The 55,307-nt window shown below is 71.0% G+C and carries 54 protein-coding genes (1 of these 54 running past the window's edge); 31 read left to right on the plus strand and 23 right to left on the minus strand.

The features are described 5' to 3' along the window. The 4 genes from ABZT49_RS05010 to ABZT49_RS05025 all read left to right on the plus strand — a co-directional run. A partial coding sequence (locus ABZT49_RS05010; protein ID WP_355283833.1) for a TIGR02301 family protein occupies positions 1–323 on the plus strand: 323 nt, incomplete at its 5' end. A gap of 195 nt (positions 324–518) precedes the next feature. After that, positions 519–788 (plus strand): hypothetical protein, encoded by a 270-nt coding sequence (locus tag ABZT49_RS05015; protein WP_355283835.1) that lies wholly within the window; start codon positions 519–521, stop codon positions 786–788. Between the two features lie 61 nt (positions 789–849). Continuing rightward, entirely contained in the window at positions 850–1,938 is a 1,089-nt protein-coding gene (locus tag ABZT49_RS05020; protein WP_355284010.1) for a radical SAM protein, read from the plus strand. 243 nt (positions 1,939–2,181) lie between these two features. Continuing rightward, the gene (locus tag ABZT49_RS05025) at positions 2,182–3,045 is read left to right on the plus strand and encodes a PhzF family phenazine biosynthesis protein (RefSeq protein ID WP_355283837.1); all 864 of its coding nucleotides are present in this window, start codon (positions 2,182–2,184) and stop codon (positions 3,043–3,045) included. Here ABZT49_RS05025 and ABZT49_RS05030 read toward each other — a convergent pair. Beyond that, on the minus strand, positions 3,033–4,142 hold the full coding sequence (locus ABZT49_RS05030) for a branched-chain amino acid ABC transporter substrate-binding protein (RefSeq protein WP_355283839.1): 1,110 nt from the start codon (positions 4,140–4,142) through the stop codon (positions 3,033–3,035). The two genes, ABZT49_RS05025 and ABZT49_RS05030, sit on opposite strands and share 13 nt — an antisense overlap. Positions 4,143–4,384: 242 nt before the next feature. Between ABZT49_RS05030 and ABZT49_RS05035 the strand changes: the two genes are divergently transcribed. Then, positions 4,385–5,356: a D-2-hydroxyacid dehydrogenase family protein gene (locus ABZT49_RS05035; RefSeq protein ID WP_355283842.1), complete on the plus strand. Its 972-nt coding sequence runs from the start codon at positions 4,385–4,387 to the stop codon at positions 5,354–5,356. A gap of 39 nt (positions 5,357–5,395) precedes the next feature. Here ABZT49_RS05035 and ABZT49_RS05040 read toward each other — a convergent pair whose 3' ends face one another. After that, positions 5,396–6,565, minus strand: a complete 1,170-nt coding sequence (locus ABZT49_RS05040) for a polysaccharide biosynthesis/export family protein (RefSeq protein WP_355283844.1) — start codon at positions 6,563–6,565, stop codon at positions 5,396–5,398. Between the two features lie 241 nt (positions 6,566–6,806). Between ABZT49_RS05040 and ABZT49_RS05045 the strand changes: the two genes are divergently transcribed. Continuing rightward, positions 6,807–8,069 carry an alpha/beta hydrolase gene (locus ABZT49_RS05045; RefSeq protein ID WP_355283847.1) on the plus strand — a complete coding sequence of 421 codons (1,263 nt, stop codon included), beginning with the start codon at positions 6,807–6,809 and terminating at the stop codon, positions 8,067–8,069. A gap of 39 nt (positions 8,070–8,108) precedes the next feature. After that, a complete protein-coding gene (locus ABZT49_RS05050) occupies positions 8,109–8,921 on the plus strand; it encodes a Cof-type HAD-IIB family hydrolase (RefSeq protein ID WP_355283850.1) in 813 nt (270 codons plus the stop codon). Between the two features lie 234 nt (positions 8,922–9,155). Here the strand turns inward: ABZT49_RS05050 and ABZT49_RS05055 are convergent, their stop codons facing one another. Beyond that, positions 9,156–9,737 carry a protein-tyrosine phosphatase family protein gene (locus ABZT49_RS05055; RefSeq protein ID WP_355283852.1) on the minus strand — a complete coding sequence of 194 codons (582 nt, stop codon included), beginning with the start codon at positions 9,735–9,737 and terminating at the stop codon, positions 9,156–9,158. Between the two features lie 198 nt (positions 9,738–9,935). Here ABZT49_RS05055 and ABZT49_RS05060 point away from each other — a divergent pair, with 198 nt between their 5' ends. Next, the gene (locus ABZT49_RS05060) at positions 9,936–11,021 is read left to right on the plus strand and encodes an ABC transporter substrate-binding protein (RefSeq protein ID WP_355283855.1); all 1,086 of its coding nucleotides are present in this window, start codon (positions 9,936–9,938) and stop codon (positions 11,019–11,021) included. Between the two features lie 689 nt (positions 11,022–11,710). Here the strand turns inward: ABZT49_RS05060 and ABZT49_RS05065 are convergent. After that, entirely contained in the window at positions 11,711–11,902 is a 192-nt protein-coding gene (locus ABZT49_RS05065) for a hypothetical protein (RefSeq protein ID WP_048429329.1), read from the minus strand. Positions 11,903–12,281: 379 nt separating this feature from the next. Between ABZT49_RS05065 and ABZT49_RS05070 the strand changes: the two genes are divergently transcribed. Continuing rightward, on the plus strand, positions 12,282–13,670 hold the full coding sequence (locus ABZT49_RS05070) for a deoxyribodipyrimidine photo-lyase (protein WP_355283858.1): 1,389 nt from the start codon (positions 12,282–12,284) through the stop codon (positions 13,668–13,670). A 151-nt stretch (positions 13,671–13,821) separates the two neighbouring features. Here the strand turns inward: ABZT49_RS05070 and mtnA are convergent, their stop codons facing one another. The 5 genes from mtnA to ABZT49_RS05095 form a co-directional block, all read right to left on the minus strand. Further along, positions 13,822–14,919, minus strand: coding sequence for an S-methyl-5-thioribose-1-phosphate isomerase (gene mtnA / locus ABZT49_RS05075; RefSeq protein ID WP_355283861.1), 1,098 nt, complete (start codon positions 14,917–14,919; stop codon positions 13,822–13,824). 51 nt (positions 14,920–14,970) lie between these two features. Beyond that, the gene (locus ABZT49_RS05080; protein WP_355283863.1) at positions 14,971–15,351 is read right to left on the minus strand and encodes a type II toxin-antitoxin system death-on-curing family toxin; all 381 of its coding nucleotides are present in this window, start codon (positions 15,349–15,351) and stop codon (positions 14,971–14,973) included. 3 nt (positions 15,352–15,354) lie between these two features. Further along, positions 15,355–15,579: an AbrB/MazE/SpoVT family DNA-binding domain-containing protein gene (locus ABZT49_RS05085; protein ID WP_355283865.1), complete on the minus strand. Its 225-nt coding sequence runs from the start codon at positions 15,577–15,579 to the stop codon at positions 15,355–15,357. A gap of 102 nt (positions 15,580–15,681) precedes the next feature. Further along, positions 15,682–17,283: a phosphoglycerate dehydrogenase gene (gene serA / locus ABZT49_RS05090; protein ID WP_355283867.1), complete on the minus strand. Its 1,602-nt coding sequence runs from the start codon at positions 17,281–17,283 to the stop codon at positions 15,682–15,684. Between the two features lie 409 nt (positions 17,284–17,692). Then, a complete protein-coding gene (locus ABZT49_RS05095; RefSeq protein ID WP_355283869.1) occupies positions 17,693–18,862 on the minus strand; it encodes a phosphoserine transaminase in 1,170 nt (389 codons plus the stop codon). A gap of 188 nt (positions 18,863–19,050) precedes the next feature. On the opposite strand from ABZT49_RS05095, the gene ABZT49_RS05100 reads away from it, so the two are divergent. Further along, a complete protein-coding gene (locus tag ABZT49_RS05100) occupies positions 19,051–19,755 on the plus strand; it encodes an ABC transporter permease (protein ID WP_355283871.1) in 705 nt (234 codons plus the stop codon). A gap of 221 nt (positions 19,756–19,976) precedes the next feature. Here ABZT49_RS05100 and ABZT49_RS05105 read toward each other — a convergent pair whose 3' ends face one another. The 9 genes from ABZT49_RS05105 to ABZT49_RS05145 form a co-directional block, all read right to left on the minus strand. Continuing rightward, entirely contained in the window at positions 19,977–20,837 is an 861-nt protein-coding gene (locus ABZT49_RS05105; protein ID WP_407943443.1) for a substrate-binding domain-containing protein, read from the minus strand. Between the two features lie 62 nt (positions 20,838–20,899). After that, a complete protein-coding gene (locus tag ABZT49_RS05110; protein ID WP_355283874.1) occupies positions 20,900–21,181 on the minus strand; it encodes a hypothetical protein in 282 nt (93 codons plus the stop codon). Then, positions 21,168–21,962: a Crp/Fnr family transcriptional regulator gene (locus ABZT49_RS05115; RefSeq protein WP_355283877.1), complete on the minus strand. Its 795-nt coding sequence runs from the start codon at positions 21,960–21,962 to the stop codon at positions 21,168–21,170. Before ABZT49_RS05115 ends, ABZT49_RS05110 begins: the two co-directional genes overlap by 14 nt. A 150-nt stretch (positions 21,963–22,112) precedes the next feature. Then, entirely contained in the window at positions 22,113–22,844 is a 732-nt protein-coding gene (gene trmD / locus ABZT49_RS05120) for a tRNA (guanosine(37)-N1)-methyltransferase TrmD (RefSeq protein WP_355283879.1), read from the minus strand. Positions 22,845–22,892: 48 nt separating this feature from the next. Then, positions 22,893–23,891, minus strand: coding sequence for a MaoC family dehydratase (locus tag ABZT49_RS05125; protein ID WP_355283882.1), 999 nt, complete (start codon positions 23,889–23,891; stop codon positions 22,893–22,895). A gap of 296 nt (positions 23,892–24,187) precedes the next feature. After that, positions 24,188–24,853 carry a deoxyribonuclease V gene (gene nfi / locus ABZT49_RS05130; protein WP_355283885.1) on the minus strand — a complete coding sequence of 222 codons (666 nt, stop codon included), beginning with the start codon at positions 24,851–24,853 and terminating at the stop codon, positions 24,188–24,190. Then, the gene (gene ychF, locus ABZT49_RS05135) at positions 24,853–25,950 is read right to left on the minus strand and encodes a redox-regulated ATPase YchF (RefSeq protein ID WP_355283888.1); all 1,098 of its coding nucleotides are present in this window, start codon (positions 25,948–25,950) and stop codon (positions 24,853–24,855) included. The genes nfi and ychF overlap by 1 nt, the downstream gene beginning before the upstream one ends. Before the next feature lie 128 nt (positions 25,951–26,078). Beyond that, positions 26,079–26,690 carry an aminoacyl-tRNA hydrolase gene (pth, locus tag ABZT49_RS05140; RefSeq protein ID WP_355283891.1) on the minus strand — a complete coding sequence of 204 codons (612 nt, stop codon included), beginning with the start codon at positions 26,688–26,690 and terminating at the stop codon, positions 26,079–26,081. Positions 26,691–26,780: 90 nt separating this feature from the next. Continuing rightward, a complete protein-coding gene (locus tag ABZT49_RS05145) occupies positions 26,781–27,461 on the minus strand; it encodes a 50S ribosomal protein L25/general stress protein Ctc (RefSeq protein ID WP_355283894.1) in 681 nt (226 codons plus the stop codon). Between the two features lie 282 nt (positions 27,462–27,743). Here ABZT49_RS05145 and ABZT49_RS05150 point away from each other — a divergent pair, with 282 nt between their 5' ends. Continuing rightward, on the plus strand, positions 27,744–28,316 hold the full coding sequence (locus ABZT49_RS05150) for a TIGR02281 family clan AA aspartic protease (protein ID WP_355283897.1): 573 nt from the start codon (positions 27,744–27,746) through the stop codon (positions 28,314–28,316). A 52-nt stretch (positions 28,317–28,368) separates the two neighbouring features. Here ABZT49_RS05150 and ABZT49_RS05155 read toward each other — a convergent pair whose 3' ends face one another. The 3 genes from ABZT49_RS05155 to ABZT49_RS05165 form a co-directional block, all read right to left on the minus strand. Further along, a complete protein-coding gene (locus ABZT49_RS05155; protein WP_355283900.1) occupies positions 28,369–29,064 on the minus strand; it encodes a TadE/TadG family type IV pilus assembly protein in 696 nt (231 codons plus the stop codon). Continuing rightward, positions 29,061–29,570 carry a TadE family protein gene (locus tag ABZT49_RS05160; protein WP_355283904.1) on the minus strand — a complete coding sequence of 170 codons (510 nt, stop codon included), beginning with the start codon at positions 29,568–29,570 and terminating at the stop codon, positions 29,061–29,063. Before ABZT49_RS05160 ends, ABZT49_RS05155 begins: the two co-directional genes overlap by 4 nt. A gap of 224 nt (positions 29,571–29,794) precedes the next feature. Beyond that, entirely contained in the window at positions 29,795–30,283 is a 489-nt protein-coding gene (locus tag ABZT49_RS05165) for a pilus assembly protein N-terminal domain-containing protein (RefSeq protein ID WP_355283907.1), read from the minus strand. A gap of 312 nt (positions 30,284–30,595) precedes the next feature. Here ABZT49_RS05165 and ABZT49_RS05170 point away from each other — a divergent pair, with 312 nt between their 5' ends. From ABZT49_RS05170 to ABZT49_RS05210, 9 genes are all read left to right on the plus strand, one after another. After that, positions 30,596–30,760 (plus strand): Flp family type IVb pilin, encoded by a 165-nt coding sequence (locus ABZT49_RS05170; RefSeq protein WP_355283909.1) that lies wholly within the window; start codon positions 30,596–30,598, stop codon positions 30,758–30,760. A gap of 253 nt (positions 30,761–31,013) precedes the next feature. Continuing rightward, on the plus strand, positions 31,014–31,520 hold the full coding sequence (locus ABZT49_RS05175; protein WP_355283912.1) for a prepilin peptidase: 507 nt from the start codon (positions 31,014–31,016) through the stop codon (positions 31,518–31,520). A gap of 271 nt (positions 31,521–31,791) precedes the next feature. Beyond that, positions 31,792–32,601 (plus strand): Flp pilus assembly protein CpaB, encoded by an 810-nt coding sequence (gene cpaB, locus ABZT49_RS05180; RefSeq protein ID WP_355283915.1) that lies wholly within the window; start codon positions 31,792–31,794, stop codon positions 32,599–32,601. Between the two features lie 148 nt (positions 32,602–32,749). Then, positions 32,750–34,186: a type II and III secretion system protein family protein gene (locus tag ABZT49_RS05185; protein WP_407943447.1), complete on the plus strand. Its 1,437-nt coding sequence runs from the start codon at positions 32,750–32,752 to the stop codon at positions 34,184–34,186. Between the two features lie 40 nt (positions 34,187–34,226). Continuing rightward, positions 34,227–34,952, plus strand: coding sequence for a CpaD family pilus assembly protein (locus ABZT49_RS05190; protein ID WP_355283922.1), 726 nt, complete (start codon positions 34,227–34,229; stop codon positions 34,950–34,952). A 117-nt stretch (positions 34,953–35,069) separates the two neighbouring features. Beyond that, positions 35,070–36,314 (plus strand): AAA family ATPase, encoded by a 1,245-nt coding sequence (locus ABZT49_RS05195; protein ID WP_355283925.1) that lies wholly within the window; start codon positions 35,070–35,072, stop codon positions 36,312–36,314. A 56-nt stretch (positions 36,315–36,370) separates the two neighbouring features. Continuing rightward, positions 36,371–37,849, plus strand: coding sequence for a CpaF family protein (locus ABZT49_RS05200; RefSeq protein ID WP_355283928.1), 1,479 nt, complete (start codon positions 36,371–36,373; stop codon positions 37,847–37,849). Positions 37,850–37,895: 46 nt separating this feature from the next. Next, the gene (locus tag ABZT49_RS05205; RefSeq protein WP_355283930.1) at positions 37,896–38,861 is read left to right on the plus strand and encodes a type II secretion system F family protein; all 966 of its coding nucleotides are present in this window, start codon (positions 37,896–37,898) and stop codon (positions 38,859–38,861) included. 63 nt (positions 38,862–38,924) lie between these two features. After that, positions 38,925–39,887 carry a type II secretion system F family protein gene (locus ABZT49_RS05210; protein WP_355283932.1) on the plus strand — a complete coding sequence of 321 codons (963 nt, stop codon included), beginning with the start codon at positions 38,925–38,927 and terminating at the stop codon, positions 39,885–39,887. A 235-nt stretch (positions 39,888–40,122) separates the two neighbouring features. On the opposite strand, the gene ABZT49_RS05215 is transcribed toward ABZT49_RS05210, so the two are convergent. Next, positions 40,123–41,469: an LLM class flavin-dependent oxidoreductase gene (locus tag ABZT49_RS05215; protein WP_355283934.1), complete on the minus strand. Its 1,347-nt coding sequence runs from the start codon at positions 41,467–41,469 to the stop codon at positions 40,123–40,125. A 116-nt stretch (positions 41,470–41,585) separates the two neighbouring features. On the opposite strand from ABZT49_RS05215, the gene ABZT49_RS05220 reads away from it, so the two are divergent. The 8 genes from ABZT49_RS05220 to ABZT49_RS05255 all read left to right on the plus strand — a co-directional run bounded on the left by ABZT49_RS05220 (position 41,586) and on the right by ABZT49_RS05255 (position 52,625). Continuing rightward, on the plus strand, positions 41,586–42,407 hold the full coding sequence (locus ABZT49_RS05220) for an NADPH-dependent oxidoreductase (RefSeq protein ID WP_355283936.1): 822 nt from the start codon (positions 41,586–41,588) through the stop codon (positions 42,405–42,407). A 98-nt stretch (positions 42,408–42,505) separates the two neighbouring features. Then, positions 42,506–43,672 (plus strand): cystathionine gamma-synthase, encoded by a 1,167-nt coding sequence (gene metB, locus ABZT49_RS05225; protein ID WP_355283939.1) that lies wholly within the window; start codon positions 42,506–42,508, stop codon positions 43,670–43,672. Positions 43,673–43,734: 62 nt separating this feature from the next. Then, positions 43,735–45,075, plus strand: coding sequence for an LLM class flavin-dependent oxidoreductase (locus tag ABZT49_RS05230; protein ID WP_355283941.1), 1,341 nt, complete (start codon positions 43,735–43,737; stop codon positions 45,073–45,075). A 75-nt stretch (positions 45,076–45,150) separates the two neighbouring features. Continuing rightward, the gene (locus tag ABZT49_RS05235) at positions 45,151–46,326 is read left to right on the plus strand and encodes an L-dopachrome tautomerase-related protein (protein WP_355283944.1); all 1,176 of its coding nucleotides are present in this window, start codon (positions 45,151–45,153) and stop codon (positions 46,324–46,326) included. Between the two features lie 434 nt (positions 46,327–46,760). Then, complete coding sequence (locus ABZT49_RS05240; RefSeq protein ID WP_355283947.1) at positions 46,761–47,759, plus strand: DUF559 domain-containing protein; 999 nt, start codon at positions 46,761–46,763, stop codon at positions 47,757–47,759. Further along, complete coding sequence (locus ABZT49_RS05245) at positions 47,756–48,508, plus strand: hypothetical protein (protein WP_355283950.1); 753 nt, start codon at positions 47,756–47,758, stop codon at positions 48,506–48,508. Before ABZT49_RS05240 ends, ABZT49_RS05245 begins: the two co-directional genes overlap by 4 nt. Beyond that, positions 48,505–51,489 (plus strand): ATP-binding protein, encoded by a 2,985-nt coding sequence (locus ABZT49_RS05250; RefSeq protein ID WP_355283953.1) that lies wholly within the window; start codon positions 48,505–48,507, stop codon positions 51,487–51,489. The genes ABZT49_RS05245 and ABZT49_RS05250 overlap by 4 nt, the downstream gene beginning before the upstream one ends. A 95-nt stretch (positions 51,490–51,584) precedes the next feature. Next, positions 51,585–52,625: a PAS domain-containing protein gene (locus tag ABZT49_RS05255; RefSeq protein WP_355283956.1), complete on the plus strand. Its 1,041-nt coding sequence runs from the start codon at positions 51,585–51,587 to the stop codon at positions 52,623–52,625. A 320-nt stretch (positions 52,626–52,945) separates the two neighbouring features. On the opposite strand, the gene ABZT49_RS05260 is transcribed toward ABZT49_RS05255, so the two are convergent. Next, entirely contained in the window at positions 52,946–53,206 is a 261-nt protein-coding gene (locus tag ABZT49_RS05260) for a hypothetical protein (RefSeq protein ID WP_355283959.1), read from the minus strand. 148 nt (positions 53,207–53,354) lie between these two features. Here ABZT49_RS05260 and ABZT49_RS05265 point away from each other — a divergent pair, with 148 nt between their 5' ends. The 3 genes from ABZT49_RS05265 to ABZT49_RS05275 form a co-directional block, all read left to right on the plus strand. Beyond that, complete coding sequence (locus ABZT49_RS05265; RefSeq protein ID WP_355283962.1) at positions 53,355–53,492, plus strand: hypothetical protein; 138 nt, start codon at positions 53,355–53,357, stop codon at positions 53,490–53,492. A gap of 173 nt (positions 53,493–53,665) precedes the next feature. Continuing rightward, positions 53,666–54,922: an ABC transporter substrate-binding protein gene (locus tag ABZT49_RS05270; protein WP_355283965.1), complete on the plus strand. Its 1,257-nt coding sequence runs from the start codon at positions 53,666–53,668 to the stop codon at positions 54,920–54,922. Between the two features lie 28 nt (positions 54,923–54,950). Then, positions 54,951–55,307, plus strand: the beginning of a protein-coding gene (locus ABZT49_RS05275) for an ABC transporter permease (protein WP_355283967.1). 1,530 nt of this gene lie beyond the right edge of the window; only the first 357 of its 1,887 coding nucleotides appear in the window; its start codon is at positions 54,951–54,953; its stop codon lies off the right edge, out of view.

The raw sequence follows: 55,307 nt of genomic DNA on the forward strand, positions 1-55,307 counted from the left end.
CTCCCCCGCCGGCCGAGACGCCGGCCCCCTACGACCGCGACCTCCTGCGCCTGTCGGAGATCATCGGGGCGCTGAGCTTCCTGCGCGACTTGTGCGGCAACCCCGACGCGCCGGAATGGCCCGCCCGGATGAAATCCCTGCTCGATGCAGAGGGCACCAGCCAGGGCCGGCGCGACCGCCTCGCCGGAGCCTATAACCGCGGCTATGGCGGCTACGCCGTGACGTACCGGGTCTGCACCCCCTCGGCGGTCGAGGCCGCGACCCGCTACATCGCCGAGGGCGAGCGCCTGTCGGTCGCGCTCGCCGGACGGTTCGGCGGCTGACCGGCCCTCTGTTGCATGCACGCCACGCTGTGGCGTCCGTGTCGAAGAGGGAGGCATTCTCGTGGCGCCGTTAACCTCTTCGCAATTCCTTGCTGGCCCGCCGCCGGGCGAGGGCCTATGAATCGGGGCATCACACGAGGCCGCTGCGGATCCGAGACCGCCGTTCTCACCAGAGACCCGATCTCAAGGCTGTCGATGACCGAGTTCGAAACCCACGATCACCACCCCGCCCTCGAGTCCGATCAGGACGCGAAGCGCGCCGCCCTGAGCTACGTCTCGGAGGCCTTCGCGGAAGGCTGCCTGGATGGGATCGACGGCGACTGCATGGCCCAGGCCGCCCTGTTCGCGGCCTTCCAGGAGCTGGTCCAGACCTACGGCGAGGAGGCCACCGCCCGCTACGCCGAGGGCTTTCCCGAGCGGATCCGCGGCGGCACCTACACGGTGCGGCCGCTGGCTAAGCATTAACGGCGTCGCGGTCGTTCGTTAACGATCGGGACCCGCAGAGCCGCCCGTGCGTTCGCCGGGCATGACCTTCCACGATCCCGCTCCCGCCCGCACAGCCCGCCTCTGGCGCCCGCGCCGGGTCGTCATCACTGCGGCGGCGCGGGAGCACGCCCACGGGCGGGCGATCGCGGCCCGCGCCGAGGCCCTCGGGCTCGCCGTCGAGGCTCTGCCCGGCAATCGCCTCACCGGCCTGCGCCACCCCGATCCGCGCCGGGCCTATATCGAGGCCAAGAACACCCTCGCGGTGGTGGTCGCGCCGCCGACCAAGCTGAAGCTGCAGCCGATCCCGCCGAGCGCCGATTGGCGCGTCGACCTCGCCGAGGGCTGCCCGGCCCATTGCCAGTACTGCTACCTCGCCGGTTCGCTCTCCGGTCCCCCGGTGACCCGGGTCTACGCCAACCTGCCCGAGATCCTGGACAATCTGGCCGCTTACGTCGGACAGGGCGGCGTCACCTCGGCGAGCGCGGAGCGCGCGCATGAGGGCACGACCTTCGAGGCCTCGTGCTACACCGATCCCCTCGGCATCGAGCACCTGACCGGCTCGCTCTCGGCGGCGATCCGGCATTTCGGCGCCTGGGACGCCCCGGTGAGCTTGCGCGCCACCACCAAGTTCGCGGCGGTCGAGCCCCTGCTCGGCCTGGAGCACCGCCGCCGCACCCGGCTGCGCTTCTCGGTCACCGCAGCGTCGGCCGCCCGCTACGAGGGCGGTACCGCCCCGTTGCGCGACCGCCTCGCCGCGATGGGGGCTTTGGCCCGCGCCGGCTATCCCGTCGGGCTCACGGTCGCGCCGATCCTTCCCGTGCCGGACTGGCGGGACGCCTATGCCGACCTGTTCGCCCAGGCCGCCGACGTGCTCGACGGGGTGCGCGACCTCGACCTCACCGCGGAGCTCATCACCCACCGCTTCACCCCCGGCTCGAAGGAGGTGCTGACGGGCTGGTATCCGGGCTCCGACCTGCCGATGCGGGAGGACGAGCGCAGCCGCAAGCTCACCAAGTTCGGCTCGGTGAAGTACGTGATTCCGGCCGAGCTGATGCGGGAGATGCGGCAGAGCCTGACGCGGGACCTGGCGGAGCAGCTGCCGGCGGCGCGGGTGCTGTACTGGACGTGACTTTAGGACAATGCTGTGGATGACACCACTATCCTACCCGCGACCTCATCCTGAGGTGCTGCGCAGCAGCCTCGAAGGAGGGCTCCAGGGATCGTGCCGGCTTCTGGAGGCCTCCTTCGAGGCTCCTTTCAGTCGCACCTCAGGATGAGGTTATGGGTGGGAGATGAGATGGTGGATGGGAAGCGACGGACGAATCGGGCAAACACCTGACCCCGCGGCACGAGCCGCCTGGAGCCCTCAGCCATGACCGCCCGCTTCGCCCTGGTCGACGTGTTCCACGATGGCGCCTTCACCGGCAACCCGCTCGCGGTGGTGAGCGGGCCTGAGCCCGACACCGCGACGATGCAGGCGATGACGCGGTGGTTCAACCTGTCGGAGACGGTGTTCCTGCTGCCGCCGACCACTGCCGCCGCCGATTACCGGGCGCGCATCTTCACCCTCGCCCACGAGTTGCCCTTCGCCGGCCACCCGACGCTCGGCGCCTGCCACGCCTGGCTGGCCCTCGGCGGGACGCCGCGGCAGCCCGGGCGCGTGGTGCAGGAATGCGGGGCGGGCCTGGTTCCGATCCGGCAGGATTCCGACCGCCTCGCCTTCGCGGCGCCACCGCTCCTGCGCGCAGGGCCGGTGGACGAGACCACCTTGCGGGAGGTCGCAGCGGTGCTGCGAATCGCTCCTGAGGCGATCGTCGAGGCGCGCTGGGCCGATAACGGCCCGGGCTGGATCGGGGTGATGCTGGCCTCGGCCGAAGACGTGCTGGCAGTGGAGCCGGTGCGCCGCCAAGAGGGCCGGATCGATATCGGCCTCGTCGGGGCACATCCTTCCGACGCAGAGGTGGCCTGGGAGATCCGCACCCTGTTCAGCGACGGCGCCGGCGCCCTGGTCGAGGATCCGGTGACCGGCAGCTTCAACGCCGCCGTCGCCGGCTGGCTGCGCGAGACCGGCCGCGCCGCCGGTCCCTACATCGCCGCGCAGGGCACGCGGCTCGGCCGCCGCGGCCGGATCTTCGTCGATTACGACGGCGCAGACTGGGTCGGCGGGCGCACCCTCACGGTGGCGGAGGGGACGATCCCCCTCGACCTCGCTGCGATCGGGCCTCAGTTCGCGTAGGTGAACACCCCGTCGCGCCAGACGTAGAGCACGTAGCCGGGCGCCGTCACGTCGCCCTTCTGGTCGAAGCCGACATTGCCGAGCACCAGGGTGAACCGCTCGGCATGCAGGGTCTCGGCGATGGCCTTGGGGTCGGTGGACTTGGCGAAGTTGCCGGCCTCGACGAGGGCCTGGAGCGCGGCGTAGCCGTAGAGGGTGAAGCCGGCGGGATCGATCCCGTCGGCCTGCAGCGCCTTCACGGCGGCGGCGGCCTCGGGCTTGCGGCGCAGGTCCGGATTGAAGGTCATCAGCACGCCGTCGCTTGCCGGACCCGCCAGCGCCCCGAACTCCTTGGTGGCGATGCCCGAGGTGCCGAACCATTGCGGGCGGTAGCCGGCCTCCGCCGCCTTGCGCACCAGCTTGCCCATCTCCTGGTAGTGGCCGCCGTAATAGACCACCTCGATCCCCGTCCCCTGCAGGCGCTTGATCAGCGCGGCGTCGTCGGTCTGGCCGGGGACGATGGCCGCGAACAGGGTCTCGTTCTGGCCGATCTTGTTCAGGTTGGCCTTGGTCGATTCGGCGAGGTTCCGCGACAGCGGCGTGTCGTCGTAGAGGATCGCGATCTTCTTGTCGCGAAACCGCTCGGCCAGGATCGTGGCCGAGAGCCGGCCCTGGTCGTCCTCGCGGCCGGAGACCCGGAAGATGGTCGGCAGGCCGCGATCGGTCAGGCGCGCGGCGTTGGAGGCCGGGCTGATCATCACCGCGCCCGCCGCCGCGTAGACGTCGGAGGCGGCGAGCGAGGCGCTGGAGCAGACATGCCCGATCACCAGCCGCACGCCGGCGCGCACGAAGCGCTCGGCCACCGCCATCGCCTGGCCGGGGTCGCAGGCATCGTCCTGCACGTCGAGCACGATCGGCTCGCCACTGATGCCCCCGCGGGCATTGGCGTCCCGGACGGCAGCCTGCACGCCCTGGAGCACCTGCTCGCCGATGCCGGCGATCGCGCCGGTGCGCGGCACCGCGACCCCGACGGTCACGTCGGCGCGGGCGGCACCCGCCCCGGTCAGCAGCGCTCCGATCGCCAGCCACAGAGCGGCGACGGCCCTGGTGCGCGTCATCCCCGGCGCTCCCGCATCGTTCGAACCACTCCGTCCTCCGGCCTCGCTCGTCCGGCCGCTTAGCACGGCCGCCGCCCCCCTGTCCGCGCGGACCAGCGGGGGCGCCCGCTCTATCGGGCGCGAGCCCGCGGGGGCGCAAGGGGGGCGCGGCGCGTCAGGGTGCTGCGGCGAGCATAGCACGGACGCCCCGGCTGGAACGCCCGTCCGTCGCCGGATATGGAGGGATTCAGGGAGGAAATCGCGTGACGACACACGATGACGGCATCCGGGTCGCGGTGCTCGACGATTACCAGGGCGTGGCCGCGGGGCTCGCCGATTGGGGAGGCCTCGGCCCGGAGGTCGCGGTGGAGTTCTTCTCGGAACCGGTGCCGCGGGTGGACGCCGCGGCGCGGCTCGCGCCCTACACCGTGCTCTGCCTGATGCGCGAGCGCATGCCGCTCGACGCCGAGTTGATTGCAGCCCTGCCGAACTTGCGGCTCGTGGTGTTCACCGGCGGGCGCAACCCGTCGGTCGACGTTGCGGCGCTGACCGCCCGCGGCATCATGGTCTGCAACACCCGCAACGGCGAGGGCGGCATCGCCACCGCGGAACTCGCGATCGCGCTGATGCTGGCCTGTGCCCGCAACCTGAAGCGGGAATTCGCCAACATGGCGGCCGGGCGCTGGCAGGAGACCGTGGGCGAGGGTCTGGAGGGCCGCACCCTCGGGCTCCTCGGGCTCGGGCGCATCGGGGCCCGGGTCGCGGCGGTGGGCCGCGCGCTCGGCATGCGGGCGACGGCCTGGAGCCCCAACCTGACGCCGGAGCGGGCCGAGGCCGGCGGGGCGGCTCTCGTCACGCGCGAGGCCCTGTTCGCGCAGAGCGACGTCGTCAGTCTGCACATGGTGCTGGCGCCTTCGACCCGCGGCATCGTCGGCGAGGCCGAGATCGCCCGGATGCGAGAAGGCGCGATCCTGATCAACACCTCCCGCGGCCCGCTGATCGACGAGGCGGCTCTGGTGGCGGCGCTGAGCGAGGGCCGGATCCGGGCCGGGCTCGACGTGTTCGACCGCGAGCCCCTGCCCGCCGACCACCCCTTGCGCCGGCTGCCGAACGCGGTGCTGACCCCGCATCTCGGCTACGTCACGCAGAGCACGTTCCGGATGTTCTACGAGGACACCGTCGAGGCGATCGCGGCCTGGCGCCGGGGCGCACCGGTGCGGGTGGTGACGTCCTGACCCGAACCGGGCGGGCCGCTTGGCCCGCCCGATGCGACCTTACCGCACGCCAGCGTAGACCGAGGCGCCGGCCGAGACAGGCGCGGTGATGGTCGAGAACACGCTGAGCACCTTCTGGACCTCGGTGAAGGGCGCGTTCGAGACGTAGACGAGGTCGCGGTTGCGCATCCGGAACGCCTGGGACACGAACAGGCTGTTGGGGTCGCGCATGTTGATCCGGTAGACCACCGGCACGAAATTCGAGGTGAGCAGCGGGCTGTTCGGGCGGATGCGGCGCACCACCGAGGCCGGCTCGAACCGGAACAGGAACACGCCGGCCGGGTCGGCCTGCACGTCCGAGAGGCCGCGCGCCTTGGCGAGCGCCTGGGCAAGCGTGATGCCCTCGGCGGCGAAGGGGATCTCGGATTGCGCGCCGAGCGCGCCGACGGCCAGGAAGGTCTGGGGGTCGCGCACCAGGGTGAGGGTGTCGCCCGGGCGCAGGAAGATGTTCTCGCGCGGGTTGGAGACGATCGCGGTCAGCGGCACCGTCGCGGTGGTGGAGCCGCGCGACAGCCGCACGAAGGTCTCGGAGACCGGCGCGCGCACGCCGCCGGCGGAGGCGACCACGTCGAGCAGCCGGTCGCCCTTGGTGGAGAGCGGCAGGCGGGCGCCCGCCGTCACCTCGCCGGTCACCGTCACGGCGGTGCTGGTCGGCTGGACCACGGTGACGATCACCTGCGGCTCGATCGCCTTGCCGGCGAGCTCCTGCTCGATCTGGGCCTGCACGTCCTGGACGCGCTTGCCCGCCACCTGGATGCGGCCGGCATACGGCACCGTGATCGCACCGTCGCGGGTGACGACCTGGGGCGGGATGGTGGCCGATTTCGAGCCGGAGGAGAACCGGTCGACCGACAGGGTGCCGGAGAACAGGCCGCCGGTGCTGGCCTCGTAGATGGTCACCGCCACGGTGTCGCCGACGCCGATCACCGGCTCGACCGAGGGGCGGCGGTCGCCGAAGGAGGCGAGCAGGCTGTCGAGGGGACGGCCGCGCAGGGCCTCGACCACGGCGGCGTTGACGTCGACGATCTCGTAGCGGGCGAGCAGGCCCTGGTCGGTGGCGACGTCGGCGCCCGACGCGACCGCGCTGGCCGTCGGCCCGGCCGCCGGCAGGAAGTTGGAGCAGCCCGAGACCGCGAGCGCGGTGCAGAGGGCGATCGGGAGTGCGCGCATCGGCGAGAGTGCTCGTCCTTACCTTGAGAGTGGTCCCTAGCCCGAGTCGGGTCCCCTGTCCGTGGCCCCCGTGTCACAGTGCCTTCGGGAGCCCTCCCCCGGCGCCGCCTTCCCCGCTAGACACAGGCTCTGGAGACCGGCGCGCGGCCTTCGGCGTGTCGTATCAACACGACAAGAGTTACCAAATCGCGGCGTCAGGATGGCGCGACGCAGAACGATTGGCGCGGATGACAGGGCAGAGATGACCACACAGATCGGCTACACGCCGCCCGACGCCGCCGCACAGGATCCGGGGCCCGTGCGGCGGCGGCACGTCGTCTACCTGCCGGGCTACGATCCGGAATCGGGCAAGCGCTACCGGGCGCTGTTCGCCCGCGAATTCACGCGCTACGCCAAGCGCTTCGACATCGGCAGGAAGGCGATCACCCGCGCCGAGACGAGGCCGGACGGCCTGGTGCAGACCTGGACCGTGGAGACCGGGCAGCCCGGGCTCGAGACCCGCACCACCTACGAGGTGCTGTTGTGGGACGACCTCGTGCGGGCGGATTTCCGCCGGCCGCTGATCGCCTCGATGGCGTTGCTCACCGCCGGCATCCTTCACAGCCTCGTCACCGGCAAGCTGTTCCGGCTCTACGGCCTGAACTGGAAGTACGGCAACGTCATCCTCTATCCCTTCGGCATGACGCTGATCTTAGGGGGGCTCGCCGCCCTCCTCGGCACCGGCGTCGCGCGGCTCCTCGCCGGCTGGCTGCCGGGCCTCGCCGCCGGCGCCCTCGGGGCGCTCGCCGGGATCGGCCTCGTGCTGGCCGCCACCCCGCTCCTCGACCGGATTTTCCTGCGTCAGCTCATCAACGACTGGGTGTTCAACTGGCAGCACAGCAACGGCTGGCGCCCCGACTACGAGGCGCGGCTCTCCCTGTTCGCCGACCACGTCGCGGGAATCTGCCACGCGGGCGAGGTCGACGAGGTGCTGATCGTCGGTCATTCCTCGGGCGGCCTCACCGCCGCCGAGGTCGCCGCCCGGGTGCTGGAGCGGGATATTCCGGCGATGTCGCGCCTCTCGCTCCTCACCCTCGGAGCCGGGCTGCCCCTCGTCACCATCAACCCGCGGGCGCAGCCGGTGCGGGCCGACGTGATGCGCCTCGTCACGAGCGAGCGGCTGGTCTGGACCGACTACCAGGCGCCGCAGGACTGGATGAACTTCCCGGGCTTCAACCCCGCCCGCGACCTCGGCGAGACGCCGGCGGGCCCAGTGCGCAACCCGATGATCCGCTCGACGAAGTTCCGCGAGATCATCGTCCCGGACGTCTACCGGCGGATCTCGTTCCGGCCGTTCCGGATGCACTTCCAGTTCCTGATGGCCAACGACCTGCCGGGCGAGTACGACTTCTTCGCCCTGACGCTCGGGCCGCAGTCCCTGCGCGAGCGGGTGCTGCACCCTGAGATCGTCCCGCTGCGGCCCGAGGCCGCCCCCGAGCCGGTGCCGGTGCATCGGGAAATCTGAGCTTGGAAATCCGAGCGTGAGATCCGAGGAGGCCGCCCCTTGCCCGAAACTCCCGCGCCCATTTCCCTCGTGGTCACCGACGTCGACGGCACCCTCGTCACCGGCGACAAGCGGCTGACGGAGCGAGCGATCCGCGCCGTCGAAGCCCTGCGCGAGCGCGGCATCGCCTTCACGGTGGCATCGAGCCGCCCGCCGGTCGGCCTGCGCCCCCTGGTCGCGGCGCTCGGGCTCACCTTGCCGATGGGCGCCTTCAACGGCTCGACGGTGGTGCGGCCCGACCTCTCGCTCGTCGACGAGACGCTGATTCCGGAGCATGCCGCGCGGACGGCCGCCGCGCGGTTCGCCGCGGAGGGGATCGACCTCTGGGTCTTCGCGGACGGCGCGTGGCTCCTCACCGATCCGGACGGCCCCTATACCGACCTCGAGCGCCGCACCCTCCAGGCCGAGCCGCGCGTGGTCGATGACCCCGCCCCCCACCTCGCCCGCGCGGCGAAGCTCGTCGGCGTCTCCCGCGACCACGCCCGCCTCGCCGCCCTCGAACCGCGTCTCGCCGCCGAGATCGGCGACGGCGCGGCGGTCCACCGCTCGCAGGCCTACTATCTCGACGTCACCCCGCCCCACATCGACAAGGGCCACTTCGTGGCGCGCATCGCGGGTGAGCTGGGTGTGCCGCTCGGAGAGGTGGCGGTGCTCGGCGACATGGCGAACGACACCGCGATGTTTTCCCGCGCCGGCCTGTCGATCGCGATGGGCAACGCCAGCGACGCGGTGAAGCGGGCGGCGACGCAGGTGACGGGGACGAACGAGGCGGAGGGATTCGCGGAGGCGATCGAGCGGTTCGTGCTCCGGTGATGCGTCTCCGCGGCGGCTCAGGCGAGAGGCATCGGTGTTCGTCATCCCGCTCGGCTCATCCCACCCACGATCTCATCCTGAGGCGCGAGCGCAGCGAGCCTCGAAGGAGGTCTCCAGGGATCGCGAAACTTCTGGAACCCTCCTTCGAGGCTCGCTGCGCTCGCGCCTCAGGATGAGGTCGTGGGTGGGACAGATTGGTTTGCGGTGGTCGTAGCCCGCTCCTGAGCGAGCCCCCTACCCCGCCAAAGCTGCATCCACCTCCCGCGCGCGCCCCAACCCCCGCATCAGCTCGGCGAGGTGCGGACGCACCCGCAGCTGCTCGGCGTGGAGCCGGCGCACCGCCTCGGTCAGGCTGCCGTCATAGCCCAGCGCCTCGTCCGCGAAGGCGATCATCCGGGCATTGGGCCAGGCCTTCTTGCGCAGATCGTGGACCTTGGTGACGACCGCCTGCGCGTCCAGGTCCGGATGGGCCTGGCCGAGCAGCATCGTCATCGCGGCGGTGGAGCGGGAGATGCCGGCGTGGCAGTGAATCAGGAGGTGCGTCTTGCGCCGCGCGGTCTCGGCGGCGAGCTCCTCGCCGAAGCGCAGGATCGCCTCGACGTCCCGGCGCTCGGGCAGGATCTGGCCCTCGACCGGCTCGATGATGTCGTGGAAGCGCAACGTGGTACGGTGATGCGTGTCGTAGGTGCCGAAGGCCTCGGGCTCCGGCCAGGCCGGATCGAGGATCGACAGCACGTGGGTGACGCCGCGGGTCGAGTGGTGGCCCAGCTCCTCCAGGCCGCAGACCGTGTGCAGGGAGATCGGTTCGGGCTTCACGGTCGGGTCGCGCTCCGGCAAGGGGCGGGGCGCCGGGCGCCGCCGCGGGATTGTCTCGGGTTAGCATAGCCCTCACCCCCGCACGAGGGGTTTCCCGGGCGGCAGGGCGCCGGCCCCGGTGCGCTTTCGCGGAAAGCGCGCTACCTGTGGTCCCGTGGAATTTCTGGAACGGTGGGCATTCGCGCCGATGGGAAGAGCATGAAGCGTCGCGACATCCTGACGGCCGGCATCGGCCTCGCCGGCAGCGCCGCCGTGGCGGCCCCGGCCGTGGCGCAGGGCGCGCCCGAGCTGCGCTGGCGCCTGCACTCCGCCTTCCCGCGCAACCTCGACGCGCTCTACGGCGCCGCCGAGCTTTTCGCCCGCCTCGTCGCCGAGGCGACGGACAACCGCTTCCAGATCGAGGTCGCGGCGGCGCCCGCGGGCGAGTCCCCGGCTTTGCTCGACGCGGTCGGGGCCGGTACCCTGGAGATGGCCTACTCGGCCGCCTATTACGAGGCCGGCCGCGACCCGACCTACGCGCTCGCTACCGCGATTCCCTTCGGCCTCAACGCCCGCCAGCAGAATGCCTGGATGTTCCAGGGCGGGGCGCTTGACCTGTTCAACGAGATCTTTTCCAAGAACAAGCTCTACGCCCTGCCCGGCGGCAATACCGGCACCCAGATGGGCGGCTGGTTCCGGCGCGAGGTGAAGTCGGTCGCCGATTTGCAGGGCCTGCGCTTCCGCATCGCCGGCCTCGGCGCGCAGGTGCTCGCGCGGCTCGGCGTCGCGACCCAGACGACGCCGGGCGCCGACCTCTACGCCGCCTTGGAAGCCAAGACCCTCGACGCCGCCGAGTGGATCGGCCCCTACGACGACGAGAAGCTCGGCCTCAACAAGGTGGCGCCGTTCTACTACTATCCGGGCTTCTGGGAGGGCGGCGCGATGCTGCACTTCTGGTTCAACGCCCAGAAATGGGCCGAGCTGCCCAAGGCCTACCGGGCGATCGCGACCGCGGCGGCGGCGAGCGTCAACGGCGACCTGCAGGCCAAGTACGACGCGCGCAACCCGGCGGCGCTCCGGCGCCTCGTCGGCGGCGGCGCGCAGCTGCGCCCCTTCCCGCAGGAGGTGATGGAGGCCGCCCTCAAGGCGGCGAACGACTTCTATGCCGAGCTCGGCGCCAAGAACCCGGACTTCAAGCGCATCTACGACGCGCTGAAAAACTTCCGCAACGAGGAATATCTCTGGTTCCAGGTCGCCGAGTACACGTACGACAACTTCATGATCCGGGCCCGGGCCCGGGGATGAACCTGGAAGACTCAGAGCAGCGCGCCCCGATCGCACCGTGATCAAAGCCGTACTCTGAGAGCCTGTTCGACCGGTCGGCAGGATCTTATCCCACCCACGACCTCATCCTGAGGTGTCAGTCGATTGACAATCGGCTGACCTCGAAGGAGGCCTCCAAGGATCGCGCAGGCAAAAGGATCGCGCAGGCATCTGGAGGCCTCCTTCGAGGCTCCCTCCGGTCGCACCTCACAGCCTGTTTGAGTGGGCCGACCGTCTTGAAACCCTCGATGTCATCCCGGGGCCGCGCAGCGGAACCCGGGATCCATAACCGCTGACGGTGCAGGATGAAGCGAAATGCTGTCCGCCCTTTCAGGCTGCGTCAGCGGTTATGGATCCCGGGTTCTCGGCTTCGCCGAGCCCCGGGATGACGCAGAGAGATGTCGGCCTGTAGGCAGATCGATCGGCGCAACCGCTCAAACAGGCTCTCAGGATGAGGTCGTGGGTGGGATAGAAAGCGTCTCGCGACGCAGACCTCGCACGTCAAACAGGCTGTGCGACGGGCTCGTCGTCCGATCGGACGTTGGGTCGGCCCGCCAACGCTAGAGCACTTCACGATCGCGAAGCTCTCTAGCTCTTTGATTGTGTCGCATTTTCTTCGACGAACCAGTATCCACTTCGTCGGAGAATGCTCTGGTCCGCTCGGCGCGCGCCTATTCGGCGGCCTCCTCGCCCGGCAGGGTGCCGCGTCCCTCCTCGCGCATCAGCGCCCGCACCACGCTCGGCACCGCCTCCAGCGCGCCGGCGAGCGTCTCGTCGGCCACGAACAGGCTCTTGATCTCCGGGCTGGTGATGCAGACGAGGCCTTCCCCGCTCTCCTCGACCCGCAAAGTGAATTGCCGCATCGCTCGACCGCTCCCTCACGCTCGGCTCCGATCGCCCCGCGATGCACGAGGCGGGCCAGCACGTGGGAGGACAACGCGGAGCGCGGCCATTAGCTCCACCGGGCGCAGAGGAACGTCGACGGACTCTCTCGTCCGAGAGATGAGCCCAAGAAAAAAGGCCACCCTTGCGGGCGGCCCGAAGTCTAGGGAGGAAACGCCCAAGGAGGGCAACGGGATCGCGACGCCATCGCGCTCCCGCACTGCAATAACATAAGTGTGCGCTGCCGGATGGCAAGGCGTGATTATCGGCAGCGTTGCCGCTTTCGCGGGCATTTCCGGCCCGCCGCTGGACCGGGCTCCGCCACGGCCTAGTTCTCCGCCCGTGACGGGGGTGCGGGCGATGGCGATTCAGGCGGGGCGGATCCGGGTTCTGAAGGACGTGGAGCCGCGGGACGGCGCCTACGTGCTCTACCTGATGCAGCAGGGCATGCGCAGCCGCGACAACCCGGCCCTGGAATATGCGGTGGAGGAGGCCAACCGCCTCGGGCTGCCGGTGGTGGCGGGGTTCGGCCTCCTCGATGGCGGCGCCCATTTCCCCGAGGCCAATGCGCGCCACTACGCCTTCCTGCTCCAGGGGCTGGCCGATGCCAAGGCGGGCCTGGAGCGCCGCGGCATCGCCTTCGTGCTGCGCCGCGCCACCCCGGCCAAGGCAGCCCTGACTTTGGGCAGACAAGCCGCGATGCTGGTCCTCGACCGCGGCTACCTGACGATCCAGAAGAGCTGGTACGCCGAGATTGAGAAGAACTTCGACGGCCGCCTGGTTCAGGTCGAGGGCGACGTGGTGGTGCCGGTCGAGGTCGCGTCGGGCAAGCACGAATTCGCCGCCCGGACCCTGCGGCCGAAGCTGCACCGGATCTGGGAGCCCTATCTGGCGCCGCTGCGGGCGCGGAAGGTCAAGCATCCGGCCGACGACCTGGCCCTGAAGAGCGACATCGACGTCTCGGACCCCGACGCGGCGCTCGCCGCGATGACGCTCGACCGGGACGTGACGCCGGTGCGGCGCTTCCGCGGCGGCGAGACGGAGGCCTATCGCCGGTTGGAGGCCTACCTCGCCGGGCCGTTCGCCGATTACGGCACGGTGCGCAACCGGCCGGAAGCCGGCGCCGCCTCGCATCTGAGCCCCTACCTGCATTTCGGCCAGATCTCGCCGGTGGCGGCGGCCCTCAAGGTGCAGGCGGCCAAGACGGGCGGGCCGGAGGACCGGGCGGCGTTCCTGGAGGAGCTGATCGTCCGGCGCGAGCTGGCGATGAACCACGTCCACACCAATCCGGGCTACGACGCTTACGCCAAGGCGGTGCCGGACTGGGCCCGCAAGGCTTTGGCCGAGCACGAAAACGATCCCCGCCCGCACCTCTACGACGAGGAAACGCTGGCGCAGGGGCGTACTCACGACGAGTACTGGAATGCCGCGATGCGCGAGATGCGCGTCACCGGCTACATGCACAACCACCTGCGCATGTACTGGGGCAAGAAGATCCTCGAATGGTCGCCCTCGCCGGAAGAGGCCTTCAAGGTGACCTTAGCGCTCAACAACCGCTACTTCCTCGACGGGCGCGACGCGAATTCCTTCACCAACGTCGCCTGGCTGTTCGGTTTGCACGACCGGCCGTGGGGCCGGCGCAAGGTGTTCGGCACCGTGCGCTATCTCGGGCAGAACACCCTGAAGAAGTTCGACGCCAAGGCGTACCTGAAGGCGGTCGACGAGTTGTGCGCGGCGGAGGAGGAGTGAAGGCCGCGTCGCCTCGAACCGGCAGATGCGGACCGACTTGATCCTACCCACGACCTCAGGATGAGGTCGTGGAATGGAAAGCGTGACTCGGATCAGCAGCCTTGCACAGATCGGCCGGGGGCATCGACCGTCATGGCAACCTCGACCTCTATCACGCCGCCGCCCGCCGCTCCGGATACAGCCCGAGCAGCCCGTCCGGCGTCGCCTCCGCCACGCCGCGCTCGGTGATGATCCCGGTGACGAGCCGCGCCGGCGTCACGTCGAAGGCCGGGTTCGCCACCGGGCTGCCGGGCGAGACCACCGCTACGGTCGCGAAGGCGCCGTCGTCGGTGCGGCCGGTGAGGTGGGTCACCTCGCTTGCGTCGCGCTCCTCGATCGGGATGCCGGCGACGCCGTCGGTAAGCGTCCAGTCGATGGTCGAGAACGGCAGCGCGGCGTAGAACGGCACGCCGCAATCGCGGGCAGCCAGCGCCTTCAAGTAGGTGCCGATCTTGTTGCAGACGTCGCCGGTCGAGGTGGTGCGGTCCGAGCCGACGATGCAGAGATCGATCCTACCGTGCTGCATCAGGTGGCCGCCGGCATTGTCGGCGATCACCGTGTGCGGCACGCCGTGGGCGTTGAGCTCGTAGGCAGTGAGCGCCGCGCCCTGGTTGCGCGGCCGCGTCTCGTCGACCCAGACGTGGACGGGCAGGCCGGCATCGTGCGCGACGTAGATGGGCGCGAGCGCCGTGCCCCAGTCGACGGTGGCGAGCCAGCCGGCGTTGCAGTGGGTGAGCACGTTGACCGGCCCGGACTTCTTGGCGGCGATGTCCGCGATCAGCGCCGCGCCGTGCTCGCCGATCGCCCGGCAGCTCGCCACGTCCTCGTCGGCGATGCGGGCGGCCTCCGCGAAGGCGGCGGCCTCGCGCCCGGCCGGCGGGAGGGGCTGGAGCAGACCTGCGACCCGGTCGAGGGCCCAACGCAGGTTGATCGCGGTCGGCCGCGTCGCGGCGAGCCGGCCGCGCGCCCCGTCGAGGTTCCGGTCGGACGGGTCCTCGCGCATCGCCAGCGCCAGCCCATAGGCGGCGGTGGCGCCGATGAGCGGCGCGCCGCGCACGATCATCGTGCGGATCGCGACCGCCGCCTCCGCCTCGGTCCGGAGCGTCCTCGTCTCGAAGGCGAAGGGCAGGCGGGTCTGGTCGATCACGCAGATCCCCTCGCCGTCGGGCGCGGGGAAGATGGTGCGGTAGTGGCGGCCGTCGATCTTCATGGGGCCGGGTTTAGCACGAATGGCGTGGAGGGGGAGACCGGCACGGCGGGTTCAGCGCGTGTTGGCGCGCAGCCAAGCTGCCACCTCGGCCTCTCCGATCTCGCCCGCGGCGATGGACAACCACGTCCTTACGACGTCGGTCTCCGATGCAGCAACGCAAGGACCATTCAACTGTAGAAACATCGCCGCAACGACGAAAGAAACGCGCTTGTTGCCGTCAACGAAGGGGTGGTTGCGGGCGACACCGAAAGCGTAGGCTGCGGCCAGATCGAACAGATCCGTCGAGCCGTATGCGGCTTGCTGGCGTGGTCGAGCAAGCGCAGAATCGAGAAGAGCGCTGTCACGCAAGCCTGGAAGGCCGCCATGTTCCACGATTTGATCGGCATGGATCGCGAGAACGACATTTCGCGCGATCCAAATCGGCGCCGTCACGCCTTACTTCGCCAATTCCCGCAACGCGTTTCGATAGCGCTGCATCACATCGCGCGCGACTTCCATCTGAAGTTCTTCCGAAGGGTCCTGCAGCGTGATTTGATAACCGTCCGGAGTTTCCGTGAGATGGAGCGTCGACCCGTCTGTCAGAGCAAGACGCGTTCTCACGTCGTCTGGCAGCACGACCGCGAGGGTGTCGCCGATTGCTTTGACCTTCAACGCAACCAAGATAGCCTCCCGACTGCTGACCGTCGTCTGGTCGAAGTGGATATGCGGTTTCCTGGCAGCCTTGCAAGGGAGGGGTGAAGAGCCCACCCCTCCCTCATACTCTCAGAACCGCACCGCCCGCGCCCGCTTCACCTGCGGGATCGCCTCGATCGCCCGCAACAGGTCGGGCGAGACCGGCTCGTCGACGGCCGCAAAGCAGATCGCGTCGCCGCCCGGCCGGTCGCGACCGAGGTGGAAGGTGGCGACGTTGACGCCGGCCTCGCCCATCAGCGTGCCGAAGCGGCCGATGAAGCCGGGCTGGTCGGCGTTGCGGATGTAGAGCATGTGCGGCGCCACCGCGGCCTCGAGGGCGATGCCGCGGATCTCGACGAAGCGCGGGCGGCCGTCGCCGAACACCGTGCCGGCGGCGTCGCGGGGCATGTCCTCGGCCTCGACCGTGACGTGGAGGCGCGAGGCGTAGGGGCCCTCGACGGTGGTGCGGGTTGCGGTCTCGACCTGGATGCCGCGGGCGCGGGCCACCTCGATCGCCGAGACCATGTTGACGCCCTCCAGGAACGGCCGCAGCGCGCCGGTCACCGCGGCCGCGGTCAGCGCCCGGGTGTTCAGCTCCGCCGCCTCGCCCTCGTAGACGAGGCGGATGCCGCGGATCGGCGCCTCGGTGAGCTGGCCGAGGAACGAGCCGAGCTGCTCGGCGAGGCTCACGTAGGGCCGCAGGCGCGGCGCCTCCTCGGCGGAGATCGACGGGAAGTTGACCGCGTTGCGGATCGCGCCGTTCAGCAGGTAATCGGCCATCTGCTCGGCGACCTGGAGCGCCACGTTCTCCTGCGCCTCGGTGGTCGAGGCGCCGAGATGCGGCGTGCAGACCATGTTCGGGTGGCCGAACAGCACGTTGTCCTTGGCCGGCTCCTCCGTGAACACGTCGAAGGCCGCGCCCGCGACGTGGCCGGACTCGAGGGCCGCGCGCAAGGCCACCTCGTCGACGAGGCCACCGCGGGCGCAGTTGACGATGCGCACGCCGGGCTTCGTGCGCGCCAGCGCCTCGGCCGAGAGGATGTTGCGGGTCTTCTCCGTCAGCGGCACGTGCAGGGTGATGACGTCGGCCCGGCGCAGCAGCTCGTCGAGCTCGACCTTCTCGACGCCAAGGGCCACGGCCCGCTCGGGCGTCAGGAACGGATCGTAGGCGATCACCCGCATGCGCAGGCCGATGCCGCGATCGGCGACGATCGCCCCGATATTGCCGCAGCCGATGACGCCCAGGGTCTTGGCGGTGAGCTCGATGCCGAGGAAGCGATTCTTCTCCCAGCGCCCGGCCTGCGTCGAGGCGTCGGCCTGGGGGATCTGGCGGGCGAGCGACAGCATCAACGCGATGGCGTGCTCGGCGGTGGTGACCGCGTTGCCGTGCGGCGTGTTCATCACGATCACGCCGCGGGAGGTGGCGGCGGGCACGTCGATCGTGTCGACGCCGATGCCGGCCCGGCCGATCACGGTGAGGTTCGTTGCGCGCTCCAGCAGGGCGGCACTGACCTTCGTGGTCGAGCGGACGGCGAGGCCGTCATACGCGCCGATGGCGGCGGCCAGCGCCTCCTTGTCCTTGCCGAGCTCCGGGCGGAGATCGGCCTGGATGCCGCGCTCGCGGAAGATCGCGACGGCGGCGGGAGAGAGGGTGTCGGAGATCAGGACTTTTTTGGGCGTGGTGGTGGGCATGGCGGCCTCGAACGGGGGTCGCGCCATCGCCCCGCGGGGGAGCGGGTCGGCCGGGGCATCGGTTGCCCGCGCTGATCGCGACGTCACACGTCTCCGCTCGCGCCGACCTCACTAAGGAGGCGCGCTTCCCCTCTCCCGTGTGGGAGAGGGGTCAGGGGTGAGGGTGGCACGCTCCAGTGTAAGGCTGAGAGCGTCGTGCTGGCAGCGAAACGGTCCGGTTATTTTCGGCACCGTCTCCACCCTCACCCCTACCCCTCTCCCACACGGGAGAGGGGATCCCGCGCCCGCCTCATGGGCGTCCGCACGGACGGGAAATGTCGATCGACGCGTCTGTCGGGGAGCGAAGCCCAGCCGACGCCGGCTCCCGCTTTCGCGGGGCTCCGGCGCCGATCATGACAACGATGGGTGCTCAGGCCGCCTGGGTCAGGCGGGCCTTCTCCTGGGCGAAGGCCCAGTCGAGCCACGGGGTCAGGGCTTCGAGGTCCGAGGCCTCGACGGTGGCGCCGCACCAGATCCGCAGGCCCGGAGGGGCGTCGCGGTACGCGCCGATGTCGAAGGCGACGCCCTCGCGGTCGAGCGCCGTGGCGATGCCCTTGGCAACCGCGGCCACGGCCTCGGGGCCGCGCCCGACCACGTCGGGATCGCTCACCACCAGGCAGACGCTGGTGTTGGAGGCGGTCGCCGGGTCCTCGGCCAGGTTGGCGATCCAGGGGGTGCGGGCGACCCACTCGGCGATCACGCCGGCATTGCGGTCGGCGCGGGCCCGCAGGGCGGGCAGGCCGCCGAGCTGCTCGCCCCAGAGCAGCGCGTCGATGTAGTCCTCGACCGCCAGCATCGAGGGCGTGTTGATGGTCTCGCCCTGGAAGATGCCCTCGATCAGCTTTCCGCCCTTGGTCATGCGGAAGATCTTCGGCATCGGCCAGGCCGGGACGTAGCTCTCCAGCCGCGCGACGGCGCGGGGCGAGAGGATCAGCATCCCGTGCGCTGCCTCGCCGCCGAGCACCTTCTGCCAGGAGAAGGTGACGACATCGAGCTTGCCCCAGTCGAGATCCTGCGCGAAGGCCGCCGAGGTGGCGTCGCAGAGCGTCAGGCCCTCGCGGTCGGCGGCGATCCAGTCGGCATCCGGCACGCGCACGCCCGAGGTGGTGCCGTTCCAGGTGAACACCACGTCGCGGGTGCGGGTGTCGACGGTCGAGAGGTCGGGCAGGCGGCCGTAGGGCGCCTTGATCACGCGGGCATCGAGCTTGAGCTGCTTGACCGCGTCGGTGACCCAGGTCTCGCCGAAGGATTCCCAGGCGACCATGTCGACCGGGCGGGGGCCGAGCAGCGACCACATCGCCATCTCGACGGCGCCGGTGTCGGAGGCCGGCACGATGCCGATGCGGTAATCGGCCGGCACCTGCAGCACCGTGCGGGTGAGGTCGATGGCCTGCTTGAGCTTGGCCTTGCCGAGCTTCGCCCGGTGCGAGCGGCCGAGCGCCGCGTCGGAGAGGGCCTCGGGCGTCCAGCCGGGGCGCTTGGCGCAGGGTCCGGACGAGAAGAAGGGCGCGCGCGGGCGCGCCGTGGGGCGGGTCGTCATGCTGGTGTCCATCCTTCCAGATGGGCGCCTCTCGGTGGGGAGAGGTGTCCCGCCGTCTCGCATGCGCCAGCCCGAACGCGACGTCAACCCCGCGGAATCGGGTCGGCGCGGTGGGACGTCCGGTGCTCTGGCACGGACCGGTCGGCCCGGATAGGACGGGCACGAGACGCGGGTGAGACGGGGGTGACATGGACGAGTTCGGGCGCGCCCTGGGGCTGGCGGTCGCGATGATCCTGCGGGCGGATGCCGATCTCGTCGCCATCGTCGGCCTGTCGCTGCGCGTCAGCCTGACCGCGGCCGGGCTCGGCTTCGTCCTCGGCGCCCCCCTCGGGGCGCTGCTCGCCGCGGCGCGCTTTCCCGGCCGGGCTGCGCTCCTCGTCCTCGTCAACGCGCTGCTCGGCCTTCCGCCGGTGGTGGTGGGGCTGGTGCTCTACCTGCTCGTCTCGCGCTCGGGCCCGCTCGGGAGCCTCGGCCTCCTGTTCACCCCCGGCGCGATGGTGATCGCGCAAGGCGCGCTCGCCCTGCCGATCGTCGCGGCGCTCTCGCACCGCACCTGCGAGGCCCTGTGGGCGGAGTACGGCGACGCCCTCCGGGTCGACGGGGTCGGCACGGGGCACGCGGCCCTGATCCTGCTCGCGATGGCGCCCGCGCCCCTCGTCACCGCCTTCCTGGCGGCGTTCGGGCGGGCGATCGCCGAGGTCGGCGCGATCCTGATGGTGGGGGGCAACATCCGCGGCTACACCCGCACCATGACGACCAGCATCGCCCTGGAGACGAGCCGCGGCGACCTCGCGCTGGCGCTGGGTCTCGGGCTCGTCCTCGTCAGCCTGACCCTGGTGGTCAGCGCCGCCGCCTTCGGGATCAGCCGGGTGGCGGCTCTGCCCAGGGCGTGAGAGCGTGTTCGGCTGGTTAGTAGAATCTTGTCCCACCCACGACCTCATCCTGAGGTGCCGCGCAGCGGCCTCGAAGGAGGCCTCCAGACACCTCGGCGATCCCTGGAGGCCTCCTTCGAGGTCAGTCGATCGCAGATCGACTGACACCTCAGGATGAGGTCGTGAGTGGGATAGAAAAGCGTCTCGCGAAGCCATCCTCACCCGTCGAACAAGCTCCGGGACTACTGGCTCGGCATCGTCCCGGCCGGGAAGAACAGCTGCTCGCCGTTGATCTTGAACGAGGCGATCGCCGCCCGGCCGCGCTCCGAGGTCAGCCATTCGTGCCAGATCTTGGCGTCGGCGGCGTGGATCTGCGGATTCTTCGCCGGGTTCACCAGGATCGAGCCGTAGGGGTTGAACAGGGCGGGATCGCCCTGGACCAGGATCACGAGGGTCTGGCGGTTCTTGAAGCTTGCCCAGGTCGCCCGGTCGGTCAGGGTGTAGGCGTCCATCGCGGCGGCCGCGTTCAGGGTCGGGCCCATGCCCTGGCCGAGCTCGCGGTAGCTCGCGCCCAATCCCCGGGCCTCGATCCCGGCCTTCTTCCACAGCCGCAACTCGGTGCGGTTGGTGCCGCTGTCGTCGCCGCGGCTGGCGAAGGGCGCCTTGGCGCGGGCGATGCGGGCCAGCGCCTCGGTCGCGTCGCGCCCGCCCTTGAGGCCGGCCGGGTCGGCGGCGGGGCCGACGATCACGAAGTCGTTCGCCATCACGTCGCGGCGGTCGAGGCCGTGACCCTCGGCGACGAACGTGTCTTCGCCGGGGCGGTCGTGGACGAGAAGCGCGTCGGCATCGCCCTTGGCGCCGATGGCGAGCGCCTGGCCGGTGCCGACCGCGACGACGCGCACGCCGATGCCGGTCTCGCGCTGGAAGATCGGCAGCAGGTGGCCGAACAGGCCCGACTGCTCGGTGGAGGTGGTCGAGGCCAGGGTGATCGCCCGCTCCTGCGCGGCGGCGGGCCGGCCGAGGGCGGGCGCGACGGCGAGAAGCGCGAGGAGGACGAGGCGGCGCGGAATCAGGCGGCTCACGGACTTGGCTCCGGTGGTCATGTCCGTGCCAGCGATACCCCGCGCTGCGGGCCCGACGCCAGGGTGCATCGACCGGAGCGGGCTCAACCCTTCGTCGCGGGCCCCGCCGCCGCGAGGCTGTTGGCGATGGTGGCGAGCATCGCGGCGGCCCGGGCCGCGACCTCCGGCTCGTGCCCGTCCTCGACCAGGCGCCGCTTGGTCTCCATCACGGTCTCCACCGCCTCGACCAGGTCGTCCGCCGGGATCACGCCGCGCTCGACGAGGGCGAGCATCAGGCTCTCGACCAGCATCAGGGCGGCCTGGCCGGCGGCGGCCTGGTCCTCGCCCATCCCGTCCAGGTCCGTCCCGTCGTCAGCGGCCGGCATCGGCGCCACCCTTCCCCGTGTCCCCCGCTTCCGGCTCGCGCCCGCCGACGAATTCCGGGCGGCCGCGCTCGGACAGGTCGAGGAGCGGCCCGGCGATCCGCACCAGGGCGTCGAGGTCGCCGATCGTCACCCGGCGCCCCCGCATGGTGACGATGCCGTCCTCCCGGAACGCCCGCAGCACCCGGTTGACGTGCACGTTCGAGATGCCGAGGTGGTCGCCGATCTGCTCCTGGGTCATCGGCAGGTCGTAGGCCGTCGCGTCGGGCGGCAGCGTCCCCGAGCGGATCAGGCGGCCGCGCAATTCGACCAGCAGCATCGCCAGGCGCTCGTCGGCGCTGCCGCGGCCGAGCCCGACGACCCAGTTATGCAGCCGGCGCTCCTCCTCGATCACCTGCCACATGCAGCGGGTGGCGAGGTCGGAATCGCGCTCGTAGGCCTCGCGCAGGGTGCGATGGTCGACCTGCTCGACCAGCACTTCGGACAGGGCCTGCACCGCGTCGGGGCTGTGGGTGACGAACAGGCTCTTCACCGCGAAGAGGTCGCCGGGCAGGAAGATCAGGATGAACTGGCTGCGCCCGTCCTCCAGGGTGCGCAGGCGGCCGACCCAGCCCTTGCGCAGGCGGAAGATCGCGGTGTTCGGGCTGTCGGCCTCCACCAGCAGCCGGCCGGCCGGGTAGAGGCGGCCGGTGCCCTCCATCACCCGGTCGAGGGCCGCCTCGCCCCGGCGCAGCGCCTCCAGGATCTCGGGCCGGTGCAGCAGGTAGCGGGCGGAATCGGGCATGGCGGGCGGAAGGCGGGTCCGAGGGAGGCCTCGCGGGAGGCAGTGCGCGACGCGGGGCGTCGGGCGGCGGAAGCGGTCTAGGAAGGCCCGCCCCCTCGGACATTTACCTGGGTTGTCTTTTCGGCATCCAGCCTCCGCGTTCGCGGCCGATCATCGGCTCCGGTCGCGCGGCACGAGGTCGGCCACGAGGTCCGGGCGCCGCTCGCGGGTGAGGCGGGCCGATTCCGCCGCCCGCCAGCGGGCGATCGCCGCGTGGTTGCCGCCGGTCAGCACCTCCGGGATCTCCCGCCCCTCCCAGTCCCGCGGCCTCGTGTAATGCGGGTATTCGAGAGCGCCCCCCTCGAAGCTCTCCTCGACGCCGGAGGCGTGCTTGCCCATCGTGCCGGGCAGGAGGCGCACGCAGGCGTCGAGCAACACGAGCGCCGCCGGCTCGCCGCCCGACAGGACGTAGTCGCCGATCGAGACCTCCTCCAGGGCGCGGGCCCCGATCACCCGCTCGTCGACGCCCTCGAACCGGCCGCAGACCACGATGACGCCCGGCCCCTCGCTGAGCGCCCGGACCCTCGCTTGAGTGAGCGGCCGGCCGCGGGGGCTCATCAGCAGGCGTGGACGAGCATCGTCCGCGGGCGCCGCCGCGTCGATCGCCGCGGCCAGCACGTCGCAGCGCAGCACCATCCCGGCCCCGCCGCCGGCCGGCGTGTCGTCCACCGCCCGGTGCCGGCCGAGCCCGTGGTCGCGGATGTTGCGCGCCTCCAGGCTCCAGGCGCCCCGCGCCAGCGCGTCGCCGGCGAGGGAGAGCCCGAGATGGCCGGGGAACATCTCGGGATAGAGGGTCAGGATCGTGGCGCGCCAGGGCGAGAGGGGGGCGGTGGGGGAGGTCATGCGGGTTGATGGCCCCGGCGGGCCGGACCGGTCAACCGGGCGCCCGCCTCACCCGGCCCGGCTCGGCGCCAGCCAGGCGCCCGCGAAGCGGAAGACCGGCTCGCCGCGCTGGTTGGTGCCGCTCGCGGTGTGGCTGACGATGCCCCAGCCCGGCCGGGTGCGCGACGGCCGCGCCTCGGTCAGGGTGACGTCGTAGCGGATGACGTCGCCGGCATAGACGGGCTTCAGCCATTGCAGGTCGCGAAAACCCGGCGAGGGACCGCCCTCGACGATCGGCTCCCCGCGCTCCCGGGCCAGCGCCCGGCCGCGGTCGCGCGCCGCGACCATGCGCGTCATCCAGGCCGCCGCCGTGTGCCAGCCCGAGGCGCACAGGCCGCCGAAATGGGTCTCTTTCGCCGCCGCCTCGTCGACGTGGAAGGGCTGCGGGTCGAAGGCGCGGGCGAAGCGCAGGATGTCGTCGCGGGTGAAGAGATGCGCGCCGAGGTCGAAGGTCCGGTCGAGCGGCATGTCCTCCAGGTGGACCGAGGGCAGCGCCTCGCCCTCGGGCAGGTCGGCGGGGGCCGGCGCCTCCGGCGGGCGCGGCCGGGGCGGCAGCGGCGGCGTGCCGGCCTTGCCGAACATCGCCCAGAAATCCTGGGTCATCACCGGCTGGCCGGCGCCGTTCGCGATCTCGAGCAGGAAGCGCACGAAGCCCCGGTCGGGCTTGCTGTTGGAGGGCCGGCTCTCGGTGACGCTCATGCGCATCGACAGGGCGTCGCCGGGGCGGACCGGGCGCAGCCAGCGCACCGCCTCGATGCCGGGCGAGCCCATCGAGCTCGATTGCAGGATGAAGCCGTCGGCGACGAGCCGCATGCCGAGCGCGCAGGTGTGCCAGCCCGACGCGATCAGCCCGCCGACGAAGCTGTCCTTCGCCGCCGCCTCGTCGGTGTGGAAGGCCTGCGGGTCGAATTCGCGGGCGAAGCCCACGATGTCGTCGCGGGAGACCTCCAGCGGCCCGAAATCGAGCCGGAGACCGGGCGTGAGGTCCTCGAAGCAGTAGCGGGGCATGGGCGCGTCCGGCGGCGGTGACGGGCCGCCGGGCTAGCACGGCGAAGGTCTCACGCGAAAGCGCCCGCGAGACGAAGGGCCCGTCGAGGCCACCGGCCGGGGTTACACCCTCGATGTCATCCCGGGGCTCGCCGAAAGGCGAGAAGCCGGGATCCATGACCGCTGGCGGTGCAGGAAGAGGTGGAACGCTTCCCGCTTGGTCCGGCACCGTCAGCGGTTATGGATCCCGGGCTCCGCTACGCGGCCCCGGGATGACCCGGAGGGTTGCAGTTCGGTCCGCCGACTCGAACAGGACCCTACGAAAACGCCCCCGCCGCCTTGTGAGCGAGGCGGATCGGCTCGGGGAGGCGGAATTTCGGCGCGCAGGCCAGCACCAGGGCGACGCTCGTCGGGATGTCGGCGAGGTGGCCGGGCGAGATGAACAGCGGGTGCTTCCCCGTGCGGGTGCGGACGACCGCGCCGATCGTGTCACCCTTGTCGATCAGCGGCTGGTGGGAGCCCTTCTCCTCGTCCAGCGGCGCGTTGCGGCCGCAGAGCCGGGTCTTGCCGACGCCGATCGTCGGGCGCTGCAGCCACAGGCCCATGTGGCTGGCGATGCCGATGCGGCGCGGATGCGCAATGCCCATGCCGTCGAAGAGGAAGACGTCCGGCTCGGCGGCGAGCCGCCCGAACGCCTCCTCCAGCACTGGGCCCTCGCGGAAGCTGAGCAGGCCCGGCACGTAGGGGAACGGCGTCGGCATCAGGGCCGTCACGGTCTCGACCACCCGGAAATCCGGGTAGGTCGCGACCACCACCGCCGCGTGCGAGCGGTCGTTCTTCACGCTGACGTCGACGCCGGCGACGAGCCGCACGGCGTCGAGGTCCAGGGCTCGGTCGGCCACGACCTCCGTGGTGAGCCGGCGCTGGAGCGCGACGGCTTCCGTCGGCGTCAGGTCCCAGCCGTGGCGCCGGACGAGGTCCATCAGGTGTTGAAGCGGAAATGCAGCACGTCACCGTCCTGCACCAGGTACTCCTTGCCCTCGAGACGGAGCTTGCCGGCCTCGCGGGCCCCCGCCTCGCCCTTCAGCGCCGTGTAATCGGCGTAGGCGATGGTCTCGGCGCGGATGAAGCCCTTCTCGAAGTCGGTGTGGATCACCCCGGCGGCGGCCGGCGCGCGGGTGCCCTTGGTGATCGTCCAGGCCCGGGCCTCCTTCGGCCCGACGGTGAAGTAGGTGATGAGGCCGAGCAACTCGTAGCCGGCGCGGATCACCCGGTTGAGGCCCGGCTCGGTCAGGCCGACCGCCTCCAGGTACTCGACCTGGTCGGCCGGGGGCAGCACCGCGATCTCGCTCTCGATCTTGGCCGAGACGACGACCGCCTTGGCGCCCTCCTCCGCCGCGCGGGCGAAGACGGCGGCCGAGTGGGCGTTGCCGGAATCGGCCGAGCCTTCCTCGACGTTGCAGACGTAGAGCACGGGCTTGGCCGTCATCAGGCCGAGCTGCGAGAACAGGCGCTCCTCTTCCGGCTTGCGCTGGACGAGGCGGGCGGGCTTGCCGTCGCGCAGGAGCGGCAGCGCGCGCTGGACGAGGTCGAGGGCCTCCTTGGCCTCCTTGTCGGACCCCTTGGCCTTCTTCTCGAGCGCGACGACGCGCTTCTCGAGGCTGTCGAGATCGGCCAGCATCAGCTCGGTCTCGATCGTCTCGATATCGGCGATCGGGTCGACCTTGCCCTCGACGTGGGTGACGTCGCCGTCCTCGAAGCAGCGCACGACGTGCGCGATGGCGTCGACCTCGCGGATATTGGCGAGGAACTGGTTGCCGAGCCCCTCCCCTTTCGAGGCGCCGCGCACCAGGCCGGCGATGTCGACGAAGGTCAGCCGGGTCGGGATGATCTCCTTCGAGCCGGCGATCCGGGCGAGGCCGTCGAGCCGGTCGTCGGGCACGCCCACCTCGCCGACATTCGGCTCGATGGTGCAGAACGGATAGTTCGCCGCCTGTGCCGCCGCGGTCTGCGTCAGCGCGTTGAAGAGCGTCGACTTGCCGACGTTCGGCAGGCCGACGATGCCGCATTTGAAGCCCATCAGATCGTTCCGTTCAGTTCCAGAGCATTTTCCGACGAAGTGGATGCCGGTTCGTCGCAGAAAATGCGGCAAAAACAAAGACCTAGAGCGCCGGCCCGCGGCGTTGTCAGGGAGTTCGGGAGTCGGGGTCAAGCCGGCTTCTCGCCGACGCGCTTCACCTCGTCCCAGCCGCGGCCCGCCATCGCGACGTGGACCTTGTTCTGGAAGCGGGCATCCTCGCCCGCGGCCATCAGCTCGGCGGCGTCGGCCATCGCGTCGCACAGGTCCTCGACCCACGGCATCTCGGCCTTGGCGAAGTCGTTGAGGACGTAGGCGTGGACGAGGGCCTTGTCGCCCGGATGCCCGATGCCGAGGCGGGCGCGCCAATACTCGTTGCCGCATTGCGCGGTGATCGAGCGCAGGCCGTTATGGCCGGCATTGCCGCCGCCCTTCTTCACCCGGAGCTTGGCGGGGGCGAGGTCGAGCTCGTCGTGGAACACCACCACGGCCTCGAGCGGGATCTTGTAGAAGCGCTGCGCCTCGGCCACCGCCCGGCCGGATTCGTTCATGAAGGTCAGGGGCTTGAGCAGCAGCACGCGCTCACTGCCGATCACCGCCTCGGTGCTCTCGCCCTGGAACTTGCGCCGCCACGGCGCGGCGCGGTGCCGGCGCGCGATCGCGTCGAGCGCCATGAAGCCGATGTTGTGCCGGTTGCCCGCGTAACGGGTTCCGGGATTGCCGAGGCCGACGAACAGCCGCATGGCGAAATCAGGCTCCCCGAGAAAAGGGAAACGCCCCGGGTCTCGCGACCGGGGCGTCTCGATGCGATCGAGGGGTGAACCGGAACCGGCTCAGTCCTCCTTGGCGGCCTCGCCCTCGGCAGCCTCTTCGGCGGCCTCGGCAGCCGACTCGGCGCGGGCGGCCTCGGCCACCGCGGCCTCCTCGGCCTCGACCTCGGCGCCGAGCACCGTCGGCGGCACGACCGTGGCGACGACCTCATCACCGCCGAGCGCGAAGGTGACGCCGGCCGGGGCGGGCAGGTCGGAGACGTGGATCGTATCGCCGACGTTCTTGCCGGTCAGGTCGACGGTGATCGCGTCGGGGATCGACTCGGGGGCGACCGAAACCGTCACGGTGTGGTGCGTGATGGTGAGCGTGCCGCCGTTCTGCTTGATGCCGGGGGCCGCGTCCTCGTTGGTGAAGTGCACCGGCACCTCGACCTCGACCGACTGACCGGCGACGACGCGCAGGAAATCGACGTGCAGCGGAACGCCGGTGACCGGGTCGAGCTGGAAGTCGCGCGGGATCGCCCGGACCTTGCGGCCGCCGGCATCGATCTCGAACACGGTGGTCCGGAAACCGCCGGCGTAGATCAGGGTGCGGGTGCGGATGAGGTCGATGGCGATGGCCTGCGGCGGCTGGTTGCCCCCGTAGATGACGGCCGGCACCTGGCCCTGGCGACGAACGGCCCGGGCGGCCCCCTTGCCGACCCGGTCGCGTGCCACGGCCTCAAGCGGCTTCACGGCGCTCATGGCGTGATCCTTAAATCTCTGATGTTTCGGATGGCTCAAACGCCGAAGGCCGCCCCCTCGAGGACGGCCCTGTGAACCGACGTCGCCATGCCCGTTCCCATGAGGGGAATCCGGCCTCCAAGGGTGTCCGGCGGGCGGGGTGCAGCTAGCAGAGACGGGCCGCGATGGCAAGGTCGCGGTGCGGACGAGGATACCCGCGAGTTTCGGGCAGTGGCCCGACGGATCCTTAACCGGTCGGGCGCGAGCCTCAGGCCCCGTCTTCCCCGATCCCGGAGATCTCCCGTGACGCGCCCGATCCTCTGGGCCCTCGGCGTGCTCGCCGGCGCCGCCGTCACCGGCGGGTCGATGACCGAGCGCTTCGCCCGGATCGGCCAGGGCCAGACCCAGAGTCAGACGCAAGCGCTGGTCCAGGCCCCGGCGCAAGGCCGCGCCCTTGCCGCCGAAGCCCTTGCCGCCGAGGCGCCCCGGGCCGCGTCGGGATTCGAATCGCGCGTGACCTTGTCCCAGGACCCGTCAGGCCATTTCCGCGCCCATCCGCAGGTCGAGGGGCAGGTCTTGCGCATGCTGGTCGATACCGGCGCCACGCTCTGCGTCTTCACCCGCGAGGATGCGGACCGGATCGGGCTCGCCGTCGCGGAGCGCGACTTCACCGCGCAGGTCGGCACTGCCAACGGCACCGTGCCGGCGGCGCGCGTGCGGGTGCGCGAGATGCGCCTCGGCGGGATCACGCTGCGCGACGTCGAGGCCCTGGTGCTGCCGCGGGGACGCCTCGAGACCAGCCTGCTCGGCATGTCGTTCCTGCGCCGCCTGCGCGGGTTCGAGGTCGCGACGGGCCGGATGATCCTGCGGGGGTGAGGCCGGCCTCGGCGCCTGGTTCGAAGCGGAGGCCGCTTCATCGAAACACGCCCTACATGCTCGGGCAGGCCCCGCCGTTGCTGTTTGAGACGACGGTCGGCAGCACCACCTCCGGGCTGGAGGTAATCGAGGGGTTGTAGACCTTGCCGTTGCGCACCGGCCAGATCACGGTCTCGGTCAGGGTGCCGAGGTTGAACCGCCGGGCGAAGCTGGCGGCGAAGACCGGCCGGTAGGCCATGGACAGCTCGACGACGACGTAGCGGGCGCCCGCGCTCTTGAAGACGTCCGGCACCGGCGGCACGTCGGTCGGGCGGGTGGGTCCCGGCACGGCGGCGTTGCCGGCATCCACCGCGTAGGAGCAGACCTTGGCCCGCCCGCCCGCATCGTAGATCCCGACCGCCTTGGCGGCGACCCGCGCGCCGGTGCCGTCATAGGGGGCCAGCACCGCCCGTCCGGCCTTGACGATGAGAGCGAACTGGCTCGCCGGGATGTCGCCGCCCTCCCGCGCCACCAGGTCGGCCATGGTGCGGGCCGCCAGCGTCACCTTGCGGTAATTGGTGATGTAGCCGGCGAGATCGGTCGTGCCGAAATAGAGCAGGAGCAGCAGCGGCAGCACCAGCGCGAACTCGACCGCGGCGACGCCGTCCTGCCCGCACCGAAAGCCAGCAAGCGCGTGATTCAGGCCTCCCGGGCGCGCGCGCCCGGGCCGGACGGCGCCCGGACGGACCGGGGCCCGACGGGCGATCACTGGAACGGCTCCGTGCGGAAGGCCACGGTGCTTTGGAGCACCCGCCGGCCGTTCGCCAGCGTGTGCGGGTTGAGGAAGCCGAAGAAGACCGGGAACTCCGCCGCCGCCTGCACGACCACGATCTGGCTCGGCCCGGGCTTCTGGTACTGGGTGCCGAAGTCGCTCCGCCAGGACCGCGCCCCGGCATCGACCGGGCTCGCCGGCGTGAAGCTGGCGCCGTCAGCCAGCACCAGCACGTCGACCTTGATGGTGCTGCAGGAGAAGATCGCGACCCGGCTGGCGCAGATCGCGTCCTTGAACGCCCGCAGGGCGACCTGCTGGGTCGTGGTGTCGGGGGGCGGAGGCGGATCCGCCGCGCGGGCGGCCTGGAACTGCCCGGTATAGAGCTGGCGGGCCGCGCCCGAGACGGCGTTGTCGAGGACCTGACCGGCGAAGAACGCCAGGGCGGTCTCGGTGATCGCCGCGATGAGGAGGAAGAACGGCAGCCCGATCAGCGCGAACTCCACCGCGGTCGCCCCCTCGCGAGCGGACGGGAAGCCGGCGATCCGAGGCTGGATCGCGGCGATCCTTGCCCGGATCGCGATGATCCGGGGCCGGAATCCCGCCGGGGCTTTCCGTGGCGGGAGCGGTCGGTGGAGCATCGCGCGGCTCAGGTCCGAACCGGCGTTGCGGGCGGGGGCCGGGACGGGCCGGCGACGGGCCCCTGGACGGTCATGCGCAAAGCCGTCGTTCAGCGCGTCGGGGCCGTTCCGCCGGCCGTCGCCAGCGAGTTGCGCTGGCCGGCCTGCCCGCTCACCTCGGAGAAGTAGCGCTGCGCGTCGCCGAGCTGCACCGCCGGCTGGCAGGCGGGCGTGCAGGAATAGGATTCGCGCTCGAGCCCGCGCTGCACCGTGATCACCGACGGGTTGCCGGCCCGCACGCTGATCGCCGATTCGGCCAGCATCGTGCCGGCCGCGTCCAGGGCGATCAGGTTGGTGCTGCCGAAGCTCTTGCCGGTCAGGACCACGATGCCGTTCCGCTGCAACGACACGTCGGCGATGATCGGGTTGCCGACGATCACCGTGGCGGTACGCTCGGGCAGGCGGATCACCTTGGCGTTGTCGACCGAGACGGTGACGGTGTCGCTCGCCCGCGCGGAGGCAACCGGCAGCGCGAGGACCAGGAGGCATGCGGCGAGGCACGCGGCGCGCGGGACGCTCGGACGGCGGGGCGGGCTCATCGGCGCGGGCTCATCGGTGGAGAGGTCTTTCGGACGCGGTCGTGGCTCCCGCCCATCAAGCGTCGGATGGGTTGACAAACCGCTAAGCCTGCACAGCTGTCCTTTAAGCCTGCATAGCTGCCCTTGGGGACGGACGGTTCGCGCCGCCGTCGCATGCTCGTTAACCACGACCGCGATTTCGGCTCGACCGCCCGGGATCCGCGACCGCTTTAACCCAACTTCAACGGCCCCGGCCTAGCTTGCCATCAGTCCCGATCGGCGCCAGTCGATTGTCGACGGACTAACCGATACCACTCAGGCGGGAACAGAGTTATGATCACCAAGCTGAAGCGTTTCGTCAGCGACGAGTCGGGCGCCACCGCGATCGAGTACGGCCTGATCGCGACCCTGATCGCCATCGCGGTGATCGTCGCGGCGAAGGCCGTCGGCAGCAACCTGTCGGGCACGTTCAACAACATCGCCGGCAACCTGAAGTAAGACGCGCCGGGCCGACCCGCACCGGGCGGGTCGGCGCGCTCCTTCTCGCGGCGCGAGGCGTCGAGCCGGCCTTCGCCCGGCGGCTCGGTCCGCGCGTCGCCGCGCGGGTCGCATCCCCCAAAAACCATCCGGCCTCCGCGCGCGCCCCGGAGCGGCCGGGGCGGCGGCTCGCGACGAGCCGGCCGACGGGCACCGCGCTCCTCGCCCGCCTGCACGCCCACTCGCCTGCTCCCCTGCCCGCCCGCGAGCCCGCATGGTCAGCCTCTGCCTCCTCGTCGTGTTCCCGTTCCTGATGGCCTACGCGGCGGTCAGCGACATCCTGACGATGACGATCCCCAACCGCATCGGCCTCGCCCTGGTCGCCGCCTTCGCGGTGCTGGCCCCGGCCTCCGGACTCGGCTGGCTCGAGATCGCGAGCCATGTCGGTGCGGGCGCGCTGGTGCTCGCGGTCGGCTTCGTCATCTACCTGCTGGGCGCGATGGGAGCCGGCGACGTCAAGCTGGCGGCAGCGACCACCCTGTGGCTCGGGATCGGGGCGGTACCCGAGTACCTCGTCACCACCGCGATGTTCGGCGGCCTGATGGCCCTGGGTCTGGTGCTGGTGCGCGGCCATCCCCTGCCCGGCTTCGCGGCGACCTGGCCCTTCGCCCTGCGCCTGCAATACGAGCGCGTCGGCATTCCCTACGGCGTCGCCCTCGCGGCCTCCGCCCTCGTCACCTGCCCCGCCGCGCCGCTGTGGCGCCTGGTGCTGGCGGGCTGAGCGCGTCCGTCCCTTCGGCATCACGGCCAGCCCGATTCGCGGTCGGGGGATGGGCTTGAAGCCCCCCGGCCGCTCTCGCGCGTTCGCGCGCCTGCTCCTTAGGTTGTCGTCGCGCTCCGCGGTTCCACCGTGGGGTTTCGGAACGCCCGCCCGGCCGGTTCCGTTTCGTTAACCCTAAGGGCGATTAACCTTAATTTGAGGAATCCATGGTGGAGTCCGGTTACGGGCGGCCCTCGCGCCGCCCCTGCCGTTTCCTCTCCTTTGGCGCCCCATGAAGTCCTCGCGCTTGCTCCTCATCAGCGTCGCCGCCGTGACCGGCGCGGGGGCCTTCATCGTGATGAGCGGCCGCGAGCCGCCGCCCCCGCCGCCGGCCGAGCCGGTCGCCGCGCCCGCCCCCGCCATCGAGATGACGGAGGTGCTGGTGGCCGCCGCCGAGCTGCCGATGGGACAGTCGCTCAAGCCGGCGGACCTGCGCTGGCAGCCCTGGCCGAAGGGCGCGGCGAGCGACAGCACGCTGCAGCGCGCCAGCGCGCCGACGGCGCTCGAGGACACGGTGGGGTCGATCGTGCGCAGCCCGTTCCTGTCCGGCGAGCCGATCCGGCGCGAGAAGCTGATCAAGGCCAACGGCAGCGGCTTCCTGTCGGCGATCCTGCCCGCGGGGATGCGCGCCGTCGCGATCTCGATCGACGCCCGCGGCTCGAACACCGCCGGCGGCTTCATCCTGCCGAACGACCGGGTCGACGTGCTGCGCATCGCCCGGGACGAGGACGCGGCCCGCGCCGGCGGCGGCGACGCCCAGACCGCCGAGACCATCCTGACCAACATCCGGGTCCTGGCGGTCGGCCAGACGGTGCAGGAGCGCAACGGCGAGCGGGTGGTCACCGGCGACACTGCGACGCTCGAGCTCACACCGGCCCAGGCCGAGACCGTGACCCTGGCCCAGAAGGTCGGCCAGCTCTCCCTCACCCTGCGCAGCCTCGCCGATGCCGGGCAGGTCGCCCAGGCCGCCCCGGAGCAGCAGGTCGAGTCCGGCGTCACGATCGTGCGCTACGGCGTCACCAAGCAGATGCCGCGCCGATGAGCCCGCGCCCGTCCCGCCTCGACCGCGCGAGCGGTTCCCGCCCCGCGAGCCCTCTTCCATGACGCACTCCGAGCCTCCCCCGGCGGTCCTGCGGGCCGCGGCCGCCGCCCTCCGCACCGCCCTGTGCTCGGCCCTGATCGCCATCCCGATGGCCGGGCCCGCCGCCGCGATCGAGGGATTGGGCCTGCGCGGGACCGTCCAGCGCGGCGGCCTCGCGCCGGCGCCGGTGGTGAATGTCGGGCCCAACGAGGCCGACGTGTCGCGCCGCATCGACCTCACCATGGGCCGATCGCTGGTGATCGACCTGCCGCGGGACGCCAAGGAGGTGTTCGTCGCGAACCCGAAGGTGGCGAACGCCGTGGTGCGCTCGACCCGCAAGGTGTTCATCATCGGCATCGAGAACGGTGCCACCTCGATCTTCGTGATGGACGGCGACGGGCGCCAGATCGCCGCCCTCGACGTCACGGTCGGACGCGACCTCAACGTGCTGCGCCAGACCCTGGCCGGCAGCCTCCCGAACGGGCGTTTCGACGTGCGGCCGGCGGGCGATTCGGTGCTGCTCACCGGCTCGGTCGGCTCGGCGGCGGAGGCCCAGCAGGCCGTCGACATCGCCAACGCCTTCGTGGGCACCGGCGGGGCAGGCGCGCCGACCCGCGGGGCGGTGATCAACAACCTGACGATCCGCGGCAAGGACCAGGTGATGCTGCGCGTCACCGTGGTCGAGGTGTCGCGCCAGGTGCTCAAGCAGTTCGGCGTCAACCTGAACGCCAGCTGGAGCACGATGAACTTCGTCAACGGCGTGCCGTTCCCGCTCACCGGCGGCTCCTTCCCGGCGGGCAACGGGATCACCGGCAAGATCTCCTCCAACGGCTTCTCGCTGCAGGCCAACCTGCGCGCCTTCGAGCAGGCCGGGGTGTCGCGGATCCTGGCCGAGCCGACCCTGACGGCGATCTCCGGCGAGGCCGCGAACTTCACCGCCGGCGGCGAGATCCCGGTCCCGACCAGCCAGAGCTGCTCGGCGGTGCTCGCCTCGAACTCCTCGAACTGCTCGGTCGGCATCGAATACAAGCCCTACGGCGTCGCGCTGAACTTCACCCCCGTGGTCCAGTCCGAGAACCGGATCTCGATCCGGGTCGGCACCAACGTCACGGAGCTCGATCCGCAGAACGCGGTGCCGGTCTCCAACGGCAACAACACCATCTCGGTGCCGGGCCTCACGGTGCGCAAGTCCGAGACGACGATCGAGCTGCCCTCGGGCGGGACGATGATGATCGCGGGCCTGATCCAGCAGCGCAACCGCCAAGCGATCAGCGGCCTGCCGGGGCTGCTCAACCTGCCGGTCCTCGGCGCCCTGTTCCGCTCCCGCGACTACCAGCGCCAGGAGACGGAGCTGATGATCATGGTCACCCCCTACGTCGCCAAGCCGATGGATCCGGCCCAGGTCAGGAAGCCCGACGACGGCTTCACCGAATCGACCGATAGCCAGGCGATCGTGCTCGGGCGCCTGAACCGCCTCTACGGCACGGTCGGCGGCGCGCCCCTCGGCTCCGGCTATCGCGGCCGGGTCGGCTTCATCACCGACTGACCGCCCTTCGAGACGCTGCCGAGACTCCGCCGAGACCATCATGCCCGCGATGACCCGCATTGCCCTCCGCCTGACGCTTCTTGCCGCCACGGCCGGCCTCGCGGCCTGCGCCGCCGACCGCCGGCTGACCACGGGCTCGACCTACCCGGCGACGGTTCCCGAGCGGCACCCGATCGTCCTGTCGGACTCGCCCCGCAACCTCGACGTGTTCGTGACCGGGACCGGGCATATCGACCCGCGCCAGGGCGACGACGTCGACGCGTTCCTCACCGAGTACCGCCGCTACGGCCGCGGCGTGCTGGTCCTGGAGGTGCCGCGCGGCTCGCAGGTGCCCGGCGGCGCGGTGGAGCGCACCCTCGAGCGGGTCCGCGCCCGGGCGGTCGCCTTCGGCGTCGGCCCGCGGGAGATCGTCGTCGCGCCCTATCCCGTCGCCAACGTCGCGGTGAGCGCGCCCTTGCGCCTCAGCTTCCAGCGCATGCAGGCCAAGGTGGCGGGGTCCTGCGGGCTGTGGCCGCAGGACCTCGGCGTCACCAATCCGGGCTTCAACGCCCGCAACGAATCCTACTGGAACTTCGGCTGCGCCACCCAGGCGAATGTCGCGAGCCAGATCGTCGACCCGGTCGACCTCGTGCGCGGCCGCCAGGAGGGCCGGATCGACACGGTGATCCGGACCCAGAACCTGACCGACCTGCGCACCGGAAAGGATCCATCAACCAGTTGGAAGCAGGATGGCCGCGCCAGCGTGAAGAACCAGGTGGGGCAGTGATGACGACGCGCCGGACGAGAGTCGCAGCCGCGACGGGGCGCACCGGCGCCGAGCGGACCCGGTCCGGCGAGGGACCGCGTCCCGCGCGCGGGGCCGCCTCCCGGGGAGCGCCGCGCCATGTCTGAGCCGGGCGAGCCCACCGGCCGGGTCATCACCCCGGTTCCCCGCATCACCGTGCAGGCCTTCTGCGAGTCCGGCGAGGTCGCGGCCGTGATCGAGGCGGCCGCCGGCGACCGGCGGATGCAGAAGGCGCATACGCGCGTCCAGATGGGCGGCGCGCCCGCCGCCGTCGAGGCCTATCGCGGCGCGCCGACGCCGAACGTCCTCATGGTGGAGCTCGGCGCGGCCAGGGGCAACCCGCTCTCCGCCCTCGACAGCCTGGCCGAGGTCTGCGATTCCGGCACCAAGGTGGTGGTGGTCGGCCACGTCAACGACGTCGTGCTCTACCGCGAGTTCATCCGCCGCGGCGTGAGCGAGTACCTGATCGCGCCGATCGATCCCGTCGCGGTGATCGCGGCGATCTCCGAGCTGTTCTGCGATCCCGCCGCCGAGCCCCTGGGGCGGACCATCGCGGTGGTCGGCGCCAAGGGCGGCGTCGGCGCCTCGACGCTCGCCCACAACATCGCCTGGGCGGTGGCCCGCGACTACGCCACCGCGACGGTGATCGCCGACCTCGACATCGCTTTCGGCACCGCCGGCCTCAACTTCAACCAGGACCCGCCGCAGGGGGTGGCCGAGGCGGTGTTCGCGCCCGACCGGGTCGATGCGAACTTCGTCGACCGGCTCCTGTCGAAATGCACCGACAACCTGAGCCTGCTCGCTGCGCCCGCGACCCTCGACCGGCCGACCGACTTCGTCGAGGGCGCCTTCGACGGGGTGATCGACGTGCTGCGGACGAGCGTGCCCTGCATCGTGCTCGACGTGCCGCACGCCTGGTCGGCCTGGTGCCGACGGATGCTGATCGGCGCCGACGAGATCGTGGTGGTGGCCGGCCCCGACCTCACCTCGCTGCGCAACGCCCGCAACCTGTTCGAGGTGCTGCGCCAGGCCCGGCCTCACGACCGCATGCCGCGCCTCGTCCTCAACGGGGTCGGGATGCCCAAGCGCCCCGAGATCGCCGTGGCGGAATTCGCCAAGGCCCTCGACGCGCCGGTGGCCGCCACGGTGCCGTTCGAGCCCGCCCTGTTCGGCACCGCGGCCAATAACGGCCAGATGCTGGCCGAGGTGCAGCCCGGCGCCAAGGTCACGGAGACCTTGAGCGAGCTCGCCGGATCCCTCACCGGCCGCGCCGAGATCCGCCGCGGCCGCGGGAACATCCTGGAACCGCTGCTGGCCCGGCTCGCCCGCCGCAAGGCGTCGTGAACCCACTCCATCCCGCCCGGTCCCGTCGACCGTTTCCGAGAAGGTGTCGCTGATCCATGTTCGGCAGGAGACCCGGAGCGACGGCGCAGAAGGCGCCGGCCCCGCGCCCCGCCGGCCCCGCCCCGGTTCTCGCCGAGGCGGCCGCGCCGGTGTTCCAGGACGGCCGGCGGGCCGAGACCGCCCCGCTGAACGCCTCCCTCGCCGCCTCCCGCGAGGCCCCGGTGCCGGCGGAGAACGGCCGCTCCGACGAGTATTACCGCACGAAGAGCATGATCTTCGGCGCCTTGATCGAGGCGATCGACCTCACCCAGCTCGCCCGGCTCGAGCCGGACGCGGCGCGGGAGGAGATCCGCGACATCGTCATCGAGATCATCGGCCTCAAGAACGTCGTGATGTCGATCGCCGAGCAGGAGGAATTGCTCGACGACATCTGCAACGACGTGCTCGGCTACGGGCCGCTGGAGCCCCTGCTCGCCCGCGACGACATCGCCGACGTGATGGTGAACGGCGCCAACCGGACCTACATCGAGGTCGGCGGCAAGATCCAGATGACGTCGGTGCGGTTTCGCGACAACCAGCAATTGATGAACATCTGCCAGCGGATCGTCAGCCAGGTCGGCCGCCGGGTCGACGAATCCTCGCCGATCTGCGACGCGCGCCTGCCGGACGGCTCGCGCGTCAACGTGATCGCGCCGCCGCTCGCCATCGACGGCCCGGCGCTCACCATCCGCAAGTTCAAGAAGGACAAGCTCACCCTCGACCAGCTCGTGCGCTACGGCTCGATCTCGCCCGAGGGCGCCAAGATCCTGCAGATCATCGGGCGGGTGCGCTGCAACGTGGTGGTCTCGGGCGGCACCGGCTCGGGCAAGACCACGCTGCTGAACTGCCTCACCCGCTACATCGACGACGACGAGCGCATCATCACCTGCGAGGACGCGGCCGAGCTGCAATTGCAGCAGCCGCACGTCGTGCGCCTCGAGACGCGGCCGCCGAACCTCGAGGGTCAGGGCGCGGTCTCGATGCGCGACCTGATCAAGAACTGCCTGCGCATGCGGCCCGAGCGGATCATCGTCGGCGAGGTGCGCGGGCCGGAGGCCTTCGACCTCCTCCAGGCGATGAATACCGGCCATGACGGCTCGATGGGCACGCTGCACGCCAACTCGCCGCGCGAGTGCCTGGGCCGCATCGAGTCGATGATCTCGATGGGCGGCTTCAGCCTGCCCTCCAGGACCCTGCGCGAGATGATCGCCGGATCGGTCGACGTCGTCGTCCAGGCCGCCCGCCTGCGCGACGGGTCGCGCCGCATCACCCACATCACCGAGGTGATGGGGATGGAGGGCGACGTCATCACCACCCAGGACCTGTTCGTCTACGACGTCGTCGGCGAAGATGCGAACGGCAAGCTGATCGGCCGCCACCGTTCGACCGGCATCGGCCGGCCGCGCTTCTGGGAGCGGGCGCGCTACTACGGCGAGGACCGGGCGCTCGCCGCCGCCCTCGACGCCGCCGAGCTTCGCGTGGAGGAGACGGCATGACGGCCCGCGACGCGACGGGTCCCGCTCCAGCGGGAGGGCACGGCTGATGGACGTCGAGGCGCTGATCGCGGCGGGCCTGCTTGCGGCGAGCGCGGCGGCGCTCGCCTCCGCCGTGGTGGTGCCGCTCCTGCCGAGCGAGGCCCGGGCCGCCAAGCGCCAGCGATCCCTGGTCGGCCAGCGCCAGGCGGTCGAGCGCGTCCAGGCGGTGAGCCGGCGCGACCAGGTGGCCAAGAGCCTGAAGGAGATCGAGGACAAGGAGAAGAAGAGCCGCGTCAGCCTCGATTTGCGGCTCACCCAGGCCGGCCTGTCGATCTCCAAGGTCCAGTTCTGCGTGTTCAGTGCGCTCGGCGGCCTCTTCGTCGGCGTCTTCGGCCTGCTGATGAGCGGCGACCTGCTGATGGCGGCCGGCCTCGCCTTCGCGGCGGGCCTCGGTGTGCCGCGCTGGCTGCTCTCCTACCTGCGCCAGCGCCGGATGACCCGCTTCATCCTCGAACTGCCCAACGCCATGGACGTGATCGTGCGCGGCATCCGCTCCGGCCTCCCCGTTGGCGACTGCCTGCGCATCATCGCCCGCGAGGCGAGGGAGCCGGTCAAGGGCGAGTTCCGGGCGATGATCGAGGCCCAGGCGCTGGGCATCTCTCTCGGCGACGCGGTCGGGCGCCTATACGAGCGGATGCCGGTGCCTGAGGCCAACTTCTTCGCCATCGTGATCGGCATCCAGCAGAAATCCGGCGGCAACCTGTCGGAGGCGCTCGGCAATCTCTCGCGGGTGCTGCGCGACCGGCGCAAGATGGCCGACAAGGTCAAGGCGGTGAGCATGGAGGCCAAGGCCTCGGCGGCGATCATCGCCTCGCTGCCCTTCGTCGTCGGCATCCTCGCCTACATCACCAGCCCCGACTACATCTCGCTGCTCTGGACCACCACGATCGGACACGTGGCGCTGGCCTGCTCCGCCGTGTGGATGCTCATCGGCGTGTTCGTGATGAGCAAGATGATCCGCTTCGACATCTGAGAACGGCTCCCGGTCGCGAGAGCCGACGTTTTTCGACATCCCCGACGCTCCAGGAGGCGGCGCGTGCAGGTCCTGTATCAGCTGGCCGACCCTTACGTCCTCGGCGCGGCCCTCGCGGCGGTGGCGGCGGCGGCCACGGTCTTCACCCTGGCCCAGCCGCTGCTGGAGCCCGATCGGCTCCGCCACCGCCTCAAGGGGGTGGGCAAGGAGCGCGACCGCATCCGTCTGCGCGAGCGCGAGCGCATGAACCAGAAGGCGTCCCTCCGTCAGGAGCCCAAGGCCTACATGAAGCGCGTGGTCGAGCGCCTGCGCCTCGACGACTGGCTCGGCACCGAGAACGCCAAGAACAGCCTGATGATGGCGGGCTATCGCGGCCCGCAGGCCGAGATCGCCTTCCTGTTCTTCCGCCTGGTGATGCCGATCGCCTTCTTCGTCCTGTCGGTCTTCTACCTGTTCGTGATGGAGGTGGTGGACCAGCCGGCGCTGATCCGCTTCGGGATGGTGGTGGTGGCGGTCTATCTCGGCATCAAGGCGCCGGAGGTCTTCCTGCGCAACCAGACCTCCAAGCGCCGGGCGGTGATCCAGCGCAACTGGCCCGACACGCTCGACCTCCTGCTGATCTGCGTCGAATCCGGCATGGCGATCGAGGCGGCGTTCCGGCGCGTCGGCGTCGAGATCGCCAACCAGTGCATGACGCTGGCCGAGGAGATGGCGCTCACCACCGCCGAACTGGCCTACCTCACCGACCGGCGCGTCGCCTACGAGAACCTCGCCAACCGCACCGGGCTCGAATCGGTCAAGAACGTCACCACGGCGCTGATCCAGGCCGAGCGCTACGGCACCCCGATCGGCCAGGCCCTGCGGGTGCTGGCCCAGGAGAGCCGCGACCAGCGCATGAACGAGGCCGAGAAGAAGGCCGCCGCCCTGCCGCCGAAGCTCACCGTGCCGATGATCCTGTTCTTCCTGCCTGTGCTGTTCGTGGTGATCCTCACCCCTGCCATGGTGCAGGTGTTCAGCTCGAAGTAAATCTCGGAACCTGTTCGAGGTGGCAGAGCCGATACAAACCCTCCTGGTCATCCCGGGGCTCGCCGAAAGGCGAGAACCCGGGATCCATAACCGCTGACGCTTTAAGATAAGTCGGGACGCATTCCGCCTGGTTTGGCATCGTCAGCGGTTATGGATCCCAGGTTCCGCTTTCGCGGCCCCGGGATGAACAGAAGGGTATCGGTATCGTCGAGACGAATCGGCAAGCTCGCCAAGATCAACGCGCCGCCTCATCCGCCCCGGCAAAGAACCGGTTCTCCGGCCGCGGCAGGCCGAGATGCTCGCGCAGGGTCGTGCCCTCGTACTCCGTGCGGAACAGGCCGCGGCGCTGCAGCTCCGGCACCACCTTGCGGGTGAAATCCTCGAGCCCCTGCGGCACGTCGGAGACCATGACGTTGAAGCCGTCGCTCGCCCCGGCCTCGAGCCAAGCCTGCATCTCGTCGGCGATGGTCTCGGGCGTGCCGACCATCGCGAGGCCGGCATAGCCGCCGAGGCGCTGCGCCAGCTGGCGGACGCTCAAGGATTCGCGGCGCGCCAGCGTGATCGCCCGCTCGCGCCCGGTCTTCGACTGGTTGCTCTCCGGGATATCCGGCAGCGGCCCGTCGGGATCGAAGGCCGAGGCGTCGACGCCGAGCGCGATCGACAGGGCGGCGATGGCGCTCGCCTCGTGGACAAGGCCGTCGAGATGCGCGCGCTTCTCGCGCGCCTCCTCGACCGTGTCGCCGACCACCACGAAACAGGCCGGCAGGATCTTGAGGTGGTCGGGATCGCGGCCCGCCGCGACCATGCGGCCGCGCACGTCCTCGGCGAAACGCCGCCCGTCCTCGAGGCCGGCGGCCGCCCCGAAGATCACCTCGGCGGTCTCGGCGGCGAGCTGGCGCCCGGCCTCGGACGCGCCGGCCTGGACGATCACCGGCCAGCCCTGGACCGGCCGGGCGACGTTGAGGGGTCCGCGCACCGAGAGGTGCGGCCCCTGGTGGTCGAGCACGTGCATCCTGTCGGGGTCGAAGAAGATCCCGCTCGCGACGTCGCGCAGGAAGGCGTCGTCGGCGAAGGAATCCCACAGCCCCTTCACCACCGTGACGAATTCGTGCGCCCGGTCGTAGCGGTCGGCGTGCTCGGGATGGTGCTCGAGGCCGAAATTCTTCGCGGCATCCGGGTTCGAGGTCGTCACCACGTTCCAGCCGGCGCGGCCGTTGCTCAGGTGATCGAGCGAGGCGAAGCGCCGGGCGACGTGGAACGGCTGGTCGTAGGTGGTCGAGGCCGTGGCGACGAGCCCGATCCGCTCGGTGACCACGGCGAGCGCCGGCAGCAGCGTCGCCGGATCGAACGAGGTCACGGTGGCCGAGCGCTTGAGCGCCTCGACCGGCATGTTCAGCACCGCGAGGTGATCGGCCATGAAGAAGGCGTCGAACTTCGCCGCCTCCAGCTCCTGGGCGAACCGGGCGAGATGGCGGAAATTGAAGTTGGCGTCGGGCAGCCCGCCCGGATAGCGCCACCAGGCGGTGTGGATGCCGACCGGGCGCATGAAGGCGCCGAGATGAAGCCTGCGGTGTCGCGCCATGTCGGGCTCCCCGTGCCGGCCCGTGCGGCCGCGCCGCCCGATCTGGGATCGCCGCACTCGTTGGTCAATGAATTCCGTGTACTACTCCGCCCGGTGCGGCGACAGGCGAGGAACGCATGAGCGGAACGGGACGGGGTGACGCCCTGAGGGCGCGCTACGGCGCGGAGACGACCCTCGATATTGCCTGGAACGAGGTCATCGCGGGCCTCCTCGCCCACCGCACGGTGCGGGCGTTCCGGCCCGCCCCGCTCCCCGACGGCACCCTGGAGGCGCTCGTCGCCGCGGCGCAATCGGCGCCGAGCTCGTCGAACCTCCAGACCTGGAGCGTCGTGGCGGTCGAGGATCCGGCGGCCAAACGCCGCCTGTCCGAAGTGGCGCGCGGCCAGCGCCACGTCGTCGAGGCGCCGCTCGTCCTGGTCTGGCTCGCCGACCTGTCGCGCCTCGGCGCGCTCGGGCGCGACCGGGACGCGCCGACGGAGGGGCTCGACTACCTCGAGATGCTGATGGTCGGCGTGGTCGATGCCGCGCTGGCGGCCCAGAACGCCACCGTGGCGCTCGAATCCCTCGGCCTCGGCTCGGTCTATATCGGGGCCCTGCGCAACGACCCGGAGGCGGTGGCCGACCTCCTCGGCCTGCCGCCGAACGTTCTGGCGGTGTTCGGCCACTGCGTCGGCTGGCCCGATCCGGAGCGGCCGGCCGCCGTCAAGCCGCGCCTGCCGCAGGAGGTGGTGCTGCATCGCGGCCGCTACGATCCCGCCCTCGCGAGCGGCCCGATCGCGGCCTACGACGCCGCGATGGTCGGCTTCCAGGCCGGGCAACGCATGCCGGAAGTCGGCTGGAGCGGGGCCGCGCTGGAGCGGGTGCGCGGGCCCGGCTCGCTCAGCGGCCGCGACCGCCTGCGCGGCATCCTGGAGCGCCGCGGCTTCGGGCTGAAGTAACCCTCATATCCGCCACGTCGGACGCTTTTCCGTTGATCGTCCGTTTCGTTCTTCATAAAGAACGACGTGGATGCGGCGCGTGAGTGGGAGAGTGCAAGGTGGCGGACGAGCACAGACGGGCGGAGACGATCGCCGCCGCGAACGGGATCGGGACGGACACGGCCTTCGGCGCGGTGACCCCGCCGCTCTACCTCTCGACGACCTACACCTTCGCGGAGTTCGAGAAGGCCCGGGCCTACGATTATGCCCGCCTCGGCAACCCGACCCGCGATCAGCTCGCCGACACGCTGGCGAAGCTGGAGGGCGGCGCCCGCGCGGTGGTGGTGTCGAGCGGCATGGCGGCCCTCGACCTCGCCCTGTCCCCGTTGCGCCCCGGCGACCTCCTGGTGGCGCCGCACGATTGTTACGGCGGCACCCACCGGCTGCTGTCGATGCGCGCGGCGCGGGGTCATTACCGCGTCGCCTTCGTCGACCAGACCGACGAGGCCGCGCTGACCGCCGCTCTCAGTGAGGGCGCCCGGATCGTCCTCACCGAGACGCCCAGCAATCCGCTGATGCGCATCACGGATGTCGGCCGCGTGGCCGCGCTCGCCAAGGCGGCGGGCGCCCTGTTCGTCGTCGACAACACCTTCCTGTCCCCGGCTTTGCAGCAGCCATTGGCGCTCGGGGCCGACCTCGTCGTCCACTCGACGACGAAGTTCATCAACGGCCATTCGGACGTGATCGGCGGCGCGGTGATCGCCGCCGACGCCGCGCTCGGGGACGAGCTCGCCGCATGGGCCAACACCGTCGGGGTCACCGGCTCGCCCTTCGACGCCTACCTCACCTTACGCGGCGTGCGCACGCTGTTTCCCCGCATCGAGCGCCAGAGCCGCAACGCCGCGGCCGTCGCCGCCTTCCTCGACGCGCATCCGGCGATCGCCCGCGTCTATTATCCGGGCCTGGAGAGCCATCCCGGCCACGCCGTCGCCAAGGGCCAGCAACGCGGCTTCGGGGCGATGCTGAGCGCCGAACTCGCCGGCGGGCGCGAGGCGGTGCGCCGGCTCGTCGGGGCGCTCCGGGTCTTCAGCCTGGCCGAGTCCCTCGGCGGGGTCGAGAGCCTGATCGCCCACCCGGTGACCATGACCCACGCGGCGATGGACCCGGAGGCGCGGGAGCGGGCCGGCGTCGGCGACGGGCTGGTGCGGCTCTCGGTCGGGCTGGAGGCGGAGGAGGACCTGTTGGGCGATCTCTCGCAAGCGCTCGACGCGGTCGCCCGCGGATGACGAGCCGCGTGCGCTTCGCGCACTAGATCCGACGCCATCCGTCCCGCCATCCCGAGGGAGCGATGACACAGGGCACGATGCGCCTCGGCGCCTTCTTCTACGCCACCGGCCACCACGTCGCCGGCTGGCGCCACCCGTCGAGCGAGGCCGATGGTGGCCTTGTCCTCGACCGGTATGTCGGCTGGGCGAAACGGGCGGAGGCCGCGAAGTTCGACCTGATCTTCCTCGAGGACGGCACCGGCATCCGCGACGCCGACCTGCGCTCGAGCGAGCGCACCGCCCGTTCGGCGCATTTCGAGCCCGTGACCCTGCTCTCGGCGCTGGCCGCCGTCACGAACCGGATCGGCCTCGTCGCCACCACCTCGACGAGCTTCAACGAGCCCTACAACGTCGCCCGCCGCTTCGCGTCCCTCGATCACCTCAGCGGCGGCCGGGCCGGCTGGAACCTCGTGACCTCCGCCACCGACCTGGAGGCGGCGAATTTCGGCAACGACAGAATCGCGCGCCACGCCGACCGCTACGAGCGGGCGGAGGAGTTCGTCGACGTGGTCCTAGGGTTGTGGAACACCTGGGACGACGACGCGGTCGTGATCGACAAGGCGTCGGGCCAGTTCTCGAAGCCAGACGGCTTCCGGCCCCTCGACCATCACGGCACGCATTTCGAGGTCCGCGGCCCGCTCAACATCCCGCGCACGCCGCAAGGCCAGCCGGTGCTGGTCCAGGCCGGCTCGTCGGGGCCGGGCCGGGACCTGGCGGCACGCACCGCCGAGATCGTGTTCACGGCCAACCAGACCCTCGACGAGGCGGTAGATTTCGCCCGCGACCTGAAAGGCCGCATGGCCCGCTTCGGCCGCTCCCCCGACGACCTCAAGGTGATGCCGGGCCTCTTCCCGGTCGTCGGCCGCACCGAGTCGGAGGCGCGGGACAAGTTCGAGGAATTGCAGGCGCTGATCGACCCAGTGGTGGGGCTGGCGCTCTTGAGCCGCATGGTCGGCCACGACCTCTCGGGCTTCGATCCCGAGGGCCCGGTGCCGGAGCTGCCCGCGACCGAGGGCGGAAAATCGCGCCAGCAGCTGATGCTAGACCTCGCCCGCCGCGAGGGCCTGACGCTCCGCCAGCTCTACCTGCGCATCGCCGGCGCCCGAGGCCACTCGCAAATCGTCGGCACGCCGACGCAGATCGTCGACGAGATGGAGGCGCGGTTCCGCGCCGGGGGTGCGGACGGCTTCAACATCATGCCCCCGACCCTGCCGGGCGGGCTCGACGACTTCATCGAGCTGGTCCTGCCCGAGCTTCGCCGCCGCGGCCTGTTCCGTGACCAGTACGAGGGGCGCACCCTGCGCTCCCATCTCGGCTCGCGCCCGCCGGCGGGCTACGGGCCGGGGCGGACGACCCGAGGATAAAATACTCCCCGGGACCTTGGCGGGGTTCCGCTGCGTTCACCGTCCGGGCGACCGCCCGGACGGAGAGTTGTTTCGATGTTGCACCCTACCGGCGCCCGCCTCGGGCTCGCCCTGTTCCTCCTGGCCGGCGCCGCGCCGGCGGCCCTGGCGCAGGGAGCGAGCCCCCGCCTCGACAAGGTCGCGAGCTTCGGCCACCAGGTCACCGGCGTCACGGTGGCGCGCGACGGCCGGATCTTCGTCAACTTCCCGCGGTGGAGCGAGGATGCCCCGGTCTCGGTGGCCGAGCTGAAGGACGGCAAGCCGGTACCCTATCCGGATGCCGGCTGGAACTCCTGGCGCAACGCGAAGCAGGACGAGATCGACCCCAGGACCCACTTCGTCTGCGTGCAGAGCGTGGTGGCCGATGCGCAGGATCGGCTCTGGGTGGTGGATGCCGCCGCCCCCGCGATGGCGGCGGTGATCAAGGACGGGCCGAAGCTCGTCGGCATCGATCTCAAGACCAACCAGGTGGTCAAGACGATCCCGTTCGACGCGAGCACCGTGCTGCAGGCCTCCTACATCAACGACGTGCGGATCTCGCCCGACGGCAAGACCGCCTACCTCACCGATTCCGGCGCCGAGGGCGCCCTGATCGTCGTTGATCTCGACAGCGGGGCGGCGCGGCGCGTCCTCTCCGGCCATCCCACGACCATGCCGGACAAGAGCGTGACCGTGACCTATGACGGCCAGCCGCTGCGCCGGCCGGACGGGCGCGGCGTCAGCTTCGCGGCCGACGGCATCGCGCTCTCGCCCGACGGCAAGACGCTGTACTGGCAGGCGATCAAGGGCAAGACGCTCTACAGCCTGCCGACCGACGCGCTGACCGGCTGGGCCACCGCGTCCGTGGTGCCCGAGATGCTGACCGACCGGACGCTGGGCGGCAAGGTCGTCGCGGTCGGCGAGAACGGGCCGGCGGACGGCCTGCTGATCGCGCGCAAGGACGGCCGGATGTACGTGACCTCGCCGCAGGACGATGCGGTCAAGGTGCGCGACCTGGCCAACAGCGGCGCCGGGCTGACCACCCTGGTCCAGGACAAGCAGCTGCGCTGGCCCGACACCTTCAGCGAGGGGCCGGACGGCACGATCTACGTCACCACCTCGCACATTCAGGACTCGGCCGACTACAAGCCCGGCGCCCCGATCAGCCTGCCGACGGAGCTGTGGGCGATCCGGACGGGACCGGCGGCGACGGGGAGCGGCCCGGCCAAATAACGACCCGAAAAAATGCTTCCCCTTTGCGGGGGAGGGATTCTTCGGGACACCGAGAGCCTGTTTAGTTGCAGCCCACGGAGTTGACACCCCGCATGTCATTCCGGGGCCGCACAGCGGAGCCCGGAATCCAGAAACTCAAGTGGCTCAGAAGAAGGCGGAACAATCTTCGAATTATCTTGAACCATCCGCGGCTCTGGGCGTGCCTTCGGCACTTCGGGCTCCGCTGCGCGGCCCCGGAATGACGCAGAGTGGGTTGATGCTGTGGAAGCCAATCAAACAGCCTCTGAGACGCGGCGTGACGAAAAACTCCTTTCCACCGCCCGCCGCCGCACAACCCCCTGGCAATGGCCGGCAACCTGTGCTGCATATCCCCGCGGAACAGCCGTGAAGCGCGCCAGGCGTCGCCGGCCGATCTGGGGGGACGCGGTCTCGTCGTGCGCAGGTCCGGAGAGAGCACAGCCACGGCCCGGCCGCGCCTGACGCCCGATCGGCTCGCGGAGCGCGTCGCCGGCCTCGAGCAGGGCGAGCGGCTCGCGGTCATCGGCCTGACCCGCGATGGCGTCGGCGCGGTGCTGGCGGCGCGCGAGATCGGCCGTGCGGTGCTGCTGGTCGCCGCCGAGGAGCTGCGGACCGCCCGCACGGTGATCGACCGCCTGCTCGACGATCTCGCCGACCTGGCGCTCGCCCGCTGGCCGGACTGGCCGGGGCGGGACGGGTCGGCGCCCGCCTTCTCGGGCCCCTGGCTGAAGGTGGCCGCGACCCTCGCGGGTGCCGGGCGGCCGCCGCGGTTCCGGCGGGTGGCGCCGGCGCTCGAATTCGCGCAGCTGATGCAGGCGGTCGATCCGGGCGGCGTGATCCTGGTGGCGGAGGTCGACCCAGCCTCGCCGGCCCGCGCCGCCCCGGTGATCGAGGCGCTGGAATGGTGCGCCGGCCATGGGGCGGCCTGCATCCTCGCCCTGCCGGCCGAACCGCCGGGCACCGCGCCCTACGACCGCATCCTCTACGGTGCCTGCACGATCGGCCGGGCGCCCACGCCGGCGGCGGAGCGGTTCATCGCCCCGCGCTCGCAGGCCCACCACGCCAGCGACGCCGAGAGGCGGATCGAGGCGGCCTTGGCGAGGGACCCGGAGCTGGCGGGGCTGTTTGCCGGCAACGAGATCGTGCGGGTGGCCGGTCACGGCCGGCAGCCGCGGGTCGACCTGGTCTGCCGCGAGCACCGCATCGTCGTCGAGATCGACGGGCCGGAGCATCAGGCCAGCCCGAAATTCGGCCAGGACCGCCACCGCGACTACGAGCTCATGGTCGCCGGCTACCTCGTGCTGCGCCTCACCAACGATCAGGTCGCCGAGGACCTGCAATTCGCGGTCGAGAAGATCCGCGCCGTCGTCCGGCTGCGCCGCACCCTCCCCTCCCCCGGAGACACGACCCGATGAGCGAGACGCCGACGCCGGCTCAGGCGATGATCCTCTGGCGCCTGCTCGGCCGTCAGGGCACCGCCCTGAACAGCGAGATCAGGCCAGAGATCAAGAAACCCGATCGCGACGCGCTGGAAGGCGCCGGACTGCTCACGGTCGAGAAGGCAAGCCGGCCCCTCCGGCTCACCGTGACCGACAAAGGCTGGAACTGGGCGACGCAGCACCTGTGCGATCCCCTGCCGCCGGCCATGCGGGTGCTCCAGGACTGGCTCACGCGCCTCCACCACCACCTCGACGCGACGGGCGCGACGCTCGCCGACTTCGTCGGCCCCGCCCCCGAGCGCATAGCTCCGGAGCCGAAGGCGCCGAAAGCTCTCAGGCCCAGGACTGCGCCAAAGCCCAGGGCTGCGCCGAAGTCTAAGCCGGCTCCAAAAACCAAGGCCGCTCGAAAACCCAAGGCTGCCCCATCACAGGAGGCACCCGCCGTCCCGCCGAATCCGAACCGGCTCCGCGCCCGCATTGAGCAGGCCTACCTCGCCTGCACCAGCGGCCGGAAGGCCACGCCGGTGCGCCTCAGCGCCCTGCGAGCGGAACTCGCCGACCTCGACCGCGCCGCCGTCGATGCCGGGCTGGCGGCGATCCTGCGCGACGACCCGAGCATCCGGCTCACCCGGATCAGCGACCCCAAGGCCCTCGACGCGGCCGAGCGCGCGGCGGCCTTCGAACCGGCGGGCGAGCCCTTCCACGAGGTCTGGATCAACGCATGAGCGACGCCCTCGACGCCCTGCGCCGCGTCAACTTCGACTGGGTGCGCACCCTCGACAGCGTCTGGCTCGACGCCGAGCCGACCGGCGCGCCCAACGAGGCGCTGATCCCGGGGATCGTCGAGGCGCTCCACGCGCAGACACCGGGCAGCCGCCCGCGCGGCCGGGTGCTCGTCGGCGAGCCGGGCATCGGCAAGACCCACCTCGTCGGCCAGATCCGGCGCGAGGTCTGGGCCCGCGGCGGCTGGTTCGTTCTCCTCGACGTGCTCGGCCTCACCGATTTCTGGCGCAGCGCGGCGCTGAGCTATCTCACCGCCTTGCTGCGCAAGATGCCGAACGGGCGGCGCCAGTCGGACGCCGTGCTGGCCGGGGTCGCGCGCCACCTCGGGGTCGAAGCGCAGGTCGAGCAGGCCTTCAACACGCCCAACATCGACACCCGCCAGATCGTCGATATCCTCGTCAAGGCGTTGATGCGCCAGGATATGGATGCTGCGTTACGGCACCAGGACGTGTTTCGCGCCCTGTGTCTTCTGCGTTCGCAAGACCCTGCCGCCGCCGGTCTCGCCCATGCGTGGTTGCAGGGCTACGACGCGGATCCGGTCACTCGCTCGACCTTCGGCTTTCTCGCTCCGCCGCCTGCGCCGATCGAGCTGGTGCGCGGCATGGCCTGGATCATGGGTCTCAGCGGCCCGACCCTCGTCGCCCTCGACCAGATCGACGGCGTGGTCGATGCGAGCCGCCTGACGTTCGACGACGATTTCGAGCCAGGCCCCGGCCTCGCCGAGATGCTGGCCGCCGGCCTGATGGAGTTGCACGACGGCGGCGGCCGCGGCATGACGCTCATCACCTGCCTGACCGATTCCTGGCGACGGCTGGAGGAGCGCGGGTTGAAATCCGCGACGGACCGGTTCGAGCCGCCGGTGCTGCTGACGGGCATGAACAAGCCCGCCGCCGCGGCCGCGCTGATCCGCAGCCGACTGGCGCCCGCCTACACGGAGGCCGGCTTCACTCCGCCCTCCCCGACCTGGCCGTTCAGCGAGGCGGCGATCACGACCGCGGCCCGGAACGCCGTGCGGCCGCGGACGCTGCTGATGCGCTGCGACGCCTTCCGGCGCGATTGCTTGGCGGGCGGCGTTGTCTCGGTCTGCGACGATCTCATCGAACCGAACAGCGGCGGCGGTCAGGCGGTCGTCATCAGTCCCTTCGACCTCGACAAGGCCCGCCGCAACGCCGACATCTCCGGCATCCTCGACGACGAGGATGCCGGGCTCGGCGAGTTGCTGCGCACGGCCTTCGACCTCTACGCCCTGGAGGACGATCCCCATGACGCCGTCGACGTGGTGAGCAAGGGCGAGCCGGAGCAGCGCCTGCCGCCGCTGCACGGCCGCCTCACCTTCCTCCACCGCGACGAGAACGACCGCGAGCGTCACGTCTGCTACCGCGCCCTGCTGCAGCCGCACCCGATCGCGTTCCAGGCGCGGCTGCGCGCCGCGCTCACCGCGTCGGGCATCTCCTCGAAGATCCCGGGTCGCGAGTTGCTGATCGTGCGCCGCGGCCCGGTGCCGGCGGGCACCAAGACCGGCACCCTGGTCAGCCGCTTCGTCGCCGCGGGCGGCAAGCTGATCGACCCGTCGGACGACGACCTGCGCACCTTCGTGGCTCTGCGCGACTTGCGCGATGCAGCGCTGCGGGACGGGCAATTCGACAAGTTCGAAAGCTGGATGCGCGCGACGCTGCCGGTGCGCGGGACCGGGTTCTTTCGCAAGGCCCGCCTACCGGGAGACGACAAGCCGATCGTGCGTGATCTCGCGCCCAGGCCGCCGCTGCCGCTGCGGCTCCTGCCGCGCCACACCGCGATCATCGCGGGGTCCGGCTCGGGCAAGACGGTGCTGCTGCGGCGCCTGGTCGAGGAGGCGGCGCTCGCCGGCATCCCGGCGATCGTGGTGGATCCCAACAACGACCTGTCGCGCCTCGGCGACCCGTGGCCGGAGCGGCCGGAGAAGTTCACGCCCGAGGACGACCGCAAGGCCGCCCTTTACGCCGAGCGGGTCGAGGTGGTGGTGTGGACGCCGGGGGTCCATGCCGGCAACCCGCTCTTCCTCTCGGTGATGCCGGATCTGGCCGCGAGCGACGACCGCGACGAGCGCGCTCAGGCGATCGAGATGGCGACCGAGACCCTGGGGCCGCTTGCCGGCGCCACCAGAAATCTCCAGCGCGGTGTGCTCGCCGATGCGCTCCGGGCCTTCGCCACACGCGGCGGCGGCACCCTCGCGGCCTTCACCGGCCTGCTCTCCGACCTGCCGGACGGCACCAGCCAGATCGGCAATGCCGCGAAGCTCGCGGCCGCCATGGCGGACCAGCTGCTGGCCGCCGTCGCCACCAACCCGCTCCTGCGGGTCGAGGGCGCGGTGCTCGACCCCGCCCGGCTGTTCTTCGGCCCGGACCGCCGGCGCACCCGGATCTCGGTCGTCAACCTGTCAGGCCTCGCCTCCGACGCGGCGCGGGAGGATTTCGTCAACCGGCTGCAGATGGCGCTGTTCGGCTGGATCAAGCAGAACCCGTCGCCGCGCGGCCTGCTCTACGTCGTCGACGAGGCGCAGACCTTCCTGCCCTCGGGGCGCACGCCGCCGAGCCTTGGCAGCGGCATCAAGCTGGTGGCGCAGGGGCGCAAGTACGGCCTCGGGATGATCGTGGCGACGCAGGTGCCCAAGGGCATCCACAACCAGGTCGTGTCGAACTGCACGACGCAGTTCTTCGGCCGCCAGAGCGCGCCGGCGACCATCGCGGCCGCCCAGGAGATCATGGCGGCGAGCGGCGGGGCGGCGCCCGACATCGGCCGGCTCGGCGCGGGTGAGTTCTACTTCGCCACCGAGAGCTCGGGGAAGCCGGCCAAGCTGCGCACGCCGCTCTGCCTCAGCCACCACCCGGCCAACCCGCCGGCGCCGCACGAGGTCGTCGCCCGGGCCCGACGCTCGGCGCACTGAGCCGGCCTGCTTAACCGTGACATTGCGGCGGACCGGCTTCAGGTCCGCCGCCGGAACTCCTATGTCTGCGGTCCCCCGTCTCGACCGCGCCCCGCATGGATGCCGCCGATCTCAGGTCCTCGTCCGACGTCTTCCTGCACATCATCGAGGAATCCGGCTTCGCGGGGGGGTGGCACTGGGTCTTCGCCACGGGCGAGCAACGCTGGTCTCCGGGCTTCTTCCGGTTGCTCGGGCTCGATCCCGTTTCCATCGCCGCGAGCTACGACCTCTTCCTCGACCTCGTGCATCCCGAGGACCGGTCGCGGCTGGCCACCCCGGGCGACGCCCTGCAGGGTCACGTCGCCCCGACGGCGCTCCTACGGCTGATCCGGCCTAGCGGCGAGCTGCGCGTCCTGTCGGTCCTGTCGGAACTCCGGGTCTCGCCGGAGGGGCGGCCGCTCGCGCTGAGCGGGGTCGCCCTCGACGTCACCGACCGCGAGCGGCTGAAGCAGCTTCAGGCCACCGAGCAGCGCCGGCGCCAGGCGCTCTACCTGACTTCCTACGCCACGACGTATTCCATGGGGATCGACCTCGTGCACCAGTTCCCCGCCGAGGTGGCGCGGGTGCACGGGCCGTCCCTGCACGAGATCAACGTCGACCCCTTCGTGATGATCGTGCCCGAGGAGCGCGAGGCGTTTCGCGATCGGGCCTGGGACCTGCACGACCGCCAGCTGCACTTCCAGGGCACGGCGCGTGAGCGCTTGGCCAACGGCGAGCTGTGGCAGTTCCGCATCATCGGCGTCCCGCTCTGGGACAAAGCCGGGCGCTATCTCGGCCGGGCCGGGGTGAAGTACCCGATCCACGAATCCGGCGCTCCGGTCCGCGAAGCGGGCGCGCCGCGCGATTCCCGGCTCCGGAACGCTCTCGAGCAGGCGGTGCGGGGCCATCACCTGCGGGCGGCGCGCGGGCTGCTCGACTGGTCGATGATGCGGCTCGCCGAGGCGAGCGGCCTGTCGCTCTCGACCGTGCGACGCCTCGAGGCCAATGCCGAGGTCCAGGGCGCCCGCTCCCGCCACAAGGCCGTCGCGGCCCTGCGGGTGGGCGGGATCCGGTTCGTCACCCTCGACGACGGCACGCTCGCGGTGGCGAAGTTCTGACGGCCCGCCGGATTGCCTGGCAGTCCTGACGGACTCCGCGTCATTCCGGGGCCGCGAAAGCGGAGCCCGGAATCCAGAACCGCGGATGGTTCAGGATAAAGCGGAGATCGTTGCGCCTTCTTGGGAAACTCCAGCGTGTCTGGATTCCGGGCTCCGCTTTCGCGGCCCCGGAATGACCCGGAGGATCACAAGACAGCCGAGCCAGCAAACTGGCACCAGGCTGCCGCATTGTTAAAAGGGCCGCGCGGATGATGCCGCGCGGCCCGGACTTCATCGGTCTCTCCCAAGGACGGGCGGCGCCGCCCGTCCCCGACTCTTCGTCAGCGGGCCCGGTTGGCCGGGCTCGTCGCCGCGGCGTTGCCACCGCTGTGGCTCGGCAGGTCGTCGGTGCGGGCGGCGGCGCCCGGCGCCGTCACGGTGCCGGTGGTCAGGTCGCGCTCCGGCATGCGCTTCTCGGCGTTGCTCTTCACGCTGCCGGGATTGTTCATGTTGTTCTCGGCCGAGCCGGGCATGCCGGTCTGCGCCAGGGCGGCGCCCGTGAGGGCGAGGGTGGCGGTCAGCGCGAGTAGGGTCGTACGCATGGGGCGTTCCTTCTCCGAGGGATCGTGGGGCGGCAACGCGCGACGGCCCGGCCAAGCTCCTCTAGAATCGACAGCACCAAAGACTTGCCGTCTCAGATCAATGTTCCTATTTTGTTCTCATTGATGGATGGAACACGGGAGAGCGGCAATGCAGCAGGCACCGGAGCGCGACGAGGATCCGGGCGAGACCGCGCGCATCGAGCAGGCGGCCTGGACCGCCGCGATGATCGAGGCGGAGCGGGAGCGCGCCCTCGACGCTTGGCTCGCGCGCGAGGCGGATCTCTGACAACGACGCGCCGTTGAAAGCGACGTCCCTGCGCGTTTGCGCGGCGGACGCCGCCCTGATTTTCCGCAGATCAGGCTCTTGCGTCCCAGCCCAAGCCAAGTATCGTTCGCCTACGAACGAGTTTGCATCCTGGTGACGACAAGTCGCGCCGGGATGGGCCGGAGGTTCGCGCCATGTCGACCCGCGACGAGACGTTTCGTCCCCTGTCCCGCCGTACGCTCCTCGGCGGACTCGCCGCGGCCCCTTTGGGCCTCGCAGGTTCCCGGGCGATGGCGCAAGGATCAGCGCAAGGATCCGGGCCGATCCGGATCGGCGAGCTGAACTCCTACGGCCGCATGGCGGCCTTCGCGGTGCCCTACCGCAATGCCATGCAGCTCGCGCAGGATGCCGTCAACAAGGCCGGCGGCATCAAGGCGCTCGGCGGCCGCCCGATCGAGATCGTGTTCCGCGACGACGGCTCGACCCCGGGCGACGCCACGCGCGTGGCCGAGGAGCTGCTGACGCGCGAGAACGTCGCGTTCCTGTGCGGCACCTTCCTGTCCAATGTCGGCCTCGCGGTGGCGGATTTCGCCAACCAGCGCAAGGCCCTGTTCCTCGCCACCGAGCCGCTCACCGACGCGCTCACCATGGGCAGCGGCAACCGCTACACCTTCCGGGTGCGGCCCAACACCTACATGCAGACCCGCATGCTGGTCGACGCGGTCAAGGACAGCGGCGTCAAGCGCTGGGCGATCGTGGCGCCGAACTACGAGTACGGCCAGTCGGCCGCCGCCAACTTCAAGAAGCTGATGGCCGCCGCCGTGCCGGGCTTCGAGGTGGTGGGCGAGCAGTTCCCGGCGCTCGGCAAGGTCGATGCCGGCGCCACCGTCGGCGCCCTGTCGCAGATGAAGGCCGACGGCCTGTTCAACGTGCTGTTCGGCGCCGACCTCACCGCCTTCGTGCGCGAGGGCAACACCCGCGGCCTGTTCGAGAAGCGCAAGGTCGCGAGCCTGCTCACCGGCGAGCCGGAATACATGATCCCCCTCGGCGACGAGACGCCGGAGGGCTGGGTCACCACCGGCTATCCGTGGGAGACGATCGATACCAACGGCCACAAGGAGTTCGTGGCCGCCTACCGGGCCCGGTTCAACGACACGCCGCGCCTCGGCTCGCTGCTCGGCTACGTCGTCGTCGGCATGATCCGCGACATGCTGGAGAAGGCGAAGTCCACCGAGACCGAGGCGATGATCGCGGCGCTCGAAGGCCTGACCTCCCAGACCATCGCCGGCCCGGTGACGATGCGGGCGCTCGACCACCAATCGACGCTCGGGGCCTGGATCGGCGAGACGGCGCTCAACGGCCGCCAGGGCACGATGAAGAAGGTCCGCTACGCCGACGGGGCCGATTACATGTTCCCCGAGGCCGAGGTGAAGGCGGCCCGCAAGGCCTGACCCCTCAACGATCCGGAGCGGAGGCCCCATGGACCCGTCCTTCCTCGTCCTCCAGGCGCTCTCGGGGTTCGCCAGCGCCTCGTCGCTGTTCGTGATCGCCTCCGGCCTGACGATCGTGTTCGGCGTCACCCGGATCGTGAACTTCGCCCACGGCTCGTTCTACATGCTGGGGGCCTATATCGCGGTCACGATCGTACCGCGGCTCATCGACTTCTCCTATTCCCCCGCCGCGTTCTTCCTCGGCGTGCTGCTGTCGGCCCTCCTCGTCGGGCTGATCGGCGTCGCGGTCGAGGTGCTGCTGCTCCGCCGCATCTACCGGGTGCCCGAACTCTTCCAGCTGCTCGCCACCTTCGGCGTGGTGCTGATCGTCGAGGATCTGGTGCTC

The sequence above is a fragment of the Methylobacterium sp. EM32 genome (assembly GCF_040593685.1).
In the GTDB taxonomy this organism is placed as follows: Bacteria; Pseudomonadota; Alphaproteobacteria; order Rhizobiales; family Beijerinckiaceae; genus Methylobacterium.

Bases quoted from the DNA above. Each gene is read 5' to 3' on its own strand.
- ABZT49_RS05255 (WP_355283956.1), top strand. From the start codon at position 51,585: ATGGATGCCGCCGATCTCAGGTCCTCGTCCGACGTCTTCCTGCACATC.
- serA (WP_355283867.1), bottom strand. From the start codon at position 17,283: ATGCCCACCACCACGCCCAAAAAAGTCCTGATCTCCGACACCCTCTCT.
- ABZT49_RS05200 (WP_355283928.1), top strand. From the start codon at position 36,371: ATGTTCGGCAGGAGACCCGGAGCGACGGCGCAGAAGGCGCCGGCCCCG.
- ABZT49_RS05235 (WP_355283944.1), top strand. From the start codon at position 45,151: ATGTTGCACCCTACCGGCGCCCGCCTCGGGCTCGCCCTGTTCCTCCTG.
- ABZT49_RS05170 (WP_355283909.1), top strand. From the start codon at position 30,596: ATGATCACCAAGCTGAAGCGTTTCGTCAGCGACGAGTCGGGCGCCACC.
- ABZT49_RS05100 (WP_355283871.1), top strand. From the start codon at position 19,051: ATGGACGAGTTCGGGCGCGCCCTGGGGCTGGCGGTCGCGATGATCCTG.
- ABZT49_RS05065 (WP_048429329.1), bottom strand. From the start codon at position 11,902: ATGCGGCAATTCACTTTGCGGGTCGAGGAGAGCGGGGAAGGCCTCGTC.
- ABZT49_RS05195 (WP_355283925.1), top strand. From the start codon at position 35,070: ATGTCTGAGCCGGGCGAGCCCACCGGCCGGGTCATCACCCCGGTTCCC.
- ABZT49_RS05030 (WP_355283839.1), bottom strand. From the start codon at position 4,142: ATGACGCGCACCAGGGCCGTCGCCGCTCTGTGGCTGGCGATCGGAGCG.
- ABZT49_RS05070 (WP_355283858.1), top strand. From the start codon at position 12,282: ATGGCGATTCAGGCGGGGCGGATCCGGGTTCTGAAGGACGTGGAGCCG.
- ABZT49_RS05060 (WP_355283855.1), top strand. From the start codon at position 9,936: ATGAAGCGTCGCGACATCCTGACGGCCGGCATCGGCCTCGCCGGCAGC.
- ABZT49_RS05270 (WP_355283965.1), top strand. From the start codon at position 53,666: ATGTCGACCCGCGACGAGACGTTTCGTCCCCTGTCCCGCCGTACGCTC.
- ABZT49_RS05205 (WP_355283930.1), top strand. From the start codon at position 37,896: ATGGACGTCGAGGCGCTGATCGCGGCGGGCCTGCTTGCGGCGAGCGCG.
- ychF (WP_355283888.1), bottom strand. From the start codon at position 25,950: ATGGGCTTCAAATGCGGCATCGTCGGCCTGCCGAACGTCGGCAAGTCG.
- ABZT49_RS05020 (WP_355284010.1), top strand. From the start codon at position 850: ATGACCTTCCACGATCCCGCTCCCGCCCGCACAGCCCGCCTCTGGCGC.
- ABZT49_RS05230 (WP_355283941.1), top strand. From the start codon at position 43,735: ATGACACAGGGCACGATGCGCCTCGGCGCCTTCTTCTACGCCACCGGC.
- cpaB (WP_355283915.1), top strand. From the start codon at position 31,792: ATGAAGTCCTCGCGCTTGCTCCTCATCAGCGTCGCCGCCGTGACCGGC.
- ABZT49_RS05095 (WP_355283869.1), bottom strand. From the start codon at position 18,862: ATGACGACCCGCCCCACGGCGCGCCCGCGCGCGCCCTTCTTCTCGTCC.
- ABZT49_RS05250 (WP_355283953.1), top strand. From the start codon at position 48,505: ATGAGCGACGCCCTCGACGCCCTGCGCCGCGTCAACTTCGACTGGGTG.
- ABZT49_RS05045 (WP_355283847.1), top strand. From the start codon at position 6,807: ATGACCACACAGATCGGCTACACGCCGCCCGACGCCGCCGCACAGGAT.
- trmD (WP_355283879.1), bottom strand. From the start codon at position 22,844: ATGACCTCCCCCACCGCCCCCCTCTCGCCCTGGCGCGCCACGATCCTG.
- ABZT49_RS05265 (WP_355283962.1), top strand. From the start codon at position 53,355: ATGCAGCAGGCACCGGAGCGCGACGAGGATCCGGGCGAGACCGCGCGC.
- ABZT49_RS05025 (WP_355283837.1), top strand. From the start codon at position 2,182: ATGACCGCCCGCTTCGCCCTGGTCGACGTGTTCCACGATGGCGCCTTC.
- ABZT49_RS05125 (WP_355283882.1), bottom strand. From the start codon at position 23,891: ATGCCCCGCTACTGCTTCGAGGACCTCACGCCCGGTCTCCGGCTCGAT.
- ABZT49_RS05260 (WP_355283959.1), bottom strand. From the start codon at position 53,206: ATGCGTACGACCCTACTCGCGCTGACCGCCACCCTCGCCCTCACGGGC.
- ABZT49_RS05015 (WP_355283835.1), top strand. From the start codon at position 519: ATGACCGAGTTCGAAACCCACGATCACCACCCCGCCCTCGAGTCCGAT.
- ABZT49_RS05115 (WP_355283877.1), bottom strand. From the start codon at position 21,962: ATGCCCGATTCCGCCCGCTACCTGCTGCACCGGCCCGAGATCCTGGAG.
- ABZT49_RS05145 (WP_355283894.1), bottom strand. From the start codon at position 27,461: ATGAGCGCCGTGAAGCCGCTTGAGGCCGTGGCACGCGACCGGGTCGGC.
- ABZT49_RS05245 (WP_355283950.1), top strand. From the start codon at position 47,756: ATGAGCGAGACGCCGACGCCGGCTCAGGCGATGATCCTCTGGCGCCTG.
- ABZT49_RS05215 (WP_355283934.1), bottom strand. From the start codon at position 41,469: ATGGCGCGACACCGCAGGCTTCATCTCGGCGCCTTCATGCGCCCGGTC.
- pth (WP_355283891.1), bottom strand. From the start codon at position 26,690: ATGCGGCTGTTCGTCGGCCTCGGCAATCCCGGAACCCGTTACGCGGGC.
- ABZT49_RS05220 (WP_355283936.1), top strand. From the start codon at position 41,586: ATGAGCGGAACGGGACGGGGTGACGCCCTGAGGGCGCGCTACGGCGCG.
- ABZT49_RS05190 (WP_355283922.1), top strand. From the start codon at position 34,227: ATGCCCGCGATGACCCGCATTGCCCTCCGCCTGACGCTTCTTGCCGCC.
- ABZT49_RS05110 (WP_355283874.1), bottom strand. From the start codon at position 21,181: ATGCCGGCCGCTGACGACGGGACGGACCTGGACGGGATGGGCGAGGAC.
- nfi (WP_355283885.1), bottom strand. From the start codon at position 24,853: ATGGACCTCGTCCGGCGCCACGGCTGGGACCTGACGCCGACGGAAGCC.
- ABZT49_RS05165 (WP_355283907.1), bottom strand. From the start codon at position 30,283: ATGAGCCCGCCCCGCCGTCCGAGCGTCCCGCGCGCCGCGTGCCTCGCC.
- ABZT49_RS05175 (WP_355283912.1), top strand. From the start codon at position 31,014: ATGGTCAGCCTCTGCCTCCTCGTCGTGTTCCCGTTCCTGATGGCCTAC.
- mtnA (WP_355283861.1), bottom strand. From the start codon at position 14,919: ATGAAGATCGACGGCCGCCACTACCGCACCATCTTCCCCGCGCCCGAC.
- ABZT49_RS05185 (WP_407943447.1), top strand. From the start codon at position 32,750: ATGGCCGGGCCCGCCGCCGCGATCGAGGGATTGGGCCTGCGCGGGACC.
- ABZT49_RS05105 (WP_407943443.1), bottom strand. From the start codon at position 20,837: ATGACCACCGGAGCCAAGTCCGTGAGCCGCCTGATTCCGCGCCGCCTC.
- ABZT49_RS05040 (WP_355283844.1), bottom strand. From the start codon at position 6,565: ATGCGCGCACTCCCGATCGCCCTCTGCACCGCGCTCGCGGTCTCGGGC.